Raw genomic sequence first — 54,547 nt, forward strand, 5'->3', positions numbered from 1 at the left:
CCTGGCGCGGCGCTGCCAGCGACGTGGCCTGGCAACCTGGATCGAGCCGCTGTGGCTGTGGCTGCTGGGCCTGTTGGTGCAGCCCATGGCGCTGGGTAACGGCCAGTCGGTGAGCCTGGCGACCCTGGGCGAGTACCAGGCCGAGCTGGAGTTCTGGTTCGAGGCCCGGCGGGTCGACGTGCTGCGTCTGGATGCGCTGGTGCAACGCGCTGAAATGCCCGGCGTGGCGCGCCCGCGGCTGAGCCCGGATACCTTGAATGGCATGTTCAAGGGCTTTATCGACCTGGTGTTCGAGCATGATGGGCGTTACTACGTGGTCGACTACAAGTCCAACTGGCTGGGCGCCGACGAGCAGGCCTATACCGCTGACGCCATGAGCGCTGCCGTGGCCAGCCACCGCTACGACCTGCAGTACGTGCTCTACGTGTTGGCCCTGCATCGCCACTTGCGGCTGCGCCTGGCCGATTACGACTACGACCGGCACCTGGGCGGCGCCCTGTACCTGTTCCTGCGCGCACCGGGGGCCGGGCAGTACCTGGCGCGGCCGGAGCGGGCGCTGATCGAAAAACTGGACGCGCTGTTTCTCGGCGAGCCCGTAGAGGTGCTGGCATGACGCCGATGCTCGACAACCGTGAAGGTCTGTTCGCCCTGTTGGCCGCCTGGAGCGAGCGCGGCTGGCTGCGCGAGCTGGATCGTACCCTGGCGCATTTCTTCGCCGAGCTCGACCCCGAGGCATCGCCCTTGCTGCTGCTGGCAGCGGCGCTGGCCAGCCATCAACTGGGTCAGGGGCATGTGTGCCTCGACCTGCAGGCCACCCTGGCCGATGCGGATTCGGCGCTGTCGCTGCCGCCGGAAGGCGAGGATGCCGAGGGCGTCAGCCTGCTGCCTTCCGAGGTGCTGGCGGGTCTGAGCGCCGATGCCTGGCTGGCGGCCTGCGCGAACAGCGCGCTGCTGCAGGATGCCGAGGATGAGGTCGCGCCGCTGGTACTACGCGGCACCTGCCTGTATCTGCGCCGTTACTGGGATTACGAGCGCAGCGTCGCCGGGGATATTGGCGAGCGCTTGCAGGCCCCGGCGGATGCGCCGGCCGATCTCGCTCAGCGCCTGGCGGTGCTGTTTCCCGAGCCCCTGGAACTGGGTGGTCAGCGCCTCACCGACTGGCAGAAACTGGCCTGCGCCCTGGCGGCGCGGGGGCGCTTCACGCTGATCACCGGCGGCCCCGGCACGGGCAAGACCACCACCGTGGTACGCCTGCTGGCGCTGCTGCAGGCGGCCGCGCTGGATCAGGGCGCGCCGTTGCGCCTGAGCCTGGCGGCGCCTACCGGCAAGGCGGCGGCGCGGCTGACCGAGTCCATCGGTGCGCAGGTGGCGACGCTGCCCGTCAGCGAAACGGTGCGCGAGCAGATCCCCAAGACGGTCACCACCCTGCACCGTCTGTTGGGCAGCCGGCCGGACAGTCGGCACTTCCGTCATCACGCCGCCAACCCGTTGCCGCTGGATGTGCTGGTGGTCGACGAAGCCTCGATGATCGACCTGGAAATGATGGCCAATCTGCTCGATGCGCTGCCGATGCATGCGCGGCTGATCCTGCTTGGCGACAAAGACCAACTGGCCTCGGTGGAGGCGGGGGCGGTGCTCGGCGATTTGTGCCGTGATGCCGAGGCGGGCGGTTACAGCCAGGCCACCGGCGAGTGGCTGGCGCGGCAGACTGGCGAGCGGATTGACGATGTGCAATTGCAGGCGGGAGAGCGGGCGCTGTCGCAGCACATCGTCATGCTCCGCCATTCCCGGCGCTTCGCCGGGGGCTCCGGTATCGGGCGTCTGGCCCTGGCGGTGAATCGCGGTGCAGCCATGGAGGCTCGCGAGGTGCTCGCCGCCGCTGGCGCGGACCTGTACCAACTGCGTCTGGCGGGTGAGCAGGACCGCGCTTTCGAACGCTTGCTGCTCGATGGTTTGCCAGGCGGCGAGCAACGCCCGGTGGGTTATGCCGACTACCTGAGCGTTCTCCGTGAGCAGCGCCCTGGTCTGTCCGACGGTGAGGAGCGCTGGGATGCCTGGGCCGCCAGCGTGCTGGCGGCGTTCGATCGTTTTCAACTGCTGTGTGCGGTACGCAAGGGCCCCTGGGGCGTCGAGGCGCTCAACGGGCGCATCGCCCATGCGCTGTTGCAGCGCGGGCTGATCGAACAGGAGCATGGCTGGTATGAAGGCCGGCCGGTTTTGGTCACGCGCAACGACTATGGCCTCGGCTTGATGAATGGCGATATTGGCATCGCCCTGCGCTTGCCCGAGCCGGCACTGGAGGCGGGTGGCCCATTGCGCTCGGCGCTGCGTGTGGTGTTCCCGCGCAACGACGGTTCGGGCAGCCTGCGCTCGATCCTGCCCAGCCGCCTCGGCGCCGTGGAAACCGTGTTCGCCATGACCGTGCACAAATCCCAGGGCTCGGAGTTCGCCCATTGCGCCCTGGTGTTGCCGGATAACCTCAACCCGGTGCTGACCAAGGAGCTGGTCTACACCGGCATCACCCGCGCCCGGGATTGCTTCAGCCTCATCGAAAGCCGCGCCGGCGTATTCGAAACCGCCATCGGGCGCCGCGTCGAACGCCGCAGCGGGTTATGGGAGCGGTTGGCTGCAGAGTAGCCGTAGATACCGTCTTGCCCATTACCTCGCAAGGGCTAATTCGGTATCCATTGAGTAGGGTGGACGACGCTTTATCCGTCCACCACTCGGTAACCTTGGTGGTGGATGAAAACAGCGCCATCCACCCTACATGGATGAGCACAGCCAAGGGTGGATAGGTTGGGCGGCGCAGGTAAAGCATGATCCACCCTGCGAAGCCGGACGATCCAAGATTCGGTAGCCCGTGGTTGAGCGTAGCGATACCCGGGAGTGCCTTGCGAATGCTGCCCTGGGTATCGCTGCGCTCAACGCCAGGCTACGTTGTTGTCCTCGGCTGATCAGCAATCCTCACTAGCCAGTCACTCTGCGCAGGCGCAGCCCGGCGATCAGGCCGATAAAGCAGAACACAGCGAACAGCCAGCCGGAGGCGGCGCCGGCCATGATGCCGGAGAGCAGGGTGCCGACGGTGCAGCCGAGTGCGAGCATGCCGCCCAGACCGAGCAGTATGCCCCCGACCAAGTTGCGCAGCGCTTCCCGGGCGCCTGGCCAGCGCGGTGTGCAATCGCCGGCGAGCAGGGCGCTGGCCCAGGCGGCGAGGACGAGACCGAGAATGAACAGGCCATTGTTCGACATCAGGGTTTCTTTCACCACCGTGGCGCAGCCGGAAAAACCGTCCAGGCCTTCCAGGCGTTCGGGCAGCCAGCCCAGGCCATTGGCGGCGGTGCGCGACAGGCTGCCGAGCTCGGCGGTGACGCCCAGCGGACCGACGCGCAGGTAGGCCGCCAGCGCCAGTGTGCCGATGAGGATGCCGCCAACCCAGGTTGGCCAGCGTGCGCCGAACAGCAGCTCACGCAGGCCATCGTGCGCTTGCCGGGGGGCCTGATCCTTGCGGTAGCGCAGCAGCAGATGCGCCAGGCCGCCAAGCAGCGCCAGTTGCAGCAGCAACGAGCCGCCATAACCGAGTTGAGCCGGCAGCCAGATCACCGGCGCCTCCTGAATGCTCGCCAGGTACAGGGTGTTCCAGCTCAGAAAGCCTAAAAAGAAACCCACCAGTGCACCGAGCAGTGCCAGCACCGAAGCCAGGGCGCCTTCGCCCAATCGGTACAGGTGGGCGCTGATGCACGACCCGGAAATTGCCATGCCCAGGCCGAACAGGGTGGCGCCCAGCGCCAGAACCCAGCTAAGTGGGCCGATATGCGCATCCGGCGGTAGACGGCCACTGGCAGGATCCGGCAGGAAAGCGCCGAAGGCTGCGTGATAGCCCAGGGTGCCGACCGCCAGGGCGGCGAGAATGCCGAGCAGCCCGCGCGGGTCACGGTGTTCGATGAAATCGCGACTGACGCAGAAGAAGCAAAAGCGCGAACGCTGCAGCAGTACGCCGAACAGGCCGCCTGCCAGCAGCGAAAAGCTCAGGGCTCGCCCTTCGTTGCTCGGCGTGGCCAGCAACCAGGCGGCTATGGCCAGGGCGAACAGAATCAGGGTGGCGCTGCTGGTGCGCAAGATGGGCATGGAAGGTCGCTCCATTGACGGTTGTCCGTTGGGTGCAATCGGGCAGGTAATGATCGCGGCAGATCCGGGGTATCGCTTCGCTCAACGCCGGGCTACGGGATCCGTCGAGGACGCCCATGAAAAATCGCCGGGAGCGATTTTTAACGTCGCTTGCGACGGCCTGCAGGGTGGCCTCCAGGGATGGCAGGCCATAAAAAAGGGGCGGACGCCATGCCTGGCGCGTCCGCCCCGTCAAAGGGTGTCTGTCGAGGGTTACTTGCCGCCCCAGACCGTGCCGGCGACGTTGACCACGGGTACGCCGACGGCATTGCCGTATTCGGTCCAGGAGCCGTCGTAGTTGCGTACGTCGTAGCCGAGGATTTTCTTCAAGGCGAACCAGGTGTGGCTGGAGCGCTCACCGATACGGCAGTAAGTGATGATCGGCTTGCTGCCGTCGATGCCCACGGCTGCGTAAACTTTCTTCAGCTCTTCGGCGGATTTGAAGGTGCCGTCGGCGGCGACTGCCTGGCCCCACGGAACGTTGACGGCGCCCGGTACGTGGCCAGCGCGCACGGCCAGTTCCTGAACGCCCTGAGGCGCGAAGACCTTACCGTTGTATTCGTCGGCGGAACGGATATCCACCAGTTGCGCGTCGCTGCGTTTTTCCGCGGCGGCCAGTACGTCCGGCAGGAAGGCGCGCAGCTCCTTGTTGGCAGCCTTGAGGTTGACGTTGCCATTGCCCGGGCTGCTGGCGCGGTTGCTCAGGGTGCGTTTTTCCGCTTCCCATTTGACCCGCCCGCCATCGAGCAGCTTCACGTTTTCCACGCCGTAGACATCGAACACCCAGGCGCCCCAGGCGGCGAACCAGTTGTTGTTGTCGCCATAGAGAATGGTGGTGGTGTCGTTCGAAACGCCGGATTTGCGCAGCAGGTTCTGCAGGTCTTCCTGGCTGGCGATGTCACGTTTCACCGGATCGACCAGGTCACTGTGCCAGGCCAGGTTGACCGCGCCGGGAATGTGGCCGCGCTCATACACGCCAGGCACCACGCTGACTTCGATGATGCGTACTTTGGGATTGTCGAGGTTCTTCTCCAGCCAGTCGGTGCTGACCAGAAACTCGCTAGCCGCCCAGGTGGGCGCTGACAGCAGGCTGGCGACGGCGATCACGCCTGCGCCGAACAGGGAACGAATGTGCATGTGAGGCTCCTTTTCATCTGATGCGATAGGCGTTGTTGGGGCGGTGTCGTGGCAGTTTTTACTGTGGCCTGCCATCGCTGGCCGCCACCCTGCGAGCCGTCGGCGGAGCCAACGTCAAGAATCGCTCCCGGCGATTTTTTGATCGTCATGGCCCTTCTCCCTGTGATGCGCTCTGGCGTCAGCGCTGCTCTGGCGCCCAGGTGGCGACGTCCACGGCATTCACCGGTGCGGGCAGCAGGCCTTCCTTGTAGAAGGCGTCGGCGATCTTCTGCTGCTCGTTCAGGCTGCCCGGCAGTACTGCGCGAACCTGATAGCTGCGACGTGCGTTGGCTTTCTCGACGATGGCCGGGTCCAGATTTCCCCATAGCGGGCCGAGCAGTTCGGCGGCCTCACGAGGGTTGCTGCGTACCCAGTCGCCGGTCTTTTCCAGTTCGGCGAATACGCTTTCCAGCACCTTGGGGTTGGCTTTGGCGAAGCGGGTGCTGGTCAGGTAATAGCGCTGGTAGTCGGCTAGGCCCTCGCCATCGGCAAGGGTGCGGGTCGGCAGTTGCTGCTGGGCACCGCTGAGGAAGGGTTCCCAGGTCACCCAGGCATCCACGCGCCGGTTCTCGAAGGCGGCGCGGCCGTCGGCGGGTGTCAGGTAGGCGGGCTGGATATCGCTGAACCTGAGGCCGGCCTTGGCCAGTGCGGCGATCAGCAGGTAATGGCTACCAGCGGCTTTGGTGACGGCGATTCGCTTGCCCTTGAGGTCGGCCAGGGTCTTGATCGGCGAGTCTTCGCGAACGATCACCGCCTGGGCGCCCGGCGAAGGAGCTTCCTGGGCGAAGTAGGTAAGCTCGGCGCCCGCTGCCTGGGCGAATACCGGCACGGTATCGGCGACGTCCGCGGACAGGTCGATATTGCCGACGTTCAGTGATTCCAGCAGCGGCTGGCCACTGGGGAATTCGTGCCAGCTGATGGTCACGTCCTGATCGGCCAGCACCTTCTCCAGCGTGCCTTGGCTTTTCAGGATGCTGATCAGGGTCGAAGACTTCTGGTAGCCGATACGCAGGTTTTCAGCGTGGGCCTGGGGCAGGGCGAGCAGCAGGCTGGCGGCGATCAGCATGGGGCGCAGCAGTGACATGGTAAGCCTCATCTATGGCGTGGCCAGCCATGGATGAGGCGGGTCACGGGACGTTCTGGGTTCAGCAGGGTGTCCGGTGATCCGGTAGAGGCAAACTAGGCGATCTAAAAAATACGAGGCCAATAATTTAAAGGAATTAGCTTAGATGGAATCGCAGGCAGGCCGACGCGCCAGTATCCACGCCGTCCTAAAAGCCTTGAGCTGACGCGATGCCGGTATACCAGGGGGAACGTAAAGACGGCATAGCGTGGCGTTTCAGTAGTTGTAAGTAAGCATTTCAGGGCACCTGTACACCGGCAGCGTCGAGCATCTCGACCAGACGAATCAGGGGCAGGCCGATCAGGCTGTTGACGTCATCACCCTCGGTGCTGCGGAACAGGCTGATGCCCAGGCCTTCGGCCTTGAAGCTGCCAGCGCAGTCGTAAGGTTCTTCTGCTTTCAGATAGCGCTCTATCTGCTCCGCGCTCAGGGTGCGAAAATGCACCGTATAAGGAACGCAGTCGACCTGGCAGGAGCCGTTGCGGCTGTCGAGCAGCGCGAGGCCGGTAAGAAAGCTGACGCTCCTGCCGCTTGCCGCACTGAGTTGTGCGTGGGCGCGCTGGTAATCGTGGGGTTTGCCGAGTATCTGCCCATCGAGCACGGCGACCTGGTCGGAGCCGATGATCAGGTGCGAAGCGAAACGCCCGGCCAGCGCCTGGGCTTTCTCCTCGGCCAGACGGCGTACCAGCGCTTCGGCGCATTCGCCGGCCTGGCGAGACTCGTCGATGCTCGGTGCAGCCCACTGGAAGGGCTGGCGCAGACGGCTGAGCAGCTCGCGGCGGTAAGGGGAACTGGAGGCGAGAACCAGGGTTGACATCGGCATTGACCTCGAGCGTTGTGGGCAGCGGATTCTAGCTGTCGGCAAAGGGGCTGGACAGGCGGAATTTCCTTTGACAGCGCACGGCCGCATCCATAGAATGCGGCGCCTATGTCAAATGGCCCGATTCCACCTCACGTTGATCCACGCAAACTCGCCGATCGTGGTGCCACCCTTCAGGGTGAGTTGCCGCTAGCCGATTTGTCGAGGCTCTGCGACCCTCTTGCCGATAACGGCGGCAACGTGCGCGCGAAGTTTTCCTTCGAGCGTGACGAGCGCCATGCTGTGGTCATACACAGCCAGCTAGAGGTCGAAGTCAAGATGGTTTGCCAGCGTTGTCTGGATCAGGTCACCCTGCCGATCCTCAGCGAGTGTGATTACGCTGTGGTGAAGGAAGGCGCGAATACCCAGTCCGTGCCGCAAGGCTATGACGTACTGGAAATGGGTGAAGATCCTCTGGATCTGCTGGCATTGGTCGAGGATGAGCTGTTGCTCGCCTTGCCCATCGTGCCGGTTCATGACCCGAAAGATTGCCAGCAGCCGGCGGGCCTCAATGAGCCCGAATCGAGCGAGGACGGGGTGACGCGGTCCAACCCGTTCAGTGTATTGGCACAGTTAAAGCGTGACCCAAACGTTTAGGAGTTTACTAGTATGGCTGTTCAGCAGAACAAAAAATCCCGTTCCGCCCGTGACATGCGTCGTTCGCACGATGCGCTCGAGGGTAACGCTCTGTCCGTAGAGAAGAGCACCGGTGAAGTTCACCTGCGCCACCATGTATCGCCGGAAGGTGTTTACCGTGGTCGCAAAGTGATCGACAAGGGCGCTGACGAGTAAATCTTGTCCGCTCCGATCATCGCGATCGATGCAATGGGTGGGGACTTCGGTCCCCACTGCATTGTTCCGGCCAGCGTCGCCTGTCTGGCTGAGTTCCCCTCGCTACACCTGGTCCTCGTTGGCCAAGCATCCCTTATCGAAACCTTGATCGCTGGTATTCCCGGTGTCGATCACTCGCGCCTGCAAATCGAGCATGCTGCCGAGTCCATCGACATGGGCGAGCGTCCAGGCCAGGCCCTGCGCGGCAAGCCGGACTCCTCCATGCGTGTGGCGCTCGAAATGGTGCGGGACGGGCGAGCCGATGCTTGCGTGAGTGCCGGTAACACCGGGGCGCTGATGGCCCTGTCGCGGCATGTGCTGAAAACCCTGCCGGGCATCGACCGGCCAGCGATGATCGCGGCCATCCCGAGCCGCAATGGTACCTGCCATCTGCTGGATTTGGGGGCCAACGTCGACTGCACGGCTGAACACCTGTGCCAGTTCGCGATCATGGGGGCGGTGGCTGCCGAGGTGCAGGGTGTGGTGTCGCCGCGTGTTGCTCTGCTGAATGTCGGCAGCGAGCAAACCAAGGGCAATCAGCAGGTCAAACAGGCCGCTGCGCTGCTCGAAAGGGTCGAGGGACTCAACTATGTCGGCTTCGTCGAGGGGGATGGGCTGTATCGCGGCGGCGCCGACGTGCTGGTGTGCGATGGCTTCGTCGGCAACGTTCTGTTGAAGTCCAGTGAAGGGCTGGTGATCATGATGGTGTCGCGGTTCGAAGCGCTGTTTCGCAGTACGCTGCTGGGTCGCGTGGCGGGTCTGCTGGCATTGCCGCTGCTGCGCCGGCTGCGTGGCGAGCTAGCGCCTGCGCGGCACAATGGCGCGAGCTTTCTCGGCTTGCAGGGCATCGTGGTGAAGAGCCATGGCAGTGCCGGGCCGGATGGTATAAAGAGCGCCATTCGCCGGGCGATGACCGATGTGCAGGAACGTTTGCCACGGCGACTGAGCGGTCGCATTCAGGACTTGATTCGCAATATGTGACCACTTGCGATGGCGAACCATCCAAAATGTCAGTTTTCGAGCGCTTGCCAAGGGTAAGCGTTAATTTTCGACGAGAAGATCACTAGGGGAACCGTTCCATGTCTGCATCCCTCGCATTCGTCTTTCCAGGTCAGGGCTCGCAAGCCCTGGCCATGCTGGCCGCACATGGCGCAGAGCACGCCCTGATCCTCGACACCTTTGGCGAGGCGTCGAGTGCCCTGGGTTATGACCTGTGGGCATTGACTCAGCAAGGCCCGGAAGAGCAGCTCAACCAGACCGACAAGACCCAGCCTGCCATTCTGGCTGCCTCCATCGCCCTGTGGCGTCTGTGGTTGGCCGAAGGCGGTGCGGGCCCGGCATTCGTCGCCGGGCACAGCCTGGGTGAGTACAGCGCGCTGGTCGCTGCCGGCTCTATCGGCTTCGCCGAAGCGGTGAAGCTGGTCGAGCTGCGTGGCCAACTGATGCAGCAGGCCGTACCGGCCGGGCAGGGCGGCATGGCAGCGATCCTCGGCCTGGAAGATGCCGACGTGCAGGCCGCCTGCGCCGAGGCGGCCCAGGGCGAAGTGGTCAGTGCGGTGAACTACAACGCACCCGGCCAGGTGGTCATCGCCGGTTCCGCCGCTGCGGTGGCTCGTGCTGTCGAGGCCTGCAAGGCCCGTGGCGCCAAGCGCGCGCTGCCGCTGCCGGTCAGCGTGCCGTCACATTGCGAGCTGATGCGCCCGGCTGCCGAGCGCTTCGCCGAATCCGTCGCCGCCATTGCCTGGCAAGCGCCGCAGATCCCGCTGGTGCAGAACGTCAGTGCCGCGGTGGTAGCTGATCTGGATACCCTCAAGCGCGACCTGCTGGCTCAGTTGTACAGCCCGGTACGCTGGGTCGAGTCGATGGTTCGCCTCGGCGAGCAGGGTGTGACTGATCTGCTCGAATGTGGCCCGGGCAAAGTGCTCTCGGGCCTGAACAAGCGTTGTGTCAAGGGCGTCAACACGCACAACCTCGACACCCCCGAGGCCTTTGCCGCTGCGCGCGCCGCACTGGCCTGAACAAGGAGAATGCTATGAGTCTGCAAGGTAAGGTTGCACTGGTCACTGGCGCGAGCCGCGGCATTGGCCAGGCGATTGCCCTGGAGCTGGGTCGTCAGGGTGCCGTGGTCATCGGTACCGCTACGTCCGAGGCAGGTGCCGAGCGCATCGCCGCCACCCTCAAGGAAAACGCTGTCGAAGGTACCGGGCTGATGCTCGACGTGAGCAACGACGAATCCGTCGCGGCCACCCTGGAAAAGATCCAGAAGGATTTCGGCCAGGTGCTGGTGCTGGTCAACAATGCCGGTATCACCCGTGACAACCTGATGCTGCGCATGAAAGACGACGAGTGGTACGACGTCATCGATACCAACCTCAACAGCCTCTATCGTCTGTCGAAGGCGGTGCTGCGCGGCATGACCAAGGCGCGTTTCGGGCGTATCATCAACATCGGTTCGGTGGTGGGGGCCATGGGCAACGCCGGCCAGGTGAATTATGCAGCGGCCAAGGCTGGCCTCGAGGGGTTCGGTCGTGCGCTGGCCCGTGAGGTCGGTTCACGCTCGATCACCGTGAATGCGGTGGCGCCGGGTTTCATCGATACCGATATGACCCGTGAATTGCCGGAAGCACAGCGCGAGATGTTGCTCGCACAGATTCCGCTGGGCCGTCTGGGGCAGGCGCAGGAGATCGCTAACGTGGTTTCTTTCCTTGCCTCCGATGGCGCAGCCTACGTCACGGGGGCTACCATCCCTGTGAACGGTGGGATGTACATGAGCTGAATACAGGCGCTGCCATCGGCGAACGTCTTCGATTCAACGCAGACTTGGTGGTGAACTGCCGGTTTGCAAACGAGATCGTCGGCGCATTTCCGTGGGCGCCATCGGCTTTCAGCTTGAAAAGCTGAAAACCCTTTCTATACACTTGCCGGCACAACCAGCTGGCTGGATTTGTCCAATAGGAGTGACAACACGTGAGCACCATCGAAGAACGCGTCAAGAAAATCGTTGCCGAGCAACTGGGCGTGAAGGAAGAAGAAGTAACCAACAGCGCTTCCTTCGTTGAAGACCTGGGTGCCGACTCGCTTGACACCGTTGAGCTGGTGATGGCTCTCGAAGAAGAATTCGAGACCGAGATCCCGGACGAACAAGCCGAGAAGATCACCACTGTTCAGGAAGCCATCGACTACGTTACTGCGCACGCGCAATAAGCAGTTCGTCGCTTCCCGAATCGGAAAAGCCGCACGTCTGCAAAGGCGTGCGGCTTTTCTTTGACGGGTCACCGTAAAAAAGCAAGAAAAGCGCCGACGGCGTCTTTCCGCTCGGGTACAACACCCTGAGCCAATCGCCGGATGACAATTTGCCTGGGCAAAGGCTTGCCAGGTGCATCGAGGCGTCGAAAAACCTGAATAAGAGGAGATTGCTGTGTCGCGTAGACGCGTCGTGGTTACCGGTATGGGCATGTTGTCGCCACTGGGTAACGATGTGCCGAGCAGCTGGCAGGGCATTCTGGCCGGCCGCAGTGGCATCGGCCTGATCGAACACACGGATCTTTCTGCCTTTTCCACCCGCTTTGGTGGTTCGGTGAAGAATTTCGATGTCGAGCCCTACCTGTCCGCCAAAGAGGCGCGCAAGCTCGACCTGTTCATCCAGTACGGCCTGGCGGCCAGCTTCCAGGCGGCGCGAGATGCCGGCCTGGAAATCACCGACGCCAATCGTGACCGTATCGGTGTGGCCATGGGCTCCGGCATCGGCGGCCTGACCAACATCGAGAACAACTGTAAGTCGTTGCATGAGCAAGGGCCGCGGCGTATTTCACCGTTCTTCGTGCCGGGCTCGATCATCAACATGATTTCCGGTTTCCTGTCGATCCACCTGGGTCTGCAGGGCCCCAACTACGCCATCGCCACTGCCTGTACCACGGGTACCCACTGCATTGGCATGGCGGCGCGCAACATCGCCTATGGCGAGGCCGACGTGATGATCGCCGGTGGCGCCGAGATGGCTGCCTGTGGTCTGGGCATGGGCGGCTTCGGAGCAGCTCGCGCACTGTCCACCCGCAACGACGAGCCGACCAAAGCCAGCCGTCCGTGGGACAAGGGCCGTGACGGTTTCGTGCTGTCCGACGGTGCCGGTGCACTGGTGCTCGAGGAACTCGAGCACGCCAAGGCCCGTGGCGCGACCATCTACGCCGAACTGATCGGTTTCGGTATGAGTGGCGATGCCTTCCACATGACCTCGCCACCCGAGGACGGTGCCGGTGCCGCCCGCTGCATGGCAAATGCCCTGCGTGATGCCGGCATCCAGCCATCGGACGTGCAATACATCAACGCCCACGGCACTTCCACCTCAGCGGGCGACAAGGCCGAAGTGGCCGCGATCAAGACGGTATTTGGCGATCACGCTCACGCCCTGGCGGTCAGCTCGACCAAGTCGATGACCGGCCACCTGCTGGGGGCAGCGGGCGCAGTGGAGGCGATCTTCAGCGTGCTGGCGATACGTGATCAGGTTGCACCGCCAACCATCAACCTGGACGAGCCGGACGAAGGCTGTGACCTGGACTTCGTGCCCCACGAAGCGCGCAAGATGCCGATCGAGGTGGCGCTGTCCAACTCCTTCGGGTTCGGTGGTACCAATGGCTCGCTGGTATTCCGCCGGTACGCCGATTGATGCTCGCCTGGGTCGATGGCCGGCAGGCCACGTCGCTGTCCCTCGTGGATCGCGGCCTGGCCTACGGGGACGGCCTGTTCGAGACCATGGCGGTGCAGGGCGGTCGTGCGCTGCTGCTCGAGCGCCATCTGGCACGGCTTATCGCGGGCTGTACGCGGCTGCGTATCGATCTGGATGCGGATCGCTTGCGCAGCGAACTGTCCGCCTTCTGTGTCGAGCTGGGGCAGGGCGTTGCCAAGCTGATCGTCACCCGCGGTGACGGCCAGCGGGGGTATGCCCCATCTGCCGGAGCACCGCGACACATTCTTCAGGCCGGCGCCATGCCGGCTTATCCGCCGCAGCATGGCGAAAGCGGTATCCGCCTGTTCCCCTGTGAGACCCGCCTGGCCGAGCAACCGCTGCTGGCCGGTCTCAAACACCTCAACCGCCTGGAACAGGTACTGGCCCGCGCCGAATGGCAGGACGCCGAGCATGCCGAAGGTCTGGTGCGCGATGTGTCCGGGCGGGTGGTCGAGGGCGTGTTCAGCAACCTGTTCCTGGTGCGTGATGGTGTGCTCTCGACCCCTGAGCTGAGTCGCTGCGGCGTGGCCGGGGTGATGCGTGCCGAGCTGCTGGAGCAGGCGCAAGCCCTGGGTATCATCTGCCAGGTGCGTGATATCGAGTGGGACGAGCTGCTGGCCGCGGATGAAGTCTTTCTCTGCAACAGCCTGTACGGGGTGTGGCCGGTACGTGAGTTGCAGGAGCGTCACTGGTCGGTCGGGCCGCTCACCCGTAAACTGCAGGCTGTTGCCCGTCATCTACTGGACTGTTGATTCGTGATTCGCAAATTACTGCTGGTGCTGGAAATTGCCGTGGTGCTCGCCGGCCTTACCCTGGGCTTCGTGGCCTGGCAACAGCACCGCGCCCTCGAACAGCCGCTGGCGCTGGGTGAAGAGCGCCTGATCGACGTGCCTGTCGGGGCCACGCCGGGCGGCGTGCTCAACCGCCTGGAGGCGGATGGTGTGATCGATGGTGCGTTGTGGTTGCGCCTGTACTGGCGCTTCAATTTGCAGGGCCAGCCGCTGCACAGCGGCGAGTACCGCCTGACCCCCGACCTGCGGGCCCGCGACCTGCTCGACCTGTGGCGGCGCGGCGAGGTGGTGCAATACAGCCTGACCCTGGTCGAAGGCTGGAGTTTTCGTCAGGTGCGGGCTGCTCTGGCGCGTCAGGACAAGCTGGAACTGACCCTCAGCGAGCTGAGCGACGCCGACCTCATGGCCAGGCTTGGCGAGCCTGGGCTCAATCCGGAAGGGCGTTTCTTCCCCGATACCTACCGTTATGTGCGCGGCATGAGCGATGTGGATCTGCTCAAGCAGGCTCGCAAGCGTCTGCAGGTGGTGCTCGACGAAGAATGGGCGAAGCGCGCCGAGCCCCTGCCTTACAAGGATTCCTACGAGGCGCTGATCATGGCCTCGATGATCGAGAAGGAAACCGGCGTGCCCGAGGAGCGTGGCGAGATCGCTGGTGTATTCGTGCGCCGACTGGCCGCCGGCATGCGCCTGCAGACCGACCCGACGGTGATTTTCGGCCTCGGCGAGCGTTATCAGGGGCGTATCACCCGCGCCCACCTGCGTGAACCGACCCCCTATAACACCTACACCATCGACGGCATGCCGCCCACGCCCATCGCCCTGGTCGGTCGTGAGGCGATCCATGCGGCGCTGCACCCGGTGCCCGGCAAGACCCTGTACTTCGTCGCCCGCGGTGATGGCAGCCATGTGTTTTCGGAAACCCTCGACGCGCACAACAATGCCGTGCGCGAGTACCAGTTGAAACGCCGGGCGGACTACCGCTCCAGCCCGGCGCCCATCCCCCGCAACAGCGATAAGGACAACCAGTGAGCGGCTTGTTTATCACCCTGGAAGGCCCTGAGGGCGCCGGCAAGAGCACTAATCGGGACTACTTGGCGGCGTTGTTGCGCGAACAGGGGATCGACGTACTGCTGACCCGCGAACCCGGTGGTACGCCGCTGGCCGAGCGCGTGCGCGAGCTGCTCCTGGCACCGAGTGACGAACCCATGGCCAGCGATACCGAGCTGTTGCTGGTGTTCGCGGCGCGCGCCCAGCATCTGGCACGGGTGATCGTACCGGCACTGCAGCGTGGTGCGGTGGTGCTGTGTGACCGCTTTACCGATGCCACGTACGCCTATCAGGGCGGTGGCCGTGGCCTGGATATGCAGCGCATCGCCCAGCTGGAGCATTTCGTTCAGGGTGCGCTGCGTCCGGACCTGACCCTGGTGTTCGATCTGCCGGTCGAGGTCGGCCTGGCGCGCGCGGCTGCCCGTGGTCGCCTGGATCGGTTCGAGCAGGAAGGTCGCGATTTCTTCGAAGCGGTACGTAGCACCTACCTGCAACGAGCCAATGCCGAGCCGGCCCGTTATCGCATCCTCGATGCCGCCCAGTCGCTCGAGGCCGTGCAGCGTGATCTCGAGGCGCTGCTGCCACAGTTGTTGGAGCTGCAGCGTGGCTGATGTCTATCCCTGGCAGGCGGCGCTCTGGCAGCAACTGGCCGGGCGCACGCAGCATGCCCATGCCTACCTGCTGCATGGCCCTGCCGGCATAGGCAAGCGAGCGCTGGCCGAGCGTCTGATGGCGCTGTTGCTGTGCAAGTCGCCAGTGGCGCAGCAGGCCTGCGGGCAGTGCAAGTCGTGCCATCTGCTGGCAGCCGGCAGCCACCCTGACAACTACGTGCTCGAGCCGGAGGAGGCCGACAAGCCGATCAAGGTCGATCAGGTGCGGGCGCTGGTCAATTTCGTGGTGCAGACGGCGCAACTGGGCGGGCGCAAGGTGATTCTCCTCGAGCCCACCGAGGCGATGAACCTGAACGCTGCCAATGCCCTGCTCAAGAGCCTGGAGGAGCCTTCGGGCGACACCGTGCTGCTGTTGATCAGCCATCAGCCGAGTCGTCTGCTGCCGACCATCAAGAGCCGTTGCGTGCAGCAGGCCTGCCCGCTGCCCAGCGAGGCGGTGAGTTTGCAGTGGCTGAGCGAGGCGCTGCCGGGCAATTCCGAGCAGGAGATCCGCGAATTGCTGTACCTGGCGGCGGGCTCACCGCTGGCGGCGGTCAGGCTGCAGGCGCAAGGTGTGCGCGAGCAGCGTGCGCTGGTCGCCGAGGGCGTGAAGAAGCTGCACAAGCAGCAGATTTCAGCCAGCCAACTGGCCGAGAGCTGGAACACCGTACCCTTGCCACTGCTGTTCGACTGGTTCTGCGACTGGGCGCATTTGATCTTGCGTTATCAGTTGACGTGCGATGAGCAGAGCCTTGGCCCGACGGACATGGGCAAGGTCGTGCAGTACCTGGCCCAGAAGGCGGCGCAGGGCAAAGTGCTGCACATGCAGGAGTGGTTGTTGCAGCAGCGGCAGAAAGTGCTGGGCAAGGCCAATCTCAACCGTGTGCTGCTTCTCGAAGCCCTGCTGGTGCAGTGGGCAAGCCTGCCTGGACCGGGATAGAATCGATGCCACGCCACGACATCAGGAATCATGCATGAGCTTGCCACCGAATCTGGGGCCCCGTAATGGCATCCTGTCCCTGACCATCAAGGACAAGTCCGTGCTTTATGCCGCCTACATGCCCTTCATCAAGAACGGCGGCCTGTTCATCCCCACGAACAAGAGCTACAAGCTTGGCGATGAAGTGTTCATGCTCCTCAACCTGATGGACGAACCGGAAAAGATCCCGGTTGCCGGCAAGGTGGTGTGGATAACCCCCAAGGGCGCCCAGGGCAATCGCGCCGCTGGCGTGGGCGTGCAGTTCAACGAGGGTGACAATACCGCCCGCAACAAGATCGAGACTTACCTGGCCGGCGCCCTCAAGTCCGATCGCCCCACCCATACGATGTAAGCGCTGCGAACTACCCGCTGCAGGCGACGAGTTACCTGCGACTCACCTGCGGCTCGGGGCGTGCCGCTCGAGACTTTATCCCATGCTTATAGATTCCCACTGCCACCTCGATCGCCTCGAGCTGGCCGCCCGCGGCGGTTCGCTGGACGAAGCGCTGGCTGCCGCGCGCGCTCGCGGTGTCGGCCATTTCCTGTGCATTGGCGTGAGTGCCGACAACGCCGCCACCGTACGCGAGCTGGCGCAGCGCTACGCCGACGTCGACTGCTCCGTCGGCATCCACCCGCTCGATCTCGAACCTGGCAGCGCCCCGGCGCTGGACTGGCTGCTCACCGAGCTGGATCACCCTGGCGTTGTCGCCATCGGCGAAACCGGCCTGGACTATCACTACGAGCCGGAAGCCGCCGAGCTGCAACAGGAGGCTTTCCGCCTGCATCTGCAGGCTGCGCAGATCACCGGCAAGCCGGTGATCGTGCATACCCGCGAAGCCCGTGCCGACACCCTGGCGCTGCTGCGCGAAGCGGCGCTGCCCCAGGGCGGCGTGCTGCACTGCTTCACCGAGGACTGGGAGATGGCCAGGGCGGCGCTGGATATCGGTTTCTATATTTCCCTGTCCGGCATCGTCACCTTCCGCAACGCCGATGCGCTGCGCGAGGTCGCTCGCCATGTGCCGGCCGATCGCCTGCTGGTAGAGACCGATTCGCCGTACCTGGCGCCCATCCCGCACCGTGGCAAGCCCAACCTGCCGGAGTACGTGCGTGATGTCGCCGAGTATCTGGCCGTGCTGCGTGGCGTCAGCTACGAAGAGCTGGCGCGGCAGACGGGCGAGAACTTCAAGCGCCTGTTCCCGCTGGCCCGGGTGGCCTGAACCGCCGTCACCGGGATTGCGCGCAAAAAATCGCCCGGAGCGATTTCTGACGTCGCGCAGCGACGGCCCGAAGGGTGGCCGCCATGGACGGCAGGCTACAAAAAATCGCCCGGAGCGATTTTTGACGTCGCGCAGCGACGGCCCGAAGGGTGGCCGCCATGGACGGCAGGCCACAAAAAAAACCCGGTTTCGCGCAGAAGCCGGGTCAAGACCTTTAGGAGTCAAGCGAAGTGCGCGGTCCTCGGCACTCCGGCCGCTGCGACACTTGGGGGGGATGCCGCACCGGTATCTGAAGTATTGGCCATGTGCGGCAGACGTCCATCTCCGGCGTTAAACGGATTTGGAATATTTTTCCCATCGTTGAGTGCTATTCGCTGGCGAGGCCCCACAGCAGTTTCAGGGTGTGATCGATGACCCGTGACTCGGTGTAGAAATGCGGTGACAGGCGAATGCCGCCGCCACGCTGGGCGCAGATCACCTGCTCGCCCTTGAGGCGCTCGTGCAGGGTGCGATTGTCCCAGCCCGTCAGGGAGAACGTCAGGATACCGGCGCGCTTCTCGCGCTCGATGACGCTGCGCAACTGCACACCGGGGATGTCCCGCAGGCCATCGAGCAGCCACTGCACGCGCTCGTGCACCGCCTGTTCGACCTGGGGCATGCCCACCTCTTCGAGCAGCGACAGGCTCGCTTCCAGTGCCATGGCGCCGAGCATGTTGGGGCTGCCGCATTCGAAGCGTCTGGCACTGCGCGCCGGTTGCCAGTCGTCACGGTCGTAGTCGCCGGCGTGCTCGAGCATGTGCCAGCCGTATTCGTGCAGGGTCAACTGCTCGCGCAGATCCTGACGGCAATAGAACACGCCCAGGCCTTCAGGGCCAAGCAACCACTTGTGGCCGTCGGCCATGGCAAAGGCGCAGCCGTTGCTTTGCACATCCATGCTCATGGCACCCAGCTGCTGGATGGCATCGACGCATAGCAGAACGCCGCGCCGCTCGCAGCCCGCCCCCAGGCGTTGCAGATCCAGGCGCAAACCGCTGGCGTACTGCACTGCACTGATGGCCATCAGGCGGGTGCGCGGCGTACAGGCGGCGAGCAGGGCGCTTTCGGCATCGCCGTCTTGCAGGTCGACCTGGACGACTTCAACGCCCTGCGGGCGCAGTGCTTCCCAGACGATGCGGTTGGATGGGAACTCCTCGGTGCTGATGATGACTTGGTCACCGTCGCGCCAGTCCAGGCCGAAGGCCACGAACGACAGGGCTTCCGACGTGTTCTTGAGCAGCGCGATGTCGGCTCGCGAGGGGGCATTGAGCAGTCGCGCCAGGCGCTCGCGCAGGCGCCGTTCTGTTTCCAGCCATTGCGGATAATCACGGGCGCCGGTGGTGATGTTCTCGCGAGCGAAGCGTTCTACGGCCCGTGCGGTGCGTGCCGGCCAGGGGGCGACTGCAGCGTGGTTCAGGTAGTAGAGATCGGCCGGTTGGGGAAACTCGTCGATGATGGCATTCATGAGCGCGTGATCCGTGCAATTTGGCGTTAGTTAGGCATAATACCGGACTTGAATTCCGACCTTGTCATTTCCTCATGCAGAAAGAACCCCGCAAGATCCGTGAGTTTCGCCGCCGCGAGCAGGAGATTCTCGACATCGCCCTGAAACTCTTCCTCGAGCAGGGCGAGGACAGCGTGACCGTGGAGATGATTGCAGACGCCGTGGGTATCGGCAAAGGCACCATCTACAAGCATTTCAAGTCGAAGGCGGAGATCTACCTGCGGCTGATGCTCGACTACGAGCGTGATCTGAACGAGTTGCTGCATTCGTCCGATATCGACCGTGACAAGGAAGCGCTGTCGCGGGCCTATTTCGAGTTCCGCATGCGTGACCCGCAACGCTACCGACTGTTCGATCGCCTGGAAGAAAAGGTGGTCAAGGGTAATCAGGTGCCTGAGCTGGTGGAGCAGTTGCACAGCATCCGCGCCTCCAATTTCGAGCGCCTCACCCAGTTGATCAAGGGGCGTATCGCCGAAGGCAAGCTCGAAGACGTGCCCCCGTACTTCCACTATTGCGCTGCCTGGGCGCTGGTGCATGGGGCCGTGGCGCTCTATCACTCGCCGTTCTGGAGCAATGTGCTTGAAGATCAGGAAGGCTTCTTCCAGTTCCTGATGGATATCGGTGTGCGTATGGGCAACAAGCGCAAGCGCGATAGCGAGACGCCTCCCGCCTGATCCTGACGGCGTGGTGCGGATGCCACTGAGCCGACTGGCGCGAAACCTGCTTGGAGCAGTCATTCGCCGGTTTTCCGTCGCCGGTATCGGGAGAGTTCACATGCGTAATCTGTTCGCCCTGGCCATATTGCTGAGCCTGGTTGGCTGCATGAATGTCAGCGACATGGCCGATGGCGCCACTTACCATCTGCGTGACGCGGGGGTGCTGGATCACAGCAAGGTAAGGCGTTCGGCGTCCTGGCGGCTGCAGGGCGATTCGTTCATCTACATCGCCCAGGGGCACTTCGCGCCAACTGGCAAGCACGCCTACCCGAGGCCCAATGTGGTGGCCGAGGAGGCGTTCCGCGGTTTCGTCGAATACTTCCCCATGGTACGTCGCGCCAAGGCACCTGTCGGCTTGGATGAAGCGCTGGGCGAAGCCCGTGCCGCGGGTGCCCATTACCTGCTCTACACCCGCTTCGCCTATGCCGATGACCGCATCGGCACCATGGAAGAGTGGGAGGATCAGGAGGCTTTCGATCGGCTCGGCACCGACCGCAGCGTGCTGCAGTTGATGCTGATCGAGACCAATACTCGCTATCTGGTGGATACCGCGCGGATCCGCAGCCGTGGTGGCTTCCTGACATTTTACGACGGCAAGCCCGAGGATCTCATCCGCGCGCCGCTCGAGGATTATGCGCGTACACTGCTCGGATTCAGTCGTTGAGGGCACTGCCTGGTGCTCCACAGGGCGTGAGGAAGGTTGATGAGTGAACGCGACAAGGCCGGTGACCTGCTGGCGCAGATTCCGCCAGCGGGCAGCAAGGGCATGCCGCCGGTGCATTTGTGGAATCCCGATTTCTGCGGCGACATCGACATGCGTATCGCCCGTGACGGCTCGTGGTTCTACATGGGGACACCCATTGGCCGGCCAGCCATGGTGCGCCTGTTCTCGACGATCATTCTCCGTGATGGCGACGACTATTTTCTGGTCACGCCGGTAGAAAAGGTCGGTATCAAGGTCGATGACGCGCCTTTCGTGGCAGTCTCCGTGCAGGTGACGGGGCAGGGTGAAGGGCAGGTGCTGCGCTTCGTCAGCAATGTCGGCGACGAGGTGGAGGCAGGCGCCGAGCACCCGTTGCGGGTCGAACTGGATGCGCAGACCCAGGAGCCCTCACCCTATGTGCATGTGCGGGCCAACCTGGAAGCGCTGATCCATCGCAACGTCTTCTACCAATTGGTCGAGCTGGCGCAAGCCCGTGAAATCGACGGCCAGCCTTGGCTGGGCGTGTGGAGTGGTGGCGTGTTCTTTCCCATCGGGCCGCTGGAATAGCAGCAATAAAAAAGGCTCCCTAGGGAGCCTTTTGGGGGTGATTTTTGCCGGCCTTGCGAGCTAGAGCCCTGCAAGGCCTAGGCGGCCCCGCAAAAACAGGCGAGGACGCGGAGTGTACTGTTGTACATCAGCGGTCCGAGTCTGTTTTTAACGCCGCAGGGCCCAGGGCCGACGCGCAGCTGGCCGTAGTCACATGTTGGGGTAGTTGGGCCCACCCGTACCCTCCGGCGCCACCCAGGTGATGTTCTGGGCCGGGTCCTTGATGTCGCAGGTCTTGCAGTGTACGCAGTTCTGCGCGTTGATCTGGAAGCGCTTGCTGCCATCGTCGTTGGCGACCACTTCGTACACGCCGGCCGGGCAGTAGCGCTGCGCCGGTTCGTCGTACAGCGGCAGGTTCTTGTCGATCGGGATGCTTGGATCGGCCAGCTTGAGGTGGCAGGGCTGCTCTTCTTCGTGGTTGGTGTTGGAAAGGAACACCGAACTCAGTTTGTCGAAGCTGAGCTTGCCGTCCGGTTTCGGGTAGTCGATCTTCCTGCTCTCTGCTGCAGGCTTGAGGCAGGCGTAGTCCGGCTTGTTGTCGTGCAGGGTGAAGGGCAGCTTGCCGGCGAACAGGTTCTGATCGACCCAGTTGATGCCGCCACCGACCACGGCGCCGTATTTGTGGATCGCTGCGCCGAAGTTGCGGCTGCGCAGCAGTTCGTCGTACAGCCAGCTGGCCTTGAAGGCGTCGACATAGCTGCCCAGCTCGTCGCCACCCTGGCGACCGGCGGCCAGGGCTTCGGCGATGGCCTCGGCGGCCAGCATGCCGGACTTCATGGCGGTATGGCTGCCTTTGATCTTGGCGAAATTGAGGGTGCCGAGGTCGCAGCCGATCAGGGCGCCGCCGGGGAATACCATCTTCGGCAGCGAGTTCAGGCCACCCTTGGCTATGGCGCGGGCGCCGTAGGCGACACGCTTGCCGCCCTCCAGGTACTGCTTGAATACCGGATGATGCTTGAGGCGCTGGAACTCGTCGAAGGGCGACAGGTGCGGGTTGGTGTAGGAGAGGTCGATGATCAGGCCGACCACCACCTGGTTGTTTTCCAGGTGATAGAGGAAGGAGCCGCCGGTGTTCTCGGTGCCCATGATGTCCATCGGCCAACCCACGGTGTGCACCACCAGGCCCTGCTGGTGCTTGCTCGGCTCGATGTCCCAGATTTCCTTGATGCCGATCCCGTAGTGCTGGGCGTCGGCTTCGCTGTCGAGCTGATATTTCTTGATCAGTTGCTTGCCGAGGTGGCCGCGGCAGCCTTCGGCGAACAGTGTGTACTTGGCGCGCAGTTCCATGCCGGGGGTGTAGTAGCCGTCCTTGGGATTGCCTTCGCGGTCGACGCCCAGGTCGCCGGTGACGATGCCGCGAACCACACCGCTTTCATCGATCAGTGCCTCCTGCGCGGCGAAGCCGGGATAGATTTCCACGCCGAGATTCTCGGCCTGCTGGGCCAGCCAGCGGCACAGATTGCCGAGGGAGATGATATAGTTGCCTTCGTTGTGCATGGTCTTGGGCACGAAGAAACCCGGAACCTTGATGGAGCTGTCGGCATCTTTCAGCACATAGATGTCGTCGCCCTTTACCGGTGTATTGAGCGGTGCGCCCAGTTCCTTCCAGTCGGGGAACAGCTCTTCCAGGGCACGCGGCTCGAAGACCGCACCGGACAGGATGTGGGCACCGACTTCGGAGCCTTTCTCGACCACGCAAACGCTGATTTCCTGGCCTGCCTCGGCGGCCTTCTGCTTCAGGCGACAAGCGGCGGACAGACCGGCGGGGCCGGCGCCGACGATGACGACGTCGAACTCCATAAATTCGCGTTCCACGGGCTATCTCCTCATCAAAGGCTCTCTAATTTTTCATGGCGAGCCGGCATCCTTCCCAAGGCACGCCCGCGCAGTATATAGGCAGCCTTGATAGGGGCCAATACAAACGTTTGTTTGAATTTCTGTAGGCCTGCTAGAATCGGGCTACAACACGAATGGCTATCAACCAGGCCGTATTGACCGAGCCAGGTGTGACGGTCAAGATACGGGCGGTTTTGCGCTCGCCGCCTGAGCTATGGTGTCTGCTTGTCTGCATCACCCGCATGCTCGCTTCTGGCGACATTCCTATTCACCGGAGAGTAACGAGGAATCCATGAAGGTTCTTGTAGCTGTCAAACGAGTGGTCGATTACAACGTCAAGGTTCGTGTCAAACCGGACAATAGCGGCGTCGATCTTGCCAACGTCAAGATGTCGATGAACCCTTTCTGCGAAATCGCCGTTGAAGAGGCCGTGCGCCTGAAAGAGAAGGGCGTCGCCAGTGAAATCGTGGTCGTCTCCATCGGCCCAGCCCAGGCCCAGGAACAATTGCGTACCGCGCTGGCACTGGGCGCCGATCGCGCCGTGCTGGTCGAGTCGGCCGAAGAGCTGAACTCCCTGGCGGTCGCCAAGCTGCTCAAGGCCGTGGTCGACAAGGAGCAGCCGCAGCTTGTCATCCTCGGCAAGCAGGCCATCGACAGCGACAACAACCAGACCGGCCAGATGCTGGCTGCGCTGACCGGCTACGCCCAGGGTACCTTCGCCTCCAAGGTGGAAGTCAGCGGCGACAAGGTCAACGTCACCCGTGAGATCGACGGCGGTCTGCAAACCGTTGCGCTGAACCTGCCGGCCATCGTCACCACCGACCTGCGCCTGAACGAGCCGCGTTACGCCTCGCTGCCGAACATCATGAAGGCCAAGAAAAAGCCGCTGGAAACCCTGACCCCTGACGCGCTGGGCGTTTCCACTGCCTCCACCGTCAAGACCATCAAGGTCGAAGCGCCAGCTGCACGCGGTGCGGGTATCAAGGTCAAGTCGGTTGCCGAACTGGTCGAGAAACTGAAAACCGAAGCGAAGGTGATCTAAATGACTATCCTGGTTATCGCTGAACACACCCATTCCGCGCTGGCACCAGCGACCCTCAACACCGTCGCTGCCGCCCAAGCCATCGGTGGCGACATTCACGTGCTGGTCGCCGGCCAGGGCGTTGGCGCTGCCGCTGAAGCGGCTGCCAAGATCGCTGGCGTCGCCAAGGTACTGGTTGCCGACAATGCCGCATTCGCTCATCAGTTGCCGGAAAACGTCGCGCCGCTGGTTGCCGAGCTCGGCAAGGCCTACAGCCACGTCCTGGCTGCCGCCACCAGCAACGGCAAGAACATCCTGCCGCGCGTCGCTGCACAGCTGGACGTCGACCAGATCTCCGAGATCGTCTCCGTGGAGAGCCCGGACACCTTCAAGCGTCCGATCTATGCCGGTAACGCCATCGCTACCGTGCAATCCTCCGCTGCCGTGAAAGTGATCACCGTGCGTGCCACCGGTTTTGACGCCGTGGCGGCCGAAGGCGGTTCCGCTGCCATCGAGAACGTTTCGGCGGGCGGCGATGCCGGCAAGTCGGCGTTCGTCGGTGAAGAGCTGGCCAAGTCCGATCGTCCGGAACTGACCGCTGCCAAGATCGTGGTCTCTGGTGGTCGCGGCATGCAGAATGGCGACAACTTCAAGCACCTGTACACCCTGGCCGACAAACTCGGCGCAGCGGTCGGCGCTTCCCGTGCTGCGGTCGACGCCGGTTTCGTGCCGAACGACATGCAGGTCGGCCAGACCGGCAAGATCGTCGCCCCGCAGCTGTACATCGCGGTCGGCATCAGCGGTGCCATCCAGCATCTGGCTGGCATGAAGGACTCCAAGGTGATCGTCGCGATCAACAAGGACGAAGAGGCACCGATCTTCCAGGTTGCCGACTATGGCCTGGTGGCCGATCTGTTCGAAGCCGTGCCGGAGCTGGAAAAGCTGGTCTGATCCCGCTGTTTCTGCACCCAGAGAACCCGCTCATTCGAGCGGGTTTTTTAATGGTCTGCCATCCCTCAGGCCTGGTCCTCCCCGGGTTCGGCGCCAAGGTGCAGGAGTAGGCTGCGCATCGGCGGGGACAGCGCCTGCCAGGCACCGAAGCAAAGGCACAACTGACGGCGTGCCCAGTCATCGCTCAGGGATACCGTCCGCAATCCGTGGCGGCGCCGGTAGCGGCTGGCGGTGGTTAGCGGGACGATGCCCAGGCCGACGCCATGGGCGACCATCTGGCACAGGCCTTCGAAGGTTTTCAGGCGAATGCGCAGGGTCGGCTCACCGCCAGCCGAGCGGGCGTGATCGAGGATGTGGTCCTGCAAGGCGTTGCCCGCTGCCAGGCCGACGAAGGGCTCGTCGAGCACATCGGCCAGCTGCAGCGTGGTCTGGTCTGCCAGGCGGTGCTCGGTGGGCATGATCAGAACCAGATGATCCTTCGCCACAGGCTGCATGTGCAGGCCCTGGGCCTCGACGGCGTCGGACACGATGCCGGCCTCGGCCAGGCCGCTGCCGATGAGCCCGACGATCTCGGCGCTGGTGCGCTCCTTGAGTTCGAGCTGCAGCCCTGGGCGCTGGGCCAGCCAGGGCGCGAGTCGGGGCGGCAGGAAATCGGTCAGCGCAGCGGTATTGGCATACAGATGCAGCGTGCCCCGCGCGCCCTTGGCGAAGTCACGTAACTCGTCCTGAAGCAGCGACTGCTGGTCGAGGATCAGGCGCCCATGGTGCGCCAGGGTCTCGCCTGCTTCGGTCGGCGCTACGCCACGCGGCAGGCGCAGCAGCAGTGGTACGCCGGCGTCTCGCTCGAGGTTGCGCAGCCGCTCGCTGGCCGAGGCCAGGGCGAGGTTCGCCAGGGTTGCGCCGCGGGTGATGCTGCCGGCCTCGAGAACGTGCAGGAAGAGGCGCAGGTCGGCCAGATCCGGTCGCATGTCAGTACTCCTCAGCCTTCGGAAAAACCAGAGGATACGATGAAAGATCCTGATTGTGCGCAAGCGGCCTCGCAGGCCAAATGGGCGCATGAACGAATCCTTGTCCCTGTTGTTACCACTGACGCTGATCTTCCTCGTGGCCGGAGTGGTCAAGGGCGTGACCGGCATGGGCCTGCCCACGGTTGCCATGGGCCTGCTGGCGACCTTCATGTCGCCAGCGGCGGCTGCTGCCCTACTGGTCATCCCCTCGCTGGTCAGCAACCTCTGGCAGAGCCTGGCGGGGCCGGCCACGGCGAGTCTGTTGCGGCGCCTGTGGCCGATGGCGCTGGGTATTGTGCTGGGCACCCTGAGCAGTACGGTGCTGCTGGTGAGGGTCGATCCATCCTGGTCTGCCTTCGGGTTGGGATGCGCGCTGCTGGCCTACGCCAGCTATGCCCTGGCGTCTCCGGTCATCTCGGTGCCCGCGCGATGGGAGCCAAGGCTGTCGCCGCTGATAGGGATCGTCACCGGGCTGATCACCGGGGGAACCGGGGTTTTCGTGATGCCGGCGGTTCCCTATCTGCAGGCGCTGCGCCTGAGCAAGGACGAACTGGTACAGGCGCTAGGCCTGTCCTTCACGGTTTCCACCCTGGCGTTGGCGGGCGGCTTGCTGCTGCAGGGCGCCTTGCGTACTGACCAGTTGGGATTGTCGTCGCTGGCGGTGATTCCGGCCTTGCTGGGAATGTGGCTGGGGCAGTCGATTCGTGCGCGCCTGAGTCCAAGGCATTTCCGCCTGTGTTTTCTGTGGTTTCTGCTGATTCTAGGGCTCGAGCTGATTTCGCGGCCTTTCTTCTGACACCTGAAGGCAGTCGTTCCCTGCCGGTGCCATCGAAACAGGAGCAGGCATGATGCATGGTCTTCGTCCTATTGCCGTTCTGGAGTACCTGCGCCGCCAACTGGACGGCTCCCTCGCGGTCGAGCATGCCACCCACATGCGCTATCCCACGGCGATCTCGCAACTGCTCGGCTTTCGCCTCGTCGCGGTCGACGAGGCCATGGCGGTGATCGAGTTGCAGGCCGATGCGCTACGCCATGGCAACCAGCAGGGCACCGTGCATGGCGGGCTACTCTGCGAGCTGGCCGATGCCGCCATCGGTACAGCGCATTCCACGCTGATGCTGGACGGCGAGAGTTTTACCAGCATCGACCTGAAGGCGACCTTCCTTCGTCCGGTCTGGAAGGGGCGCCTGCAAGCCCATGCCTGGGCCGAACACCGTGGGCGTACGATCAGCCACTACCGCTGCGAGGTACGGACGGAGGACGGCAAGGTGCTGGCGAGCATCTCCAGTGCGGTCATGACCCTGCGTGGCGACAGTGCCCATGGACGATGACCGGCGTACCCCTCCAGTCCAGCGGGCCCTGCCTGATCGATAGCCGGCTACTGCTTCCTGCTCGAGGCTTCCATCCCATGGGCACCGATGAACTGCAGGTACTGCGCTGCGGTTTCCTTCGGGCATTCGAGCATCGGCGCGTGGCCGCAGCCTTTCATGATCACTACGGTGGCGTCCGCCAGCAATGGCTTCATCACCTCGATGGCGGACATGTCGCTGATACGGTCCTGGTCGCCCCAGAGCAGCAGAGTCGGTGCGCCGATCCGCTGCAGTTCGGGCTCCAGGGGCAGGTAGCGTTGTTGCAGATGGTCGAAAACCAGCCGCTGATGTGCGCTGTCATCGACGGCCCGTTGTGCCAGGTACTGGTGAAGGTGCTCGGGCAGTTGGGGCGGGGCGACGAACAGCCAGTCCAGCAACGGATCTAACTGGGTGGGAAGCTCCCCCTGCAGGGGATTGTCACCCTGCTCTCGGGTACGCTGGAACCCTGTGTCGCGCCGTGGCGTGCCGATGCCGGCATTGGCCATCAGGGCCAGGCTGGTGACGTGCTGGGGGTAGCGGGCAGCGTAGAGCGCGGCGATATGCCCGCCCATGGAGTGGCCGACCAGGTGCAGGCGCCTGATCGACAATGCATCGACGAAAGCAGCCAGGCGTTCGGTCTGTGTACCGACATCGTAGCTGCCGTGTGGCCGGTCACTGGCGCCGAAACCGGGCAGGTCCACGGCGATGACGTGATAGCGCTCGGTGAGATCCCGGGCGAACCACAGCCAGGTGCTCTTGTCGGCCCCGAAGCCGTGAACCAGCAGCACGGTCTCGGCATCCGGTGGGCCTCCCTGGTAATAGCTGATCTCCAGGTCGTTCACGCTGATGCGGTGCGCGTGAAACCCGGTGCGCCATTGCTCGATGGATCGATAGGCCGTGAGTTGCGCCGCTGGCGAGAGGTAAAGCAGCGTCCCTGCGGCAAGGATCAGAAGGACGAATACGGCGAGAATCATTTTCTTCATGCGGCGTCTTATCGCTGATTATCCAGGTCGTATGAGCTAGCATGTCATGATTCTTCAGTCACGGAACGACTGGCTAGTATGTGAACCGAGAGAATAACGATGGGCGAGCGAAGTTTAGTCAGGTCTGGTCTGCTGCTCATCGGCTTGTTGCTGGCCGGTGGCGCCCAGGCCGCCGGCAAATGCGAGCGGCTGGTCGCTACCGGCAATCCCGAGTACCCGCCTTACCTGTGGCGCGACCCACAGAACCCGGGGCAACTGATCGGCGCCACCGTCGATCTGCTCAAGGCGGTTTCCAAGGAGCTTGGCGTCGGCATCGAGGTGGTCTACGCCGGCCCCTGGTCGAGAGCCCAGGAGGAGGTACGTACCGGGCGCATCGACATGCTCGCCGGTGCCTTCCTGACCATCCCGCGCCTGGAAATCATGGACTTCGTGCACCCGGCCTTCCTGTCGACACCGAGCGTGGTCTGGGTGCGCAAGGGCAGCGACTTCCCCTACGTAGGCTGGGCCGACCTGCAGGGGCGTACTGGCGACACCCTGGTCAACAACAGCTTCGGGCAGACGTTCGATGCCTATGCCAGGGACAACCTGACCCTCGAAGGTGTCTCCAGCCTGACCCAGGCGTTCCAGAAGCTGCTGCTGGGGCGTACCGACTATGTGCTCTACGAGCGCTATCCAGGGCAGGCGCTGGCGTCGACCCTGGGCCTGCAGGATGATCTGCAGGTGCTCGACCCGCCGGTTTCCAGTGAGGGCTTGCACTTGGCGCTGTCCCACAACTCGGCGTGCAACGACCCCTGGCTGCGCGGACAACTGGCCAGGAAAATGACAGAATTCACCGCCGCCGGCATGCCGCAAACCCTTCTGCAACGCAACTTGCAACGCTGGAAGGAACAACAGCCTCAGCCGGCCGCCAGTGTTCCGAATCAGTAGGACGTACCCGTGATCTATCGATATACCAGCGCCGCGCTGGCGGTGCTTTTGCTGCAAGGCTGTGCCACTGATCCCGCGCCTTCCGAACAGATGCGCCTTACCGAACAGGTCATCGAACAGGCCCGCACCGTCGCCGCGGGCGAGACCGTTGCCGAACTGAGCCAGGCCGAAGCCAAGCTCGCCAAGGCCCGTTCGGCGATGGACGAGCAAGCGTATCGAACTGCCCGTGTGCAGGCCGAGCAGGCCGAACTCGATGCGCGCCTGGCCGAGGCTCGGGTGCTGACGCTGCGCAGCCAGGCGCAGCTGGCCGAGCTGAACCGCCGTATCAAGCGCTTGCGCGATCAACTGGGAGCTACGCCATGAGCCCTTTGCGTATAGGCGCCGCGGCACTGACGGGTGCCTTGCTGGCAGGCTGTGCCGGCCTGGATGACCAGCACAGCGCCACGCTCGACGCTGCCCGGACCAGCTTCCAGTCGGTCAGGGAGGATCCTCAGGTGCTGCGTAGCGCGCCCAAGGATGTGATCCGCGCCGGCGAATCCCTGGGACGTGCCGAGCGGTTGGCCGGCTATTGGGGCAGCAGCGACGATGTGGCCCATTACGCCTACCTGAGCCAGCGCTACAGCGAGATCGCCCGTGAGCATGCACAACTCGCCCTGGACGAGGAGAATGCGGCGCGCCTGGAGCTTGAACGCCAGCGCCTGCAATTGGCGCTGCGTGAGGCCAAGTTGACCAGCGTGCAGGCGCAGAACGCGTGGCTCGAGGAGCAGATCGTCAGCCTGGCGACGGCGCAGACCGATCGCGGCCTGGTGATGACCCTTGGTGATGTGCTGTTCGACGCCGGTGAGGTGCACCTCAAGGCCAGCGCCAATCGCACGATATTGAAGCTGGTGCAGTTTCTGCAGTTGAACCCACGGCGGGTGGTGCGTATCGAGGGCTACACCGACAGCAGCGGCAAGCGTGAGGAGAATCTGCAGCTGTCCCGCGACCGCGCGCAGACCGTCGCCGATGCGCTGATCGATCTGGGTATCGATGCCAGGCGCATCGAGGTGCAAGGCTTTGGCGAAGGCTTTCCGGTGGCGGAAAATGCCTCGGCCAAGGGCAAGGCGCAGAATCGTCGCGTCGAGATCCTGTTCTCCGACGAGCAGGGGCGGCTAGGCGCCACTCGCTAGGGAGCACGGCTCAGCAAGAACCCCGCTACTGTCTTCCGGTGCGGGGTTTTTTATCGCCTTTGGGCGCAGGCGAACCCTGCTCGTCGCCTGCGCCTGGAGAACACCCTATCCTTGTCTGGCAAGCGGCTGTATCGGCGAGATATTTCAGTGTTGTACCGGTACAGAAATATTTAGTTAGAGTACTGTTATGGTTCAGTCCCGGGATGAAGCGGTCATGACCAATCTGTTGCTCTATCAGCGTATCGCTCAGCAGTTGGCGGACGATATCCGTCGTGGCGTTTATCAGCCCGGTGAGCGGGTACCATCGGTGCGCAAGCTGAGTGCCCAGCTCAGCGTCAGCCACGCCACGGTGCTGCAGGCCTATGCCAATCTCGAAGACCTCGGCCTGATCCGTGCGCGCCCGCAATCGGGCTTCTATGTCCACCAGACGCCAGCGCTGACCGCCGATACCCCTGATATCGCTCGGGTCGAGCGGCCTGGTCTGGTGACACGCAGCAGTATCATCAATCAGGTGCTGGGCGAAGCGCGCCGAGAGGGAGTGTTTCCCCTCGGGGCAGCGGTGCCCCACGTCGACTACTTGCCGGTTCGGGCGCTGCACCAGCAGCTTGCCAAGGTGACCCGTTTCCAGAGCCCGCGAGCGTTCAGCTACATGTTCAGCCCTGGTTTCGAACCGCTGCGCCGCCAGGTGGCGATCCGCATGCGCGACGCGGGCGTGCTGGTCGACCCCTCCGAGGTGGTGATTACCCATGGTTGCGTGGACGCCCTGCAGATGTCCCTGCGGGTGATGACCCGCCCCGGTGACCTGATCGCCACCGAGTCGCCGACCTATTACGGCTTGCTGCAACTGGCCGACCTGCTTGGTCTCAAGGTCATCGAGATTCCCAGTGATCCCACCACGGGCATCAGTGTCGAGGCCCTGCAACTGGCTGCCAGCCAGTGGCCGATCAAGGCACTGGTGCTCACCGCGCGCCTGAGCAACCCCCTGGGCGGCACCATTCCCGAGGCTCGGCAGAAACAACTGCTGCGCCTGGCCAGCGACTTCGATATCCAGATCGTCGAGGACGATATCTACGGCGAACTGATGTTCGAGCAGGGCCGCACCAAGGCGCTCAAGGCCGGGGATCCGGAGGGGCGCGTGGTGTACTGCTCGAGTTTTTCCAAGACCCTCTCGCCCGGGGTACGGATCGGTTGGATCATCGCTGGCAAATACCATGACGAAATCCAACGCCTGCAGATGTTCACCACCCATTCGGCCTGTAGCGTCACCCAGATGGCGGTGGCGGCCTACCTGGAGAACGGTGGCTACGACCGTCATCTGCGGCACATCCGCCAGGAGTACCGCAAGAACCTCAGTGCCTTCCAGCTGGCGGTGCAGCAGCACTTTCCCGAGGGCACGCAGATCACCCGGCCCAATGGCGGTTTCATCCTCTGGGTCAGCCTGCCGGCGCGGGTCAACACCAAGGATCTGCACGTCAGCGCCTTGCAGCAGGGCATCAGCATCGCCCCGGGGTTGATCTTCAGCAATACCGAGCAGTTCAACCACTGCGTGCGCCTCAACTGCGGCATTCCGTGGAACCGCGAAGCGGAACGCGCGCTGATGACCCTGGGCATGCTGGCCAGCCAGCTCTGCCAGGAGGCGACAACCAGCGGCTTCTAGGGGCTGTTGACGTTTCAGCGCGAGCCGCAGGGCCGGGGCCGTTTTGCCGCTATGCGGCGTTTCTCGCCGGCTCATTTAGCCCGCTAAACTTCGCGGCTGTGTGACCCACAGGGATATGGGAAATGCCGCCAGCCCGCCGGGAGCGGGCGCGGCCCTTGCCTCGCGGCAAAACGGGCTGCGGCGCGGCCGTGCGTGAAACGTCAACAGACCCTGGGGAACCGTGTCCTTTGAACAGGTTCTTGAGCAATCGCGACACGGCGTCCCGCCTCGCCAGTAGGCAGGCGACTGCTGAGGGTCATCGCCCATCACGGCCTGCCGAACGGCAAGCACCTGGTGTTTTCATCTGCCCCCATTCGCCCGCGTGGAAGGCAGCAGGATGGCCAGGATCCCCAGCAGCGGCAGAAACGAACACAGGAAAAACACGTATTCGATGCCGTGAGTATCCGCCAGATAGCCCAGAAACGCGCCGCCGACACCGCCGAACCCGAACATCAAACCGAAGAACAGGCCTGCGATCATGCCCACGTTGCCGGGCATCAGTTCCTGGGCGAAGACCACGATCGCGGAAAACGCCGAAGCGAGAATGAAGCCGATGACCATGCTCAGTATGCCTGTCCAGAACAGGTCGACGTGGGGCAGTGCCAGGGTGAACGGGGCAGCGCCGAGAATGGAGAACCAGATCACTTTTCTACGCCCGACCTTATCGCCAATCGGCCCGCCGAAGAAGGTGCCCGCAGCCACCGAACCGAGAAACAGGAACAGATACAGCTGGGAGTCGGCGATGGAAACACCGAATTTCTCGATCAGGTAGAAGGTGAAGAAGCTGGTGAGGCCGGCCATGTAGAAATACTTGGAAAACACCAGCAGTGCCAGCACCGCCAACGCAGCGACCACCCGTTGCTTCGACAGCCCGTGCATTGCCTGGCCACCCTGCTTGAGCCTGAACAGGTCGAGGTGTGTGCGGTACCAGCGGCTCAGGCCATAGAGCACCAGGATTGCCAATACCGCGAACAGGCCGAACCAGGCGACGTGGCCCTGACCGTAAGGAATGACGATGGCCGCTGCCAGTAGCGGGCCGAGGGCGCTGCCCGTGTTGCCGCCGACCTGGAAGGTCGACTGCGCCAGGCCGAAGCGGCCGCCCGAGGCAAGCCGTGCAATCCTCGAAGCCTCCGGGTGGAAGGTCGAAGAGCCTATGCCGATCAGCGCCGAAGCCAGCAGGATGGCCGCAAAGCTGCCAACCGAGGCCAGCAGTAGGATGCCGACCAGGGTGCACAGTGAGCCGGCAGGCAGCAGCCAGGGTTTGGGGTGGCGATCGGTGTGATAGCCGACCCAGGGTTGCAATAGCGATGCGGTGAGCTGGAATACCAGGGTAATCAGGCCTACCTGGGCGAAGGTCAGCCCATAATTGGCCTTGAGTACCGGGTAGATCGACGGCAGTACCGCCTGGATCAGGTCATTGATCAGATGGGCCAGGGCGCAGGCGCCGATCACGCGCATGACCAGGGGGCTGGTCTGGCCAGCGAGTGATGTGGCCGCAGTTGCAGGGGAAGTGGAACGGGTGGGCATACGAGACGCTTCCAGGCAAGGCAGCGTGCTTGGCGGGCAGTCTGCCCGACGCAAATGCGCTGCTGGATTTCAGGGATTGACGCTATCCTAAGGGCGGTAAAAATGCCTGTCTCACGAGAATAGGGGCAGGACTATCTCGAAAAAGGCGAAATGATCAAATCACTGAATGAACTCGTTACCGAGATCGATGCCGTGGACTGGCAGGTCAGGTGCAGCGCTACCGATTACCCGAGCGATTGGCATATCGCGCCTCATAGCCATAACAAGCATCAGCTGATTTACGCCATTCAGGGCGTCATGATTGTGCGCTCGGCATTGGGGCAATGGATCGTGCCACCAAGCCGAGGCCTGTGGATGCCAAGTGGGAACCTTCATGAGGTTCGCTGCGTAGGCCCGGTGAAGATGCGCAGCGTTTTCGTGCGACCCGATGAGCTGATGGATTTACCAGGCCAAACCAGGGCCGTGAGCATTTCTCCTCTGCTGAGCGAACTGATCAAGACCTCTGTCTACATAGTGGAGCCCTACCTGCAGGACTCGCGCGAAGCGAGGGTTATGGGCCTGATTCTGGACGAGCTTGCCGTCTTGCCGACCTTGCCGCTGCATCTCCCGCAGCCGACGGATCCTCGGATCGCGGTGATCTGTTCGACCTTGCTGGCGGATCCCGGAGACAGCTCCACACTGGCTGACTGGAGTGCTCGGTTGAAGCTGGACGAGAAGACCATTCAGCGGCTGTTTCAAAAAGCCACGGCCATGACCTTTGGTCAGTGGCGTCAACAGGCTCGCCTGCTTCTCGCGCTGGAGCGGATTGCCGAGGGCGAGAAGGTCATCACCATCGCCGGAGAACTCGGCTACGAAAGCCCAAGCGCCTTCGCCTGCATGTTCAAGAGGCAATTCGGCACCACGCCCAGTCAGTTTTTCCGATAAAGCTGTCGCCTGTGCCGTCACGAGCGCCCCGGCAGCCGGCACAACCGCGTTTGCGAGGGCGCTGCGCGCTGGTGCGACGAGTGCGGCGCTGGCGGTTCGAGCAGGTTTTATGCTCACGGGCTCGATAGCCGATTACCGGCTGCACAGGTGCCCGTTAACCCCGAACGTGAGCGGCCTGCGTCTACTGGATCGAAGCGTTCTTTCGATCCAGGAGCCGCACCATGAAAATGATTTCCCAACTGCTGTTGTGCAGCCTTGCCAGCGGCGTCGTACTGTCGCTGGTGGCGTGCCGTGCCAGCTACAACGATGCTACCGAAGCGCCACGTAGCGAGCCGCGGGTCGCCGCCGCAGCCGCTTCGATCCAGGAGCCGATCCTTCCGGCACCGATGATCACCCGCATGGTCGTACCCGTGACCGGCAGTCACCGTGACACCGCGGTCGCCGAGGCCAGCCGCGAGCGCTACCAGCGCCTGGCCGGCAATCCCGTGCAGTCCGTGGCCGAGGCGCCGCTGTCGACCTTCGGCATCGACGTGGATACCGGTAGCTACGCCAATGTGCGGCGCTTCCTGAACCAGGGACGGTTACCACCGGCCGAGGCGGTGCGCCTGGAAGAGCTGGTCAATTACTTCCCCTACGCCTATCCCATGCCCCACGGCGAGGTACCGTTCGGGGTCGCCAGCGAGCTGGCAGTGACGCCCTGGAACCCGCAGAGCCGCCTGCTGCGTATTGCCATCAAGGCGTCAGACCTGCAGGCCGCCGAGTTGCCGGCCGCCAACCTGGTATTCCTGGTCGACGTGTCCGGCTCCATGGATCGCCCCGAGGGCCTGCCGCTGGTGCAGGGCACCCTGAAACTGCTGGTCGACCAGTTGCGTGGCCAGGATCGAGTCTCGCTGGTGGCTTATGCCGGTGACGCCAGCGTGTTACTGGAGCCGACCTCGGGCACGCGCAAGGCCGACATCCGCGCGGCTATCGAGCAGTTGCGGGCCGGCGGTTCGACGGCGGGGGAGTCGGGCATCCAGCTCGCCTACCAGCAGGCGCAGAAAGGCTTCATCAGAGGCGGCATCAATCGCATCCTGCTGGCCACCGATGGCGACTTCAATGTCGGCATCAGCGACTTCGAGAGCCTCAAGGCGTTGGCTGCCGACAAACGCAAGAGCGGTATCTCACTGACCACCCTGGGTTTTGGCACCGGCAATTACAACGAACGACTGATGGAGCAACTGGCCGACGCCGGGGATGGCAACTACGCCTACATCGACAACCTGCGCGAGGCGCGCAAGGTGCTGGTCGAACAGCTCGCCTCGACCCTGGCCACGGTCGCCCGTGACGTGAAGATTCAGGTCGAATTCAACCCGGCTCAGGTCAGCGAGTACCGTCTGCTCGGTTACGAGAACCGCACGCTGAAGCGTGAAGACTTCAGCAACGACAAGGTCGACGCTGGCGACATCGGTGCCGGGCACAGCGTGACCGCGCTGTACGAGATCGTGCCGGTCGGCAACCAAGGCTGGCTGGAGCCGCTGCGCTATCGGCAGGCGGCGCAAGCGACCTCGGGCGACAGCGAGCTGGCCTGGCTGCGTATCCGTTACAAGACGCCCGAGCAGAACCACAGCCGTCTGCTGGAGACCGCCATCCAGGCGCCTGTGTCCTACACGCCAATCGCCAACGCCAGTGAGGATCTGCGCTTCGCGGCCTCCGTGGCAGCCTTCGCCCAGCAACTGAGCGGCGGCAGCTACACCGGGAACTTCGACTGGGCCGCTACGGCGGCGTTGGCGCGGGGCAGCCGTGGCGACGATCGGTTCGGCCTGCGAAATGAGTTCGTGCAACTGGTGGAACTGGCGCAAAGCCTGCAAACTGGCGGTTCCCGCGCCACCGGAGTTGACTGAGTGTGACTGCCAATCCGCCAATCGTCGTCGAGCCCGACGATGCCGAGTTGTTGCGTCGTTACCGGGCTGGCGATGCCGCGTCCTTTACGCCGCTCTACGAGCGGCATCGCCTGGGGCTGTTTCGATTCCTGCTGGGTTTGTGCGGCGACCACGCGGTCGCCGAAGAGGTCTTCCAGGACACCTGGATGAGCCTGATCCGCAGCGAGTCCCTGCAGCGCGAGGCAGCGGTGCTGTTCAAGACCTGGCTGTACCAGATCGCCCGCAATCGCCTGATCGACCACTGGCGCAGGCATGGCAAGCGCCAACAGCGCGAGGATGCGTTCGATGAGCAGTTGCATGATCGAGCAAGCGGCGACCCAGATCCTGAGCGACAACTCAGCCTCAGCCAGGATCAGGCGCGAATCCAGGCTGCACTCGATGACCTGCCGGCGGAGCAGCGCGAGGTCTTTCTGCTGCGCGCCCATGCCGATCTGGCTTTGCACGAGATTGCCGAGCTGACCCACACCCCCGCAGAAACGGTAAAAAGCCGCCTGCGCTACGCGATGCAGAAGCTGCGTCGCCTGCTCAGCGTGGCCGAAGAGGTGTCACCATGAACGACCATTCCCACGATCTGGCGCGTGATGAGGAGGCTCTGCTGGGGCATGTGCGCACCTACCACCGCGAGCAGCCATCGTCGACGCTGGATGCCCGTATCCTGGCGGCTGCCGTCGAGGCTGCTGTGCCACGCAAGCCTGAAACCCAGGGTGCCTGGCAGCGTTTGCTGGGCTGGCTGGCTGGTGCCTCCGGGCGCGGGCGCTGGTCGGCAGCCTTCGGCTGCGTCGCGGTGCTCGGTCTGGGGCTCGGCTTGGGGCTGAAAACCCTTGAACAGGCCCCGCCCGCTGATGACATGGCGCCTGCGCCGATGGCACTGCAGGCCTTGCCGAGCCCTGCCGAGCATTCGGTGCTGGCGCATGCGGAGCAGGCACCGAAGATCGTCGCGCGTATGGCGGCCAGGACACCACCCCTGCCGGACGAGGTACTCAACGCGCTTCGCGAGATCGCCGAGCTGCGCGCACGCGGCGAGGGCGAGCAGGCGCAGCGGCGGGTCGAACGCCTGGCGGCGCAGCATCCCGGCCTGGATGTCGAGGCAGAGGTGCGCAATGTGACGCACCCCTGATGCCCGCGTGCATCGACAGGTGGTGATGCCATTCGGCAGCCCGGTTGGCGTTATTGCCCAGGCGTTTTAGAATCAATAGTAACGTCACTGCGCGAACCGCCCCGATGACTCCGATGCGATATCTGTTGCCGATAATCCTTGCAGTGCTACTGAGTGCCTGTGGCTCCGATGAGCAAGGTGGGGATACCCCGCGCAAGGGCAGCGAGCCGGCAGTGGCAGACCGCGAGCCCGCCCGTCCGCAAGCGCCCGTCCAGCCCATCGAGCAGCCCGCCAAGGCGAAGGTTGAAGATGTCGCACCGGTTACCCGGCCTGCTGCTGCCGAGAAAAAAGCCGAAACAGTCGCGCCTAAAAAAGTGGCGGAGCGGGCCAGGGTCGAGAAAAAACCGCAGAAAGTGGTCAAGGCAGCGCCCAGGACCAAGCTGGATCTCAGCCTGCCGGTGGAGCTGACCGCCAAGCTCGATGCCGAAAACAGGGGCGCCGAGAATGGAGTGCCACCTATCCTCCCGGCGTTTTTCGAAGAGAAGAAACCTTCGCTCGACCCGTTTCAGCTCAGCGGCAAGTTGCTGACTGGAGAGGCCGGTTCCGAGTATTCGAATTCGTTGGAAGGCGCCGAGCTGCATTTCGAATTTCGGCGCTAAGGCTGGTTCGCAGCCTTGCTCTTCCGTCCCGCAAGCCGCAAGCGCTGAGCGCGCGGCGACCGCTGTCGATTTACAGGCTCAACCAAGACGCAGCGGATAGCTCAGCGTAACGAAATGCAGGATGTTGACCAAACCGTGGAGAGCGATGGCGATGCTCAGTCGGCCGCTCAGCTGAAAAGCCAGCCCATAGCCGAGCCCGGCGACGGTCGCCACCACCGCGAAGCCCGGGCTGAACGGGATGTGTGCAGCCCCGAACAGCAGGGCGGCGCAGAGAATCCCCGGCCAGACGCCCAGCCACTCGACCAGGCGCTGTTGCAGCAGACCACGAAACAACAGCTCCTCCGCCAGTACGGCCACGCCCAGGTTGATAATCAGCCAGGGCCAGAGCATCTCCGGCCACTTCGGCTGCCAGCCCACGACCCCCAGCAGCAGTGCCAGACCAGGTACCGTCAGCAGCGTCGCCGCATATACCGCTACCGTCAGCATCGGCTTGTCGCCTTGCCTCGGGGGCTGGCCAAGCCACCAGGCGAGCAGGGTGCAACCCACCAGCAGTTTGTCCCACGAAAGCCGCAGCAGGAAGGGCGGCGCGTCGCTGCTGATTCGCTCCGGGTCGCCAAGGATCCAGGGAGCGAAGCCGGGCAGCAGGTGCGCGGCCAGTAACAGGCTGGCAATCATCACCAGGCCGTCCCGGAACCTCGCGGGCAGGCGGTTGGGGGCAAGCACCAGGGCGATGAACAGGCAGGCGACGAGCAACCCCATGGGCTCGATAAAGCCCAGGGTCACGCCGGCGGCGAGGGGGAAAAGCGGCAATAGCAGTCGGGGAGATAAGGGCATTGCGCCTCCTGAGCGGAGGCGCAGTTTACAGCGCTCGAAAGGGATCAGCGATCCTGAGCGTCCTTGGCATCCTGCTCGACGTTACGCTCGTGGATGCGTTTCAGTTGCTCGTCGCTGAGCGGCAGCTTCTTCGCCGTATCACGCAGCATGAACAGGCCACCGACGATGGAGCCGATCGCCACAATCAGGATCAACCAGGCATACCAGGGCATGTGCGACTCCTTCTATGGATAGGTGAGCCTCGGTGTCGATCGGCTCTGTACGGAAGACCGTCTGTCGGTTGTCTTCGTTCAGCTTAAAGCAGCGCCAGGTGGGCTGATGACGGTGAATCAACGCGCCTGATCCACCATTGCCCATACCGTTCTAACGGCGGACCTGTTTCAGCGTCTCGGCAATCATGAACGCCAGCTCCAGTGACTGATCGGCGTTCATCCGCGGGTCGCAATGGGTGTGATAGCGGTCAGACAGGCCGGCTTCGGTAATCGGCTTGGCACCGCCGATGCACTCGGTGACGTCCTGGCCGGTCATCTCGATATGGATGCCGCCCGCATAGCTACCCTCGGCGTTGTGGACGGCGAAGAACTGACGAACCTCGGCGAGAATCTGCGCGAAGTCGCGGGTCTTGTAGCCGCTCGATGCCTTGATGGTGTTGCCGTGCATCGGGTCGCTGCTCCACAGCACCTGGCGGCCCTCGCGCTGCACGCTGCGGATCAGGCGCGGCAGGCCGGCTTCGACCTTGTCGGCGCCCATGCGCACGATCAGGTTGAGGCGACCTGGGTCATTGTCCGGGTTGAGGATGTCGATCAGGCGGATCAGGTCCTCGTCGGTCATGCTCGGGCCAACCTTGACGCCGATGGGATTACCCACGCCGCGCAGGAATTCGACATGGGCGCCGTCCACCTGGCGGGTGCGGTCGCCGATCCACAGCATGTGTGCCGAGCAGTCGTAGAAGCCGCCCGTCAGGCTGTCGCGGCGCACGAAGGCTTCTTCGTAGTTGAGCAGCAGGGCTTCGTGGGCGGTGAAGAAGCTGGTTTCGCGAACCTGCGCCGCGCCGTCCATGCCGCAGGCGCGCATGAACGCCAGGGTCTCGTCGATGCGATCGGCCAACTGGTGATACTTCTGAGCCAGTGCCGAGTTGGCGATGAAGTTCAGGTTCCACTGGTGGACCTGATGCAGGTCGGCGAAGCCGCCCTGTGCGAAGGCGCGCAACAGGTTCAGCGAGGCAGTGGACTGGTGATAGGCCTGCAGCAGGCGCTGAGGGTCGGGAGCGCGGCTGATTGGATCGAAGCCGATGCCGTTGACGATATCGCCACGGTAGGCGGGCAGGGTGACGCCGTCGATGGTTTCGTCATTGGCCGAACGCGGCTTGGCGAACTGGCCGGCCATACGCCCGACTTTGACCACCGGGCAGCCTGCTGCGAACGTCATGACGATGGCCATCTGCAGCAGCACCTTGAAGGTGTCGCGGATCTTCGCCGCACTGAACTCGGCGAAGCTCTCCGCGCAGTCGCCGCCCTGCAGCAGGAATGCCCGGCCCTGGGTCACCTCGGCGAACTGCTTGCGCAGTTCCCGCGCCTCGCCAGCGAATACCAGCGGCGGGAAGCTGGCCAGGGTCTGCTCGACCTTGTTCAGTTGCGCGGCATCCGGGTAGACAGGTTGTTGCTGGATGGCTTTGCTTCTCCAGCTATCGGGACTCCAAGGCTGACTCATGGCGGCATCTCTTGTTGGTGATCGGTCATGGTAACCGATCACCGGGTGCGCCAAGGCCCGCTGAGGCTATCGTCAGGCATTTATCGCGTGACCTGAGTGCGCGCAATCATCGACAATCGATGCCAGCCCGGCCTGAGCCGGGGAGCGCGATGGTGGAGAATCTGCGTATGCCTGGCTTGCCTCCGATGGAGGAAATGAAGGACGAGGTGCTGCTGGCCGAGGTGCACGACGCCTTTGGCGTGATCCGTGTGGTGGAAATCGGCGAATACCGCTTTCTCGAGTTTGGCGAGTCGATCGAGCAGAGCTGTGTGTTCACTGCCGATCCGAGCTGGCTGGAATACGACTACACCCGCGCCATGTTCGCTGGCGCGCTGTGCCACGAGGCAGCGGAGACGGCGCTGTTCCTCGGCCTGGGTGCCGGCAACCTGACTCAGGCGTGCCTGAAATTCCTGTCGCTGGAGGATGTCGAGATCATCGAGCTGCGCCCCGATGTGCCGCGCCTGGCCATGGAGTACCTCGGCCTGGAAGACGATCCGCGCCTGACCATGCGCATCGGTGATGCCATGGAACTGTTGTCCAGCGCAGAAAGCGCGGACCTGATCTTCGTCGACCTCTATACCGACACCGGCCCGGGTGTCGGCCATCTGGCCTGGCGCTTCCTCGATGATTGCCGCGCCAAGCTCAATCCCGGTGGCTGGCTGATCATCAATCAATGGGCTGGTGACGATGGCAAGCCGTTGGGCGCCGCGCTGCTGCGTGGCCTCTACCACCGGCATTACTGGGAGTGCCCGGTGGTCGAGGGCAACGTGGTGGTGTTGGTGCCGGCCGCGCTGGACCAGCAGTTCGACCGCGAGGCGGTGAGTCGCCGTGCCGCCGCCTTGCAGGCGCGGCTCGGCTATTCGCTGCAGCCATTGATAGATGCTGTTCGCATGGCCAGCTGAGTCAGGAATTAAACGTTGTCCGCAATGTCCCTCTAGGGTTGCGCTGTTCACGGCACATGGGTTACTCATCCGTGCGTTCGATGACAGCGACGGACTTAGAGACCATTCAGACGGAGCAATGCCATGAGCGAACAAGACCTTCCCACGGTGTATCGAGCCTACCTCGATTGCCTCAATCGTCAGGACTGGCCGAAGCTGGGAAATTTCGTTCACGACGATGCGGTGCACAACGGTCGACGCCTGGGGCTCACCGGTTATCGGGAGATGCTCGAGCGTGATTTCCAGGAGATCCCGGACCTGCGGTTCACCGTCCGGCTGCTGACCTGCGAGGAGTCGATCATCGCCAGCCGCCTGGATTTTCACTGTTCGCCCAAAGGCCGCTTTCTCGATCTGCCGGTCAATGGCCGCAGGGTCTCCTTCAGCGAGAACGTGTTCTATGCGTTCCGCGACGGCAAGATCGCCGAGGTCTGGTCGGTGGTCGACAAGGGTTCGATCGAAGCGCAGTTGACCAGTCGGGCCTGACCCCTCGATCAGCCAGCCTGTGGCGCTGCGGCACAACGCCGCGGCGGGCTGCCGCAGGCCGATTCGACGACTTTATTGTTTGAAAAAAAGCACATGCGTAGGGAAATTCCGGTATAGTGCGCGCCGGCCAATTCATGGCCACGTTCAAGTAGTGCAACTCGCCCGGAAGCTATTTTCGGCAGCCAGTCCGCCAAGCGGGCTATCTTGACGATTCACTTTTCACCACGTTTTCGCAAATCCCCGCCGACATGGCTGCCAGGGTGACCCACAAGGTCCTACATGGCATGTGCAGCTTTGGAACATGGGTCTTTGCGGATGCACTAGAGGCAGACCCATGACCCAGGAAACCGGCGGCTTCGCCGCACTCGGCCTTCACGCCAATATTCTCTCCGCCCTGACCGCCGTCGGCTACGAAGAGCCTTCGCCCATTCAGTACCAGGCCATTCCGGTGATTCTTTCCGGCCAGGACATGATCGGCCAGGCCCAGACCGGTACTGGCAAGACTGCAGCGTTCGCGCTGCCGATCCTGTCGAAAATCGATCCAGCCAAGCGTGAGCCCCAGGCACTGATTCTGGCGCCGACCCGCGAGCTGGCCCTGCAGGTCGCCACCGCGTTTGAAACCTACTCCAAGCAGATGCCTGGCCTCAACGTGGTCGCCGTCTACGGCGGTGCGCCGATGGGGCCGCAACTCAAGGCCATTCGCCAGGGTGCGCAGGTTATCGTTGCCACCCCGGGCCGTCTGGTCGACCACCTGCGTCGCGACGAGAAAGTGCTGTCGACCATCCAGTATCTGGTGCTCGACGAAGCGGACGAAATGCTCAAGCTGGGCTTCATGGATGACCTCGAAGTGATCTTCGAAGCCATGCCGAAAAGCCGCCAGAGCGTGCTGTTCTCCGCGACCCTGCCGCACTCGATCCGCGCCATCGCTGAAAAGCACCTGCGCGATCCGCAGCACATCAAGATCGCGGCCAAGACGCAGACCGTCTCGCGTATCGAGCAGGCGCACCTGATGATCCATGCCGATCAGAAGACCAATGCCGTGCTGCGCCTGCTGGAAGTCGAGGAATTCGACGCGCTGATCGCCTTCGTACGTACCAAGCAGGCGACCCTGGATCTGGCCGCGGCGCTGGAAGCCAAGGGTTACAAGGCTGCCGCCCTGAACGGCGACATCGCCCAGAACCAGCGTGAGCGCGTGATCGAGTCCCTCAAGGATGGCCGTCTGGACATCGTCGTCGCTACCGACGTCGCTGCCCGTGGTATCGACGTCCCGCGCATCACTCACGTGTTCAACGTCGACATGCCGTACGACCCCGAGTCCTACGTACACCGTATCGGCCGCACCGGCCGTGCCGGTCGCGAAGGCCGTGCGCTGCTGCTGGTCACGCCGCGCGAGCGTCGCATGCTGCAGGTGATCGAGCGCGTCACCGGCCAGAAGGTCGGTGAGGTCAAACTGCCGAACGCCCAGCAGGTTCTGGATGCGCGTATCAAGAAGTTGACCAACGGCTTGGCGCCGCTGGTGGCCGAAGCCGAGGCCAGCCACGGTGAGCTGCTCGACCGCCTGACCGCCGATATCGGTTGCAGCCCTCGTGCGCTGGCCGCTGCGCTGTTGAAGAAGGCCACCAACGGCCAACCTCTGGACCTGGCCAGTGTCGAGCGTGAGCAGCCGCTGGTGCCGGGTGTTGGTGGCGCTCCACGTGAACGCCGTGAGCGTGATGGCGAACGCGCTACTGCCGAGCGTGGCGAATACCGTGAGCGCCGGGCGCCGATGCCGCTGGGCGAAGGCCGGGCGCGTTGCCGGACCGCGCTGGGGGCACGTGATGGCATCGCTGCCAAGAATCTGCTGGGCGCCATCCTCAATGAGGGGGGGCTGGCCCGCGAGGCCATCGGCCGCATCCAGATTCGCGAGAGCTTCAGCCTGGTGGAACTGCCGGAAGATGGCCTCGAGCGCCTGCTGAGCAAGCTCAAGGACACCCGTGTCGCCGGCAAGCCTCTGAAGCTGCGCCGTTATCGCGAAGACTGATCCGCGATGCTGGATAACTCGGGGGAGCCATTGGCTCCCCCGAGTCGTTTCCAGGCCTTGAAAATACGTTCAGCCAGGCGCTGGAGGCCAGAGTCTGTTGCCGCTCCGACGCGGTCGTGCTGAAACCGCAACGGACCCTAGGACTATCCCCTCGGCGGCTCTACAATCGGCCGTCCTTGTCCGTGTGATGTATTGAATGCCTACCTGTCTCGTCCACTCCCTGCCGTATCAGGCCGACCCCGCGGTTTATTTCGAACGGGTGCGAAAGGCGCCGGGTGCAGTGCTGCTGGATGCCGGCCGGCCGTCGGCTTCGCGGGGCCGCTATGACCTGCTCAGCGCCTGGCCCCAGGCGACCCTGAGCCCAGAGGAAGGCGAGCCGGGCGTCGTCTTCTTCGCGCGCCTGCGCGAAGGGCTGGCCGCGCTGGGCAAGGCCGAATTGCCGGCCGGGCTCGAGTTGCCGTTCGCGGGTGGCCTGCTGGGGTACCTCGGCTACGATTTCGGTCGTCGCATCGAGGCGCTGCCCGAGCAGGCCAGAGATGATCTGGGGGTGGACGATGCAGCCCTCGGTCTGTATGCCTGGGCACTGATCAGCGACCACCAGGCGCAGACCAGTCAACTGGTGTTTCATCCATCGCTCTGCAGTAGCGAGCAGGCGCGTTTGCTTGCATTGTTCCGGTCTGCGCCTGCGCCTGCGGCCGCATCGGAAGAGGCGTCATTCGCCTTGCTTGGGGCCTTCCAGGCCGATATCGAAGCGGACAGGTACGCCAGTGCCATCGCCCGCATTCATGCCTATATCGCCTCCGGTGACTGCTACCAGGTCAACTTCGCCCAGCGTTTTCGTGCCAGCTACCAGGGAGAGCCCTGGCGGGCTTACTGCGCCCTGCGCGAGGCCTGCCCGACGCCGTTTTCCGGCTATCTGACGCTGGCAGATGGCGGTGCGGTGCTGAGCCTCTCGCCAGAACGCTTCATCCGGGTCAGCCAGGGACAGGTGGAAACCCGGCCGATCAAGGGGACTCAGCCCCGTGGGCGCAGCGAGCAGGAGGATACGGACAATGCCCGCGCCTTGCTCGAAAGCCCCAAGGATCGCGCCGAAAACCTGATGATCGTCGATCTGTTGCGCAACGACCTGGGGCGCAGTTGTCGTATCGGCTCGGTGCGCGTGCCCGAGCTGTTCGCGCTGGAGAGCTACCCTAACGTGCATCATCTGGTCAGTGCGGTGACCGGTGAACTGGCTGCCGACAAGGATGTACTGGACCTGTTGCTGGGCGCCTTTCCGGGCGGCTCCATCACCGGCGCCCCGAAAATCCGTGCGATGCAGGTCATCGACGAACTGGAGCCGACGCGGCGAGGCCTGTACTGCGGTTCGCTGTTGTACCTGGACGTACGTGGCGAGATGGACAGCTCCATCGCCATCCGCAGCCTGCTCGCCAAGGGCGGCACGATCAGTTGCTGGGGCGGAGGCGGCATCGTCGCCGATTCCGTTTGGCAGACCGAGTATCAGGAGTCGATCACCAAGGTGCAGGTACTGCTCAGCACGCTGGAGCAGTCTTTCCTTCAGGCGAAGCTGTAGATATCCATGCCCAGCGCGCCGAGGGTGAATCCCCGGTGTTCGGTTCGGCAGGCGCCGCCGGCACCCAGGGCGAAGAACAGCGGTAGCAGGTGTTCCTCACTGGGGTGGTTGCGACGGGCATGCGGCGCTTGCTGGCGGTAATCGAGCAATGCCTGCAGGTCATTACGCTGCAGCTTGTCGACCATCCAGTCGCGAAACGCCGCGGCCCAGGGCGTCGCCTTTTCCGGGGCGGCACGCCAGTCCAGCTCGCCGAGGTTGTGGGTGATGCTGCCGGAACCGAGCAGTAGAACGTTCTGCTCGCGCAGCCCGGCCAGCGCCTTGCCAACCTGCACCTGCAGGGCTGCGCCCTGGTGACTGGGCAGTGACACTTGCACCACGGGGATGTCCGCCTGCGGATACATCAGCGACAGCGGCACCCAACTGCCATGATCGAACGGTTGGCGCTCATCGGCGCGGGCGGGCAGGCCGGCCGTTTTCAGGCGCTGCACGATGTCCTCTGCCAGTTGCGGGTTGCCGGGCGCGGGGTACTGCACCTGATAGAGCTCCGCGGGAAAGCCGCCGAAGTCGTGCCAGGTCTGTGGTCGAGCCGCGCTCATCACCAGTAGGTCGGCGCTCTCCCAGTGCGCCGATACCACCACGATGGCGCGTGGCTTCGGCAGCTCCGCAGCAAGACGGGTGAGGGCGACGCCGCTGGCACCGGGCTGCAGGGCGAGCATGGGTGAACCATGGGAAATGAACAGGCTGGGTAACATGATGGCCTCCTGAAGGTAGAGGGATGATCCATCAGCTAGGCTGGGCTAACAACGGCTATTTGGTGGCTGTTCCTATCCATTTTATCGATTGTTTATCGGAGGAACCATGCAGGAAGCGTTCTGGCAAACGCGTTGGCAGAATAACCAGATCGGTTTCCATGCCGGTGAGGTCAACCCATTCCTGCGCAACTACTGGCCAACCCTGGCGGCAGCGGATGGCGCTCGGGTGTTGGTGCCTTTGTGCGGCAAAAGCCTGGATATGGTCTGGCTGGCCGAGCGTGGGCATCGGGTGATCGGCGTGGAACTGGCGCAGACCGCCATCGAGGCATTTTTCAGCGAGCAGGGTCTGGAACCGACGGTCACTCAGGAGGGGGCATTTCGGGTTTACCGGCACGGAAGGATCGAGTTGTACTGTGGCGATTTCTTCGCGCTCGGCAGCGAGCAACTGGCAGGTTGTACGCTGTTTTACGACCGCGCTGCGCTGATCGCCCTGCCGACGGAGATGCGCGAGCGTTATATCCGGCACCTGCAGCATGTACTGCCCGCCGGCAGCCAGGGGTTGCTGGTGGCCCTGGACTACGACCAGGCGCTGATGGACGGACCACCGTTTTCCGTCGACGATGCCGAGGTTAGGGGCTGGGACGGTCGTGCCTGGGATAGCCAATTGCTGGAAAGCCAGGACGCCATGGAAGAGCGATTCAGGGCCAGGGGGCTTGTTCGCATGGAGGAGCGCGCCTATCGGCTGAGGCTGCTCTGACACGTTGCCCTATGGCGGAGCGCGAAAACGGCTGCTAGCTAGCCCCTTGGCGAAGACGAGGGGAGGGGCGCCGCCGTAGAAAACAGACCCAAAAAAAGGCGACCTTGCGGTCGCCTTCTTCTTATGTAGCGATCAATTCAATCGACGCAGGGCCTCGATACGCTCTTCCAGCGGCGGGTGGGTCATCAACAGCCCGGCCAGGCCGTTCTTCAAGCCGCCATTGATGCCGAAGGCCGTCAGGCTGTCGGGCATCTGCACCGGTACGCCCTGTTCGGCGCGCAGCCGTTGCAGTGCCGCGATCATCGCCCCGGTGCCGGCCAGTCGTGCACCTGCTTCGTCGGCCTTGTACTCGCGTTTGCGCGAGAACCACATGACGATGATGCTGGCCAGGATACCGAGTACCAGCTCGGCGAAGATGGTCGCCACGAAGTAACCGATGCCGTGACCGCCTTCGTTCTTGAGGATCGCCTTGTCGACGAAGTTGCCGAAGATGCGCGCGAAGAACATCACGAAGGTGTTCACCACGCCCTGGATCAGTGCCAGGGTGACCATGTCGCCATTGGCCACATGGCCGATCTCGTGGGCCAGCACGGCTTTCACTTCGTCCGGCGAGAAACGCTCGAGCAGCCCCTGGCTGACGGCGACCAGCGCGTCGTTCTTGTTCCAGCCGGTGGCGAACGCGTTGGACTCGTAGGCCGGGAAGATACCCACTTCCGGCATCTTGATGCCGGCGTTGCGGGACAGTTCTTCGACGGTCTGCAACAGCCACTGTTCGTGGCGGGTACGCGGTTGAGTGATGATCTCGGTGCCGGTACTCATCTTCGCCATCCATTTGGACAGGAACAGTGAGATCAGCGAGCCGGCGAAACCGAAGACGGCGCAGAAAATCAGCAGGCTGCCGTGGTTCTGGCCGGTGAAGCGATCAACCCCCAGCAGTTTGAGGGTGATGCTGGCGATGACCAGCACCGCCAGGTTGGTAGCCAGGAACAACATAATGCGCATCATGGTGTGAAACGACTCCTCACGGGAAATACAGGCTTGATACGGCGGCTATATAAGGGCGCGCCCCTTGGCGATTCAACCAGGCGACTATTTCAAACTGTGTCGCCTGATCGCACGGGGCTCGAGGTCGCCGCTGCGGTCTGGAGGTTAGATTGGGTTTTCCCGGTTTATTTCAATCGAGGCGTAGAAAAAACGCGGTCGGTGCTTGCACCCTGATCCGTCGACGCTAGGAGTGGTGCGCACCTGCGTGCTGCTCGAACAGGTGGCGGGTCAGCCGCGCAATCCGTTCACCATGTTGCTGAGCCAGGGCGTCGCGAAGTTGAAAGGCCAGGGTGGCCATGACCCGGTGTACCGCCGGAGGAGGTGCCTCGCCATCGGGCAAGGCGTGAGGGAGGCTGCGCGACAGGCGCAGGAAACCCTTTTCCGTCAGGACAGCCTGGTCCACGGCGTCGTAGCCGATGGTCGACTCGTAACGCAGGTAACCCTCGTCGGCGAGCCATAGCAGTGCGGCGAGACAGGCCTGATAGCGTTTGCTCGGCAGGCCGAACTCGTCCGGTTCCTCGCGGCCGATCAAGTCCTCCACGTAAACCGCAGCCTTGCGTGGGAACACCTGATACAGCGCCAGCAGGCCGCCTGCGGCGTCCTTGTAGAAGTCGTCTATCTGCAGATCCATGGCTTGCGGTGCACCCGCGGTTACTGGCGGTAGGTCTTGAGGAAGCTGCCGATGCGCCCGATGGCCTGTTCCAGGTCATCGACGCGGGGCAGGGTGACGACCCGGAAGTGATCGGGCCATGGCCAGTTGAAGGCAGTGCCCTGAACCACCAGCAGCTTCTCGGAGAGCAGCAGGTCGAGCACGAATTTCTCATCGTTGTGGATCGGACAGACCTTGGGGTCGATCTTCGGAAAGGCATACAGCGCGCCCATGGGTTTGACGCAACTGACACCGGGGATGTCGTTGAGCAGTTCCCAGGTGCGGTTGCGCTGTTCGAGCAGGCGGCCGTTGGGCAACACCAGATCGTTGATGCTCTGGTAGCCGCCGAGGGCGGTCTGGATCGCATGCTGGCTCGGGACGTTGGCGCACAGGCGCATGTTGGCGAGGATATCCAGGCCTTCGATATAGCCACGTGCCCGGTGCTTGGGCCCAGAGAGAGCCACCCAGCCGGAGCGGAACCCGGCCACGCGATAGGATTTCGACAGGCCGTTGAAGGTCAGGCAGAGCACGTCCGGTGCCAGGGAGGCAGTGCAGATGTGCTGGGCGTCGTCATAGAGAATCTTGTCGTAGATCTCGTCGGAGAACACCACCAGATTGTGCTGGCGCGCCAGTTCGACGATATCCTGCAGCACTTCCCGGGAGTACACCGCGCCCGTCGGGTTGTTGGGGTTGATCAGCACCAGTGCCTTGGTGTTCGTGGTGATCTTGGCGCGCATGTCGGCGATGTCGGGGAACCAGCCGGCCTGCTCGTCGCACAGGTAATGCACCGGTTTGCCGCCGGAAAGGGCCACGGCAGCGGTCCATAGCGGGTAGTCCGGGGCTGGGATCAGGACTTCGTCGCCGTTGTTGAGCAGGGCCTGCATGGCCATGACGATCAGTTCGGACACGCCATTGCCGAGATAGATATCCTCGATGCCGATGCCTTCGACCTGCTTCTGCTGGTAATACTGCATCACCGCCTTGCGGGCGCTGAACAGGCCTTTGGAGTCGCTGTAGCCCTGGGCCGTGGGCAGATTACGAATCACGTCCTGAAGAATTTCCTCGGGTGCTTCGAAGCCGAAGGGGGCCGGGTTGCCGATGTTCAGCTTGAGGATGCGCTGGCCTTCTTCTTCCAGGCGCTTGGCGTGCTTGAGCACTGGGCCGCGAATGTCGTAGCAGACGTTGGCGAGCTTGTTGGATTTGCTGACCTGCATGGCGAAGAATCCCGAATCGAAGAGGTGCGGCCTTCAGCGGGCCGAAGCGGCGGCGAGCCGTGGCGGGTTGAGGTGTCGAATCATACGTGTCAGCCTGAGTCGGGCAAAGATACAGATAGGGCTTTTTTATTCCGAGGAGGACGGCCTGTGAGCAAGCTCGAAAAACCACTGGAAACCTGGCGCGAGGAGTTGTCGGACACGCAGTTCAACGTTTGTCGCCTTGGCGGTACGGAGCGACCGTTCACCGGTGAGTACCACGACAGCAAGGTGCCCGGTGTCTACCAGTGCGTGTGCTGTGGTACGCCACTGTTCGATTCCGATGCCAAGTTCGATTCGGGCTGTGGCTGGCCGAGTTATTTCCAGCCGCTCAGTGCCGAGGTGATCACCGAGCTGGAGGATTTCAGCCACGGCATGCACCGTATCGAAGTGCGCTGCAGCCATTGTGAGGCCCACCTCGGTCACGTGTTCCCCGATGGCCCGCGGCCGACCGGGCTGCGCTACTGCATCAATTCGGTATCGCTCAGGCACGTGCCGCGCTAGGTGCCGAGCGCCTTGGGCGCGCATGGCCGTCATTCCGCTCGCTGAACACGAGCCAGGTGCGGGCAATTGGATTGTGTGCGATTCAATCGCTGGCTATTCTTTTGCCTCCACCACTCGAGAGAACCCGCATCCATGAGCCAAGACCTGCTGGCTATACCCTGTACCACCATCGGCGGTGAGCGAAAGAAGCTGGCCGATTTTGGCGCCAAGGCGTTTCTGGTGGTCAATACCGCCAGCCAGTGCGGCTTTACCCCGCAGTATGAGGGGCTGGAAAGCCTCTGGAAGCGGTACGCCGACCAGGGCTTGGTGGTGCTGGGCTTTCCCTGTAACCAGTTCGGCAAGCAGGAGCCAGGTGATGCGAAAGCGATCTCCAGCTTTTGCGAGTTGAATTTCGGGGTCAGCTTCCCGCTGTTCCGCAAGATCGAGGTGAATGGCGACCACGCGCATCCGCTGTTTGTGCAGCTCAAGCGAGAGGCGCCCGGGTTGCTGGGCACGCAACGCATCAAGTGGAACTTCACCAAGTTCCTGGTCAGTGGCGATGGCCGCCGGGTGACGCGCTATGCGCCGACCACCAAGCCCCAGGCGCTGACTGCCGCCATCGAAGCGTTGCTCGATGGATGAACTGACACTCGATCAGCACCTGTGCTTCAAGCTGTACGCCGCCTCGCGCATGGTGGTGCGTGCCTACAAGCCGATGCTCGACCGGCTGCAACTGACCTACCCCCAGTACCTGGCCATGCTGGTGCTCTGGGAATGGGACGAAACGCCGCCAACGCAGCCGACGGTCAAGGCGCTCGGGGAGCGCCTGCTGCTCGACTCGGGCACCCTCACGCCACTGCTCAAGCGCCTGCAGCAAGCCGGCCTGGTGCAGCGCCGGCGTTGTGCCGAGGACGAGCGCGAAGTGCATCTGGGGGTCAGTACCGCGGGCCGCCAGTTGCGTGCCCAGGTGCCGGCCTTGAAGCGCGAGTTGCTGTGCGATCATGAGGTCGATAGTGCGGCGCTGGAGCCATTGCGCGTGCAGTTGGATGGGCTCCTGCAACGCATGCGCAGCCTTCAGATGCACTGAAGCGTCAGGCTGGCAACCACTTGTCGAGCAGGCCGAGCAGTTCTTCGCCGCGGAAAGGTTTGGCCAGGTAATCGCTCATGCCCGCCGCCAGGCACCGCTCGCGTTCCTCGGACAGCGCGTTGGCGGTCAGGGCGATGATCGGCAGGTGTTGCCAGGCAGGATTGTCGCGAATGCGCCGGGTGGCCTCGTAGCCGTCCATGACTGGCATGTTGCAGTCCATCAGCACCAGGTCGACCGTCTCTTCCTGCAGGCGCTGCAGCGCCTGCTCGCCATTGTTGGCCAGGGCGACGTACAGCCCCTGTTTGCTGAGCATGCCCTTGGCGACCAGTTGGTTCACTGGGTTGTCTTCGACCAGCAGCACGCGCCCCGGTTTGCGCGGCGCTGCCGGGGTTGCCTGGGCGTCGGCAGGGGGCTCCGATGGCTGTTGCAGGGCGTGACCAAGCGCCTGTAGGAGGTGCTGGCGGGTGAGAGGCCTGGCGACCTGCTCAAGCGGCGCGAGCGCGGTGGCCTGTGCGTTGTCGAGGAAACTGCCGTAGGCAGTGACCAGGATGATCGGCGCCGCCGTGTACTGGCGTAAATGCTTCATGCAGCTCGGGCAGTCGCTGATCAGCACGTCGGCATCGACCTCGCCAACCTGCTCGGCGCTGTCCAGGCGCCGGTAAGCCAGGCCCCAGCTGCCGACGAGGGCGGGCAGTAGCTCGGCCAGGCCGGTGTCGGCCGCGCAGATCGCCAGCACCCGGCCTGCCAGCCGTGGCAGCGTTGGCGCAGGCTGCAGGCTCGGTAACGGCAGGGTGGCTGTGAAGCGGCTGCCGCTGCCGGCAACGGAGTGCAGTTGCAGTTGACCTTGCATGGCCTCGCACAGGCGGCGGGTCAGTGCCAGGCCAAGGCCTGTGCCGCCGAACTGACGGGTAATGTCCGCGCCGGCTTGCCTGAAAGGCTGGAAAATGCGGGCCTGGGCATCGTCGGCGATGCCGATGCCGGTGTCGCAGACCTCGATGCGAACCTGCTCCTGTCCGGCATCCAGGCGGATGTCGACACGCCCCTGGCGGGTGAATTTCAGGGCGTTGGAGAGCAGGTTGCTGATGATCTGCCGGACCCGCGTCGGGTCGCCAAGCACTTGGGCGGGCAAGCCAGGGTTGATCAGGCAGGTCAGTTCGACCTCGGGCAGGGCATTCTGCGATAGTAGGCTGGCGGTACCCTCCACCAGCGCACCGAGGTCGAAGGCGATCTGTTCGAGCTGCAATTGCCCGGCCTCGAATTTCGACAGGTCGAGGATATCGTTGAGTAGATCGACCAGCACCTTGCCGGAGTCATGGGCGATCGACAGCTGCTGGCGTTGTTCGCTGCCCAGCGGGCCCTCGAGGGACAACGCCAGCATACCCAGCAGACCGTTCAGCGGGGTGCGAATCTCGTGGCTCATGTTGGCGAGGAAAATGGACCGCGCCTGGGCCGTGGCCAGGGCGTCATGGCGAGCCTGTTCCAGCTCCAGGTTGGAACGGCTGAGCCGACTGTTGGCGGCCTTGAGTTCGACCGTGCGCGCGGAAACGATGGCCTCCAGTTCGCCGAGGTAGTCGGTCAGGCGATCCTCGGCATTGCGCCGCTGCTCGATCTCGGTGGCGATGCTGGCGAACTGGCGGTTGGCGACGTCCACCAGTACGCCGATTTCGTCATGCTCGTGGCCCGGCGGGTAGGGCAGCCGAGTGCGGTCCGGGGTACGCAGGTCGCGATTGGAAAGTGCCTGGATCACTTGGTTCAGCGGCTTGGTCAGCATGAAGTAGAACAGCACCAGCAGAATGGCCGAGAGCAGCAGACTGCGGATGAAGCCATTGATCAGGGTCAGCAACGAACGCTTGAGGAAGTTGCTGCCGAACGCGTAGGTGTCGATATCCAGTTGCAGGGTGCCCAGTTGTTCGTCGGGCGCGTGCTCGACGGACAGGCGGGTTTCGAAATGGCGGCTGTCGCCGAACAGGAAGTCACTGAACACCCGATAGCGACTGTGGGCTGGCGCCTGGGTGGTGTCCGCCAGGGTTTCGCCATCGCCGTCGACGATACGTGCGCCGATCACCGCGGGGGAGCGTTGCAGGCCCGCGACCAGCTCCTGGGCCAGCTCGGCGTCGATGTTGTAGGCGATGCGTGCGGCGGGGTTGTGGCTGATATCCATCAGCGCGTGAATCTCGCGGTTGATGGCCGCGTCTTCGCTGGCATAATCGAGGCCTATCTGCACCAGGCTGAGCAATGTGCCGAGGATGAACGCCACCAGAACGGTAAGGCCAGCCTGTTTGAATGACAGCCGCTGTGTCAGTGGGATTTCCATATGAGCCGCTGTCTCGTTCCGATCGCTGCCCAAGCATAGTCGATATGGCCTGCTTTTCGGCACACCAGCCTGACATACCGATGATTCGAGGAGAGTCGCCCGTGGATTCCCGTTTGTTTGATTTCCTGCAGCGCGCCGACAGTGTGCTGACGCGTTTGGAGCCGCTGCTGCCTGCTACTCGCGAGTCGATCGACTGGCAGCGCAGTCTTGCTGCGCGCTGGCAGCACGAAGGGCGCGGCGGTTACCTGCAGCCGCTGAAGGTGAGCCTGGACCTGAACCTCAGCGACTTGATCGGCGTCGATACCCAGCGTGAACAGCTGGCGCGCAACACTCGTCAGTTCGTCCAGGGCCTGCCGGCCAATCATGCGCTGTTATGGGGGGCGCGCGGCACGGGCAAATCGTCGTTGGTGCGGGCACTGCTG

General features: G+C 63.5%; 57 protein-coding genes (2 of these 57 running past the window's edge). 40 read left to right on the top strand and 17 right to left on the bottom strand.

What is annotated here, in order from left to right; genetic code table 11:
- Both recB and recD read left to right on the top strand, forming a co-directional pair.
- Window positions 1–613 carry the final stretch of an exodeoxyribonuclease V subunit beta gene (recB, locus tag BLR94_RS06570; RefSeq protein WP_084303965.1) on the top strand. 3,038 nt of this gene lie to the left of the window's left edge, so only the last 613 of its 3,651 coding nucleotides appear in the window; its start codon lies beyond the left edge, outside the window; the stop codon is at window positions 611–613.
- On the top strand, window positions 610–2,637 hold the full coding sequence (gene recD, locus BLR94_RS06575; protein WP_084303966.1) for an exodeoxyribonuclease V subunit alpha: 2,028 nt from the start codon (window positions 610–612) through the stop codon (window positions 2,635–2,637). Before recB ends, recD begins: the two co-directional genes overlap by 4 nt.
- A 330-nt stretch (window positions 2,638–2,967) precedes the next feature.
- Here recD and BLR94_RS06580 read toward each other — a convergent pair whose 3' ends face one another.
- The 4 genes from BLR94_RS06580 to BLR94_RS06595 form a co-directional block, all read right to left on the bottom strand.
- Window positions 2,968–4,125 (bottom strand): YeeE/YedE family protein, encoded by a 1,158-nt coding sequence (locus BLR94_RS06580; RefSeq protein WP_244158105.1) that lies wholly within the window; start codon window positions 4,123–4,125, stop codon window positions 2,968–2,970.
- A 252-nt stretch (window positions 4,126–4,377) separates the two neighbouring features.
- Window positions 4,378–5,301, bottom strand: coding sequence for a sulfurtransferase (locus tag BLR94_RS06585; protein WP_084303968.1), 924 nt, complete (start codon window positions 5,299–5,301; stop codon window positions 4,378–4,380).
- A gap of 178 nt (window positions 5,302–5,479) precedes the next feature.
- Window positions 5,480–6,424 (bottom strand): aliphatic sulfonate ABC transporter substrate-binding protein, encoded by a 945-nt coding sequence (locus tag BLR94_RS06590; RefSeq protein WP_420492669.1) that lies wholly within the window; start codon window positions 6,422–6,424, stop codon window positions 5,480–5,482.
- A 277-nt stretch (window positions 6,425–6,701) separates the two neighbouring features.
- Complete coding sequence (locus BLR94_RS06595; protein ID WP_084304182.1) at window positions 6,702–7,280, bottom strand: Maf family protein; 579 nt, start codon at window positions 7,278–7,280, stop codon at window positions 6,702–6,704.
- A gap of 111 nt (window positions 7,281–7,391) precedes the next feature.
- On the opposite strand from BLR94_RS06595, the gene BLR94_RS06600 reads away from it, so the two are divergent.
- The 13 genes from BLR94_RS06600 to BLR94_RS06660 all read left to right on the top strand — a co-directional run bounded on the left by BLR94_RS06600 (window position 7,392) and on the right by BLR94_RS06660 (window position 17,560).
- A complete protein-coding gene (locus BLR94_RS06600; protein WP_084303970.1) occupies window positions 7,392–7,919 on the top strand; it encodes a YceD family protein in 528 nt (175 codons plus the stop codon).
- A 12-nt stretch (window positions 7,920–7,931) separates the two neighbouring features.
- A complete protein-coding gene (gene rpmF, locus BLR94_RS06605; RefSeq protein WP_025167420.1) occupies window positions 7,932–8,114 on the top strand; it encodes a 50S ribosomal protein L32 in 183 nt (60 codons plus the stop codon).
- A 3-nt stretch (window positions 8,115–8,117) separates the two neighbouring features.
- Window positions 8,118–9,134 (top strand): phosphate acyltransferase PlsX, encoded by a 1,017-nt coding sequence (plsX, locus tag BLR94_RS06610; RefSeq protein ID WP_084303971.1) that lies wholly within the window; start codon window positions 8,118–8,120, stop codon window positions 9,132–9,134.
- Between the two features lie 98 nt (window positions 9,135–9,232).
- The gene (gene fabD / locus BLR94_RS06615; protein ID WP_084303972.1) at window positions 9,233–10,171 is read left to right on the top strand and encodes an ACP S-malonyltransferase; all 939 of its coding nucleotides are present in this window, start codon (window positions 9,233–9,235) and stop codon (window positions 10,169–10,171) included.
- Window positions 10,172–10,185: 14 nt separating this feature from the next.
- Window positions 10,186–10,929 (top strand): 3-oxoacyl-ACP reductase FabG, encoded by a 744-nt coding sequence (gene fabG / locus BLR94_RS06620; protein ID WP_084303973.1) that lies wholly within the window; start codon window positions 10,186–10,188, stop codon window positions 10,927–10,929.
- Between the two features lie 191 nt (window positions 10,930–11,120).
- Entirely contained in the window at window positions 11,121–11,357 is a 237-nt protein-coding gene (gene acpP, locus BLR94_RS06625; RefSeq protein ID WP_003245177.1) for an acyl carrier protein, read from the top strand.
- A gap of 214 nt (window positions 11,358–11,571) precedes the next feature.
- Window positions 11,572–12,816, top strand: coding sequence for a beta-ketoacyl-ACP synthase II (fabF, locus tag BLR94_RS06630; protein WP_084303974.1), 1,245 nt, complete (start codon window positions 11,572–11,574; stop codon window positions 12,814–12,816).
- On the top strand, window positions 12,816–13,628 hold the full coding sequence (pabC, locus tag BLR94_RS06635) for an aminodeoxychorismate lyase (RefSeq protein WP_084303975.1): 813 nt from the start codon (window positions 12,816–12,818) through the stop codon (window positions 13,626–13,628). Before fabF ends, pabC begins: the two co-directional genes overlap by 1 nt.
- A gap of 3 nt (window positions 13,629–13,631) precedes the next feature.
- Complete coding sequence (gene mltG / locus BLR94_RS06640) at window positions 13,632–14,696, top strand: endolytic transglycosylase MltG (protein WP_084303976.1); 1,065 nt, start codon at window positions 13,632–13,634, stop codon at window positions 14,694–14,696.
- Complete coding sequence (gene tmk / locus BLR94_RS06645; RefSeq protein ID WP_084303977.1) at window positions 14,693–15,325, top strand: dTMP kinase; 633 nt, start codon at window positions 14,693–14,695, stop codon at window positions 15,323–15,325. The genes mltG and tmk overlap by 4 nt, the downstream gene beginning before the upstream one ends.
- Window positions 15,318–16,304: a DNA polymerase III subunit delta' gene (locus BLR94_RS06650; RefSeq protein ID WP_084303978.1), complete on the top strand. Its 987-nt coding sequence runs from the start codon at window positions 15,318–15,320 to the stop codon at window positions 16,302–16,304. Before tmk ends, BLR94_RS06650 begins: the two co-directional genes overlap by 8 nt.
- 34 nt (window positions 16,305–16,338) lie before the next feature.
- Entirely contained in the window at window positions 16,339–16,695 is a 357-nt protein-coding gene (locus BLR94_RS06655; protein WP_042556691.1) for a PilZ domain-containing protein, read from the top strand.
- 82 nt (window positions 16,696–16,777) lie between these two features.
- Entirely contained in the window at window positions 16,778–17,560 is a 783-nt protein-coding gene (locus BLR94_RS06660; protein WP_084303979.1) for a TatD family hydrolase, read from the top strand.
- 367 nt (window positions 17,561–17,927) lie between these two features.
- Here the strand turns inward: BLR94_RS06660 and BLR94_RS06665 are convergent, their stop codons facing one another.
- Window positions 17,928–19,061: an aminotransferase class V-fold PLP-dependent enzyme gene (locus tag BLR94_RS06665; protein WP_084303980.1), complete on the bottom strand. Its 1,134-nt coding sequence runs from the start codon at window positions 19,059–19,061 to the stop codon at window positions 17,928–17,930.
- A gap of 74 nt (window positions 19,062–19,135) precedes the next feature.
- Between BLR94_RS06665 and BLR94_RS06670 the strand changes: the two genes are divergently transcribed.
- From BLR94_RS06670 to BLR94_RS06680, 3 genes are all read left to right on the top strand, one after another.
- On the top strand, window positions 19,136–19,774 hold the full coding sequence (locus tag BLR94_RS06670; RefSeq protein ID WP_027906448.1) for a TetR/AcrR family transcriptional regulator: 639 nt from the start codon (window positions 19,136–19,138) through the stop codon (window positions 19,772–19,774).
- Between the two features lie 100 nt (window positions 19,775–19,874).
- Window positions 19,875–20,480: a DUF4823 domain-containing protein gene (locus BLR94_RS06675; protein ID WP_084303981.1), complete on the top strand. Its 606-nt coding sequence runs from the start codon at window positions 19,875–19,877 to the stop codon at window positions 20,478–20,480.
- A gap of 39 nt (window positions 20,481–20,519) precedes the next feature.
- Complete coding sequence (locus BLR94_RS06680; RefSeq protein WP_084303982.1) at window positions 20,520–21,086, top strand: DUF1285 domain-containing protein; 567 nt, start codon at window positions 20,520–20,522, stop codon at window positions 21,084–21,086.
- Between the two features lie 189 nt (window positions 21,087–21,275).
- Here the strand turns inward: BLR94_RS06680 and BLR94_RS06685 are convergent, their stop codons facing one another.
- Entirely contained in the window at window positions 21,276–22,940 is a 1,665-nt protein-coding gene (locus BLR94_RS06685) for an electron transfer flavoprotein-ubiquinone oxidoreductase (protein WP_084303983.1), read from the bottom strand.
- A gap of 313 nt (window positions 22,941–23,253) precedes the next feature.
- Here BLR94_RS06685 and BLR94_RS06690 point away from each other — a divergent pair, with 313 nt between their 5' ends.
- Window positions 23,254–24,003, top strand: coding sequence for an electron transfer flavoprotein subunit beta/FixA family protein (locus tag BLR94_RS06690; RefSeq protein WP_042556685.1), 750 nt, complete (start codon window positions 23,254–23,256; stop codon window positions 24,001–24,003).
- Complete coding sequence (locus BLR94_RS06695; protein ID WP_084303984.1) at window positions 24,004–24,933, top strand: electron transfer flavoprotein subunit alpha/FixB family protein; 930 nt, start codon at window positions 24,004–24,006, stop codon at window positions 24,931–24,933.
- A gap of 65 nt (window positions 24,934–24,998) precedes the next feature.
- On the opposite strand, the gene BLR94_RS06700 is transcribed toward BLR94_RS06695, so the two are convergent.
- Complete coding sequence (locus tag BLR94_RS06700) at window positions 24,999–25,901, bottom strand: LysR family transcriptional regulator (protein ID WP_084303985.1); 903 nt, start codon at window positions 25,899–25,901, stop codon at window positions 24,999–25,001.
- 88 nt (window positions 25,902–25,989) lie between these two features.
- Between BLR94_RS06700 and BLR94_RS06705 the strand changes: the two genes are divergently transcribed.
- Together BLR94_RS06705 and BLR94_RS06710 are read left to right on the top strand one after the other, a co-directional pair.
- Window positions 25,990–26,736: a sulfite exporter TauE/SafE family protein gene (locus BLR94_RS06705; RefSeq protein ID WP_084303986.1), complete on the top strand. Its 747-nt coding sequence runs from the start codon at window positions 25,990–25,992 to the stop codon at window positions 26,734–26,736.
- A gap of 49 nt (window positions 26,737–26,785) precedes the next feature.
- Window positions 26,786–27,271 (top strand): PaaI family thioesterase, encoded by a 486-nt coding sequence (locus BLR94_RS06710; RefSeq protein ID WP_090423668.1) that lies wholly within the window; start codon window positions 26,786–26,788, stop codon window positions 27,269–27,271.
- A gap of 47 nt (window positions 27,272–27,318) precedes the next feature.
- On the opposite strand, the gene BLR94_RS06715 is transcribed toward BLR94_RS06710, so the two are convergent.
- Window positions 27,319–28,272 carry an alpha/beta fold hydrolase gene (locus tag BLR94_RS06715; RefSeq protein ID WP_084303987.1) on the bottom strand — a complete coding sequence of 318 codons (954 nt, stop codon included), beginning with the start codon at window positions 28,270–28,272 and terminating at the stop codon, window positions 27,319–27,321.
- A 99-nt stretch (window positions 28,273–28,371) separates the two neighbouring features.
- Between BLR94_RS06715 and BLR94_RS06720 the strand changes: the two genes are divergently transcribed.
- The 4 genes from BLR94_RS06720 to BLR94_RS06735 all read left to right on the top strand — a co-directional run bounded on the left by BLR94_RS06720 (window position 28,372) and on the right by BLR94_RS06735 (window position 32,025).
- The gene (locus BLR94_RS06720) at window positions 28,372–29,199 is read left to right on the top strand and encodes a substrate-binding periplasmic protein (RefSeq protein WP_084303988.1); all 828 of its coding nucleotides are present in this window, start codon (window positions 28,372–28,374) and stop codon (window positions 29,197–29,199) included.
- A gap of 9 nt (window positions 29,200–29,208) precedes the next feature.
- Window positions 29,209–29,562: a DUF4398 domain-containing protein gene (locus BLR94_RS06725; RefSeq protein ID WP_084303989.1), complete on the top strand. Its 354-nt coding sequence runs from the start codon at window positions 29,209–29,211 to the stop codon at window positions 29,560–29,562.
- A gap of 5 nt (window positions 29,563–29,567) precedes the next feature.
- The gene (locus BLR94_RS06730) at window positions 29,568–30,368 is read left to right on the top strand and encodes an OmpA family protein (RefSeq protein WP_175154218.1); all 801 of its coding nucleotides are present in this window, start codon (window positions 29,568–29,570) and stop codon (window positions 30,366–30,368) included.
- A 214-nt stretch (window positions 30,369–30,582) separates the two neighbouring features.
- Complete coding sequence (locus tag BLR94_RS06735; RefSeq protein WP_084303991.1) at window positions 30,583–32,025, top strand: aminotransferase-like domain-containing protein; 1,443 nt, start codon at window positions 30,583–30,585, stop codon at window positions 32,023–32,025.
- A gap of 339 nt (window positions 32,026–32,364) precedes the next feature.
- Here BLR94_RS06735 and BLR94_RS06740 read toward each other — a convergent pair whose 3' ends face one another.
- The gene (locus BLR94_RS06740) at window positions 32,365–33,591 is read right to left on the bottom strand and encodes an MFS transporter (protein WP_084303992.1); all 1,227 of its coding nucleotides are present in this window, start codon (window positions 33,589–33,591) and stop codon (window positions 32,365–32,367) included.
- A 150-nt stretch (window positions 33,592–33,741) separates the two neighbouring features.
- Between BLR94_RS06740 and BLR94_RS06745 the strand changes: the two genes are divergently transcribed.
- From BLR94_RS06745 to BLR94_RS06765, 5 genes are all read left to right on the top strand, one after another.
- Window positions 33,742–34,515 (top strand): AraC family transcriptional regulator, encoded by a 774-nt coding sequence (locus BLR94_RS06745; RefSeq protein ID WP_084303993.1) that lies wholly within the window; start codon window positions 33,742–33,744, stop codon window positions 34,513–34,515.
- Between the two features lie 221 nt (window positions 34,516–34,736).
- Entirely contained in the window at window positions 34,737–36,398 is a 1,662-nt protein-coding gene (locus tag BLR94_RS06750; RefSeq protein WP_084303994.1) for a vWA domain-containing protein, read from the top strand.
- Between the two features lie 2 nt (window positions 36,399–36,400).
- Window positions 36,401–36,991: an RNA polymerase sigma factor gene (locus BLR94_RS06755; RefSeq protein ID WP_084303995.1), complete on the top strand. Its 591-nt coding sequence runs from the start codon at window positions 36,401–36,403 to the stop codon at window positions 36,989–36,991.
- The gene (locus tag BLR94_RS06760) at window positions 36,988–37,554 is read left to right on the top strand and encodes a hypothetical protein (protein ID WP_084303996.1); all 567 of its coding nucleotides are present in this window, start codon (window positions 36,988–36,990) and stop codon (window positions 37,552–37,554) included. Before BLR94_RS06755 ends, BLR94_RS06760 begins: the two co-directional genes overlap by 4 nt.
- Before the next feature lie 113 nt (window positions 37,555–37,667).
- Complete coding sequence (locus BLR94_RS06765; protein WP_084303997.1) at window positions 37,668–38,192, top strand: hypothetical protein; 525 nt, start codon at window positions 37,668–37,670, stop codon at window positions 38,190–38,192.
- Between the two features lie 78 nt (window positions 38,193–38,270).
- On the opposite strand, the gene BLR94_RS06770 is transcribed toward BLR94_RS06765, so the two are convergent.
- The 3 genes from BLR94_RS06770 to BLR94_RS06780 all read right to left on the bottom strand — a co-directional run bounded on the left by BLR94_RS06770 (window position 38,271) and on the right by BLR94_RS06780 (window position 40,736).
- Window positions 38,271–39,026, bottom strand: a complete 756-nt coding sequence (locus tag BLR94_RS06770; protein ID WP_084303998.1) for a CPBP family intramembrane glutamic endopeptidase — start codon at window positions 39,024–39,026, stop codon at window positions 38,271–38,273.
- 44 nt (window positions 39,027–39,070) lie between these two features.
- Window positions 39,071–39,238, bottom strand: a complete 168-nt coding sequence (locus BLR94_RS06775; RefSeq protein WP_082045928.1) for a DUF2897 family protein — start codon at window positions 39,236–39,238, stop codon at window positions 39,071–39,073.
- Window positions 39,239–39,389: 151 nt separating this feature from the next.
- On the bottom strand, window positions 39,390–40,736 hold the full coding sequence (locus tag BLR94_RS06780) for a class II 3-deoxy-7-phosphoheptulonate synthase (protein WP_084303999.1): 1,347 nt from the start codon (window positions 40,734–40,736) through the stop codon (window positions 39,390–39,392).
- A 167-nt stretch (window positions 40,737–40,903) separates the two neighbouring features.
- On the opposite strand from BLR94_RS06780, the gene BLR94_RS06785 reads away from it, so the two are divergent.
- The 4 genes from BLR94_RS06785 to pabB all read left to right on the top strand — a co-directional run bounded on the left by BLR94_RS06785 (window position 40,904) and on the right by pabB (window position 45,789).
- Window positions 40,904–41,677, top strand: a complete 774-nt coding sequence (locus tag BLR94_RS06785) for a spermidine synthase (protein ID WP_420492670.1) — start codon at window positions 40,904–40,906, stop codon at window positions 41,675–41,677.
- A gap of 123 nt (window positions 41,678–41,800) precedes the next feature.
- Window positions 41,801–42,199 carry an ester cyclase gene (locus tag BLR94_RS06790; RefSeq protein WP_084304000.1) on the top strand — a complete coding sequence of 133 codons (399 nt, stop codon included), beginning with the start codon at window positions 41,801–41,803 and terminating at the stop codon, window positions 42,197–42,199.
- Between the two features lie 334 nt (window positions 42,200–42,533).
- On the top strand, window positions 42,534–44,219 hold the full coding sequence (locus BLR94_RS06795; RefSeq protein ID WP_084304001.1) for a DEAD/DEAH box helicase: 1,686 nt from the start codon (window positions 42,534–42,536) through the stop codon (window positions 44,217–44,219).
- A gap of 196 nt (window positions 44,220–44,415) precedes the next feature.
- Window positions 44,416–45,789 (top strand): aminodeoxychorismate synthase component I, encoded by a 1,374-nt coding sequence (pabB, locus tag BLR94_RS06800; protein WP_084304002.1) that lies wholly within the window; start codon window positions 44,416–44,418, stop codon window positions 45,787–45,789.
- Here the strand turns inward: pabB and BLR94_RS06805 are convergent.
- Window positions 45,774–46,541: a DODA-type extradiol aromatic ring-opening family dioxygenase gene (locus BLR94_RS06805; RefSeq protein WP_084304003.1), complete on the bottom strand. Its 768-nt coding sequence runs from the start codon at window positions 46,539–46,541 to the stop codon at window positions 45,774–45,776. The genes pabB and BLR94_RS06805 overlap by 16 nt on opposite strands.
- Before the next feature lie 106 nt (window positions 46,542–46,647).
- Between BLR94_RS06805 and BLR94_RS06810 the strand changes: the two genes are divergently transcribed.
- The gene (locus BLR94_RS06810) at window positions 46,648–47,298 is read left to right on the top strand and encodes a thiopurine S-methyltransferase (protein WP_084304004.1); all 651 of its coding nucleotides are present in this window, start codon (window positions 46,648–46,650) and stop codon (window positions 47,296–47,298) included.
- A 132-nt stretch (window positions 47,299–47,430) separates the two neighbouring features.
- Here BLR94_RS06810 and htpX read toward each other — a convergent pair whose 3' ends face one another.
- The 3 genes from htpX to BLR94_RS06825 form a co-directional block, all read right to left on the bottom strand.
- Complete coding sequence (htpX, locus tag BLR94_RS06815; RefSeq protein WP_084304005.1) at window positions 47,431–48,303, bottom strand: protease HtpX; 873 nt, start codon at window positions 48,301–48,303, stop codon at window positions 47,431–47,433.
- Window positions 48,304–48,526: 223 nt separating this feature from the next.
- Entirely contained in the window at window positions 48,527–48,973 is a 447-nt protein-coding gene (locus BLR94_RS06820; protein WP_084304006.1) for a hypothetical protein, read from the bottom strand.
- Between the two features lie 20 nt (window positions 48,974–48,993).
- The gene (locus tag BLR94_RS06825) at window positions 48,994–50,205 is read right to left on the bottom strand and encodes a pyridoxal phosphate-dependent aminotransferase (RefSeq protein ID WP_084304007.1); all 1,212 of its coding nucleotides are present in this window, start codon (window positions 50,203–50,205) and stop codon (window positions 48,994–48,996) included.
- Window positions 50,206–50,352: 147 nt separating this feature from the next.
- Between BLR94_RS06825 and msrB the strand changes: the two genes are divergently transcribed.
- The 3 genes from msrB to BLR94_RS06840 all read left to right on the top strand — a co-directional run bounded on the left by msrB (window position 50,353) and on the right by BLR94_RS06840 (window position 51,811).
- Complete coding sequence (gene msrB / locus BLR94_RS06830; protein WP_084304008.1) at window positions 50,353–50,745, top strand: peptide-methionine (R)-S-oxide reductase MsrB; 393 nt, start codon at window positions 50,353–50,355, stop codon at window positions 50,743–50,745.
- A 132-nt stretch (window positions 50,746–50,877) separates the two neighbouring features.
- Complete coding sequence (locus BLR94_RS06835; RefSeq protein WP_084304009.1) at window positions 50,878–51,366, top strand: glutathione peroxidase; 489 nt, start codon at window positions 50,878–50,880, stop codon at window positions 51,364–51,366.
- The gene (locus BLR94_RS06840; protein WP_084304010.1) at window positions 51,359–51,811 is read left to right on the top strand and encodes a MarR family winged helix-turn-helix transcriptional regulator; all 453 of its coding nucleotides are present in this window, start codon (window positions 51,359–51,361) and stop codon (window positions 51,809–51,811) included. Before BLR94_RS06835 ends, BLR94_RS06840 begins: the two co-directional genes overlap by 8 nt.
- A 4-nt stretch (window positions 51,812–51,815) precedes the next feature.
- On the opposite strand, the gene BLR94_RS06845 is transcribed toward BLR94_RS06840, so the two are convergent.
- Window positions 51,816–54,125, bottom strand: a complete 2,310-nt coding sequence (locus BLR94_RS06845; RefSeq protein WP_084304011.1) for a hybrid sensor histidine kinase/response regulator — start codon at window positions 54,123–54,125, stop codon at window positions 51,816–51,818.
- 101 nt (window positions 54,126–54,226) lie between these two features.
- On the opposite strand from BLR94_RS06845, the gene BLR94_RS06850 reads away from it, so the two are divergent.
- Window positions 54,227–54,547, top strand: partial view of an ATP-binding protein gene (locus BLR94_RS06850; RefSeq protein WP_084304012.1) — the 5' end (the start) only. The gene runs 570 nt beyond the window's last position; only the first 321 of its 891 coding nucleotides appear in the window; its start codon is at window positions 54,227–54,229; the stop codon falls past the right edge of the window.

This window comes from Phytopseudomonas flavescens (assembly GCF_900100535.1).
Taxonomy (GTDB): domain Bacteria; phylum Pseudomonadota; class Gammaproteobacteria; order Pseudomonadales; family Pseudomonadaceae; genus Aquipseudomonas; species Aquipseudomonas flavescens.

What these genes read in the sequence shown, in the direction of transcription:
- BLR94_RS06760 (WP_084303996.1), top strand. Translation starts at nt 36,988, where the DNA reads ATGAACGACCATTCCCACGATCTGGCGCGTGATGAGGAGGCTCTGCTG.
- BLR94_RS06585 (WP_084303968.1), bottom strand. Translation starts at nt 5,301, where the DNA reads ATGCACATTCGTTCCCTGTTCGGCGCAGGCGTGATCGCCGTCGCCAGC.
- BLR94_RS06780 (WP_084303999.1), bottom strand. Translation starts at nt 40,736, where the DNA reads ATGAGTCAGCCTTGGAGTCCCGATAGCTGGAGAAGCAAAGCCATCCAG.
- fabG (WP_084303973.1), top strand. Translation starts at nt 10,186, where the DNA reads ATGAGTCTGCAAGGTAAGGTTGCACTGGTCACTGGCGCGAGCCGCGGC.
- BLR94_RS06655 (WP_042556691.1), top strand. Translation starts at nt 16,339, where the DNA reads ATGAGCTTGCCACCGAATCTGGGGCCCCGTAATGGCATCCTGTCCCTG.
- BLR94_RS06745 (WP_084303993.1), top strand. Translation starts at nt 33,742, where the DNA reads ATGATCAAATCACTGAATGAACTCGTTACCGAGATCGATGCCGTGGAC.
- BLR94_RS06580 (WP_244158105.1), bottom strand. Translation starts at nt 4,125, where the DNA reads ATGCCCATCTTGCGCACCAGCAGCGCCACCCTGATTCTGTTCGCCCTG.
- htpX (WP_084304005.1), bottom strand. Translation starts at nt 48,303, where the DNA reads ATGATGCGCATTATGTTGTTCCTGGCTACCAACCTGGCGGTGCTGGTC.
- BLR94_RS06690 (WP_042556685.1), top strand. Translation starts at nt 23,254, where the DNA reads ATGAAGGTTCTTGTAGCTGTCAAACGAGTGGTCGATTACAACGTCAAG.
- BLR94_RS06840 (WP_084304010.1), top strand. Translation starts at nt 51,359, where the DNA reads ATGGATGAACTGACACTCGATCAGCACCTGTGCTTCAAGCTGTACGCC.
- BLR94_RS06805 (WP_084304003.1), bottom strand. Translation starts at nt 46,541, where the DNA reads ATGTTACCCAGCCTGTTCATTTCCCATGGTTCACCCATGCTCGCCCTG.
- BLR94_RS06820 (WP_084304006.1), bottom strand. Translation starts at nt 48,973, where the DNA reads ATGGATCTGCAGATAGACGACTTCTACAAGGACGCCGCAGGCGGCCTG.
- BLR94_RS06715 (WP_084303987.1), bottom strand. Translation starts at nt 28,272, where the DNA reads ATGAAGAAAATGATTCTCGCCGTATTCGTCCTTCTGATCCTTGCCGCA.
- BLR94_RS06720 (WP_084303988.1), top strand. Translation starts at nt 28,372, where the DNA reads ATGGGCGAGCGAAGTTTAGTCAGGTCTGGTCTGCTGCTCATCGGCTTG.
- BLR94_RS06710 (WP_090423668.1), top strand. Translation starts at nt 26,786, where the DNA reads ATGATGCATGGTCTTCGTCCTATTGCCGTTCTGGAGTACCTGCGCCGC.
- BLR94_RS06665 (WP_084303980.1), bottom strand. Translation starts at nt 19,061, where the DNA reads ATGAATGCCATCATCGACGAGTTTCCCCAACCGGCCGATCTCTACTAC.
- BLR94_RS06590 (WP_420492669.1), bottom strand. Translation starts at nt 6,424, where the DNA reads ATGTCACTGCTGCGCCCCATGCTGATCGCCGCCAGCCTGCTGCTCGCC.
- BLR94_RS06795 (WP_084304001.1), top strand. Translation starts at nt 42,534, where the DNA reads ATGACCCAGGAAACCGGCGGCTTCGCCGCACTCGGCCTTCACGCCAAT.
- BLR94_RS06705 (WP_084303986.1), top strand. Translation starts at nt 25,990, where the DNA reads ATGAACGAATCCTTGTCCCTGTTGTTACCACTGACGCTGATCTTCCTC.
- pabC (WP_084303975.1), top strand. Translation starts at nt 12,816, where the DNA reads ATGCTCGCCTGGGTCGATGGCCGGCAGGCCACGTCGCTGTCCCTCGTG.
- BLR94_RS06775 (WP_082045928.1), bottom strand. Translation starts at nt 39,238, where the DNA reads ATGCCCTGGTATGCCTGGTTGATCCTGATTGTGGCGATCGGCTCCATC.
- BLR94_RS06785 (WP_420492670.1), top strand. Translation starts at nt 40,904, where the DNA reads ATGCCTGGCTTGCCTCCGATGGAGGAAATGAAGGACGAGGTGCTGCTG.
- BLR94_RS06845 (WP_084304011.1), bottom strand. Translation starts at nt 54,125, where the DNA reads ATGGAAATCCCACTGACACAGCGGCTGTCATTCAAACAGGCTGGCCTT.
- recD (WP_084303966.1), top strand. Translation starts at nt 610, where the DNA reads ATGACGCCGATGCTCGACAACCGTGAAGGTCTGTTCGCCCTGTTGGCC.
- BLR94_RS06750 (WP_084303994.1), top strand. Translation starts at nt 34,737, where the DNA reads ATGAAAATGATTTCCCAACTGCTGTTGTGCAGCCTTGCCAGCGGCGTC.
- BLR94_RS06680 (WP_084303982.1), top strand. Translation starts at nt 20,520, where the DNA reads ATGAGTGAACGCGACAAGGCCGGTGACCTGCTGGCGCAGATTCCGCCA.
- BLR94_RS06740 (WP_084303992.1), bottom strand. Translation starts at nt 33,591, where the DNA reads ATGCCCACCCGTTCCACTTCCCCTGCAACTGCGGCCACATCACTCGCT.
- BLR94_RS06735 (WP_084303991.1), top strand. Translation starts at nt 30,583, where the DNA reads ATGACCAATCTGTTGCTCTATCAGCGTATCGCTCAGCAGTTGGCGGAC.
- BLR94_RS06660 (WP_084303979.1), top strand. Translation starts at nt 16,778, where the DNA reads ATGCTTATAGATTCCCACTGCCACCTCGATCGCCTCGAGCTGGCCGCC.
- BLR94_RS06790 (WP_084304000.1), top strand. Translation starts at nt 41,801, where the DNA reads ATGAGCGAACAAGACCTTCCCACGGTGTATCGAGCCTACCTCGATTGC.
- BLR94_RS06600 (WP_084303970.1), top strand. Translation starts at nt 7,392, where the DNA reads ATGTCAAATGGCCCGATTCCACCTCACGTTGATCCACGCAAACTCGCC.
- BLR94_RS06670 (WP_027906448.1), top strand. Translation starts at nt 19,136, where the DNA reads ATGCAGAAAGAACCCCGCAAGATCCGTGAGTTTCGCCGCCGCGAGCAG.
- rpmF (WP_025167420.1), top strand. Translation starts at nt 7,932, where the DNA reads ATGGCTGTTCAGCAGAACAAAAAATCCCGTTCCGCCCGTGACATGCGT.
- BLR94_RS06765 (WP_084303997.1), top strand. Translation starts at nt 37,668, where the DNA reads ATGCGATATCTGTTGCCGATAATCCTTGCAGTGCTACTGAGTGCCTGT.
- fabD (WP_084303972.1), top strand. Translation starts at nt 9,233, where the DNA reads ATGTCTGCATCCCTCGCATTCGTCTTTCCAGGTCAGGGCTCGCAAGCC.
- BLR94_RS06700 (WP_084303985.1), bottom strand. Translation starts at nt 25,901, where the DNA reads ATGCGACCGGATCTGGCCGACCTGCGCCTCTTCCTGCACGTTCTCGAG.
- BLR94_RS06695 (WP_084303984.1), top strand. Translation starts at nt 24,004, where the DNA reads ATGACTATCCTGGTTATCGCTGAACACACCCATTCCGCGCTGGCACCA.
- BLR94_RS06835 (WP_084304009.1), top strand. Translation starts at nt 50,878, where the DNA reads ATGAGCCAAGACCTGCTGGCTATACCCTGTACCACCATCGGCGGTGAG.
- BLR94_RS06825 (WP_084304007.1), bottom strand. Translation starts at nt 50,205, where the DNA reads ATGCAGGTCAGCAAATCCAACAAGCTCGCCAACGTCTGCTACGACATT.
- BLR94_RS06810 (WP_084304004.1), top strand. Translation starts at nt 46,648, where the DNA reads ATGCAGGAAGCGTTCTGGCAAACGCGTTGGCAGAATAACCAGATCGGT.
- BLR94_RS06675 (WP_084303981.1), top strand. Translation starts at nt 19,875, where the DNA reads ATGCGTAATCTGTTCGCCCTGGCCATATTGCTGAGCCTGGTTGGCTGC.
- BLR94_RS06770 (WP_084303998.1), bottom strand. Translation starts at nt 39,026, where the DNA reads ATGCCCTTATCTCCCCGACTGCTATTGCCGCTTTTCCCCCTCGCCGCC.
- pabB (WP_084304002.1), top strand. Translation starts at nt 44,416, where the DNA reads ATGCCTACCTGTCTCGTCCACTCCCTGCCGTATCAGGCCGACCCCGCG.
- BLR94_RS06595 (WP_084304182.1), bottom strand. Translation starts at nt 7,280, where the DNA reads ATGTCAACCCTGGTTCTCGCCTCCAGTTCCCCTTACCGCCGCGAGCTG.